The organism is Bacillus sp. V3B, assembly GCF_024494465.1.
Lineage (GTDB): Bacteria > Bacillota > Bacilli > Bacillales > Cytobacillaceae > Bacillus_BD.
In genome coordinates this window covers 634,386-692,056 of the sequence record NZ_JAETXM010000001.1, presented here as the reverse complement: position 1 = coordinate 692,056, position 57,671 = coordinate 634,386, and the positions used below count along the sequence as shown (strand labels likewise).

Annotated in this window: 53 protein-coding genes and 1 other annotated feature (1 of these 54 only partly in view); of the genes, 1 reads left to right on the top strand and 52 read right to left on the bottom strand. The window is 37.6% G+C overall.

Features of this window, described 5'->3' with window-relative positions:
- The 10 genes from rsmB to JMM81_RS03460 form a co-directional block, all read right to left on the bottom strand.
- A protein-coding gene (gene rsmB, locus JMM81_RS03505; RefSeq protein ID WP_256240106.1) for a 16S rRNA (cytosine(967)-C(5))-methyltransferase RsmB crosses the window boundary here: on the bottom strand, nt 1–1,082 show its 5' portion. The gene continues 268 nt to the left of window position 1, outside the view; 1,082 of the gene's 1,350 nt are visible here — the first part of the coding sequence; the start codon lies at nt 1,080–1,082; its stop codon lies beyond the left edge, outside the window.
- Nucleotides 1,075–2,028, bottom strand: coding sequence for a methionyl-tRNA formyltransferase (gene fmt / locus JMM81_RS03500; RefSeq protein ID WP_256240105.1), 954 nt, complete (start codon nt 2,026–2,028; stop codon nt 1,075–1,077). The genes rsmB and fmt overlap by 8 nt, the downstream gene beginning before the upstream one ends.
- A complete protein-coding gene (gene def / locus JMM81_RS03495; protein ID WP_256240104.1) occupies nt 2,025–2,510 on the bottom strand; it encodes a peptide deformylase in 486 nt (161 codons plus the stop codon). The genes fmt and def overlap by 4 nt, the downstream gene beginning before the upstream one ends.
- 259 nt (nt 2,511–2,769) lie before the next feature.
- On the bottom strand, nt 2,770–5,184 hold the full coding sequence (priA, locus tag JMM81_RS03490; protein ID WP_256240103.1) for a primosomal protein N': 2,415 nt from the start codon (nt 5,182–5,184) through the stop codon (nt 2,770–2,772).
- On the bottom strand, nt 5,181–6,389 hold the full coding sequence (coaBC, locus tag JMM81_RS03485) for a bifunctional phosphopantothenoylcysteine decarboxylase/phosphopantothenate--cysteine ligase CoaBC (protein ID WP_256240102.1): 1,209 nt from the start codon (nt 6,387–6,389) through the stop codon (nt 5,181–5,183). Before coaBC ends, priA begins: the two co-directional genes overlap by 4 nt.
- A 116-nt stretch (nt 6,390–6,505) precedes the next feature.
- The gene (gene rpoZ / locus JMM81_RS03480; RefSeq protein WP_256240101.1) at nt 6,506–6,727 is read right to left on the bottom strand and encodes a DNA-directed RNA polymerase subunit omega; all 222 of its coding nucleotides are present in this window, start codon (nt 6,725–6,727) and stop codon (nt 6,506–6,508) included.
- A gap of 1 nt (nt 6,728) precedes the next feature.
- Complete coding sequence (gene gmk / locus JMM81_RS03475) at nt 6,729–7,343, bottom strand: guanylate kinase (RefSeq protein ID WP_256240100.1); 615 nt, start codon at nt 7,341–7,343, stop codon at nt 6,729–6,731.
- Between the two features lie 9 nt (nt 7,344–7,352).
- Entirely contained in the window at nt 7,353–7,613 is a 261-nt protein-coding gene (remA, locus tag JMM81_RS03470) for an extracellular matrix/biofilm regulator RemA (RefSeq protein ID WP_256240099.1), read from the bottom strand.
- Nucleotides 7,614–7,676: 63 nt separating this feature from the next.
- Nucleotides 7,677–8,552, bottom strand: coding sequence for a YicC/YloC family endoribonuclease (locus tag JMM81_RS03465; protein WP_256240098.1), 876 nt, complete (start codon nt 8,550–8,552; stop codon nt 7,677–7,679).
- A 195-nt stretch (nt 8,553–8,747) separates the two neighbouring features.
- A complete protein-coding gene (locus tag JMM81_RS03460) occupies nt 8,748–11,426 on the bottom strand; it encodes a calcium-translocating P-type ATPase, SERCA-type (protein WP_256240097.1) in 2,679 nt (892 codons plus the stop codon).
- A 147-nt stretch (nt 11,427–11,573) separates the two neighbouring features.
- Between JMM81_RS03460 and JMM81_RS03455 the strand changes: the two genes are divergently transcribed.
- Nucleotides 11,574–13,286: an Rqc2 family fibronectin-binding protein gene (locus JMM81_RS03455; protein WP_256240096.1), complete on the top strand. Its 1,713-nt coding sequence runs from the start codon at nt 11,574–11,576 to the stop codon at nt 13,284–13,286.
- A gap of 124 nt (nt 13,287–13,410) precedes the next feature.
- Here JMM81_RS03455 and pyrE read toward each other — a convergent pair whose 3' ends face one another.
- The 42 genes from pyrE to mraZ form a co-directional block, all read right to left on the bottom strand.
- Complete coding sequence (gene pyrE / locus JMM81_RS03450) at nt 13,411–14,034, bottom strand: orotate phosphoribosyltransferase (RefSeq protein WP_256240095.1); 624 nt, start codon at nt 14,032–14,034, stop codon at nt 13,411–13,413.
- Complete coding sequence (gene pyrF / locus JMM81_RS03445) at nt 14,031–14,747, bottom strand: orotidine-5'-phosphate decarboxylase (RefSeq protein WP_256240094.1); 717 nt, start codon at nt 14,745–14,747, stop codon at nt 14,031–14,033. Before pyrF ends, pyrE begins: the two co-directional genes overlap by 4 nt.
- A 1-nt stretch (nt 14,748) precedes the next feature.
- On the bottom strand, nt 14,749–15,654 hold the full coding sequence (locus JMM81_RS03440; RefSeq protein ID WP_256240312.1) for a dihydroorotate dehydrogenase: 906 nt from the start codon (nt 15,652–15,654) through the stop codon (nt 14,749–14,751).
- Nucleotides 15,655–15,656: 2 nt separating this feature from the next.
- Complete coding sequence (locus JMM81_RS03435) at nt 15,657–16,436, bottom strand: dihydroorotate dehydrogenase electron transfer subunit (RefSeq protein WP_256240093.1); 780 nt, start codon at nt 16,434–16,436, stop codon at nt 15,657–15,659.
- A complete protein-coding gene (carB, locus tag JMM81_RS03430; RefSeq protein WP_256240092.1) occupies nt 16,433–19,645 on the bottom strand; it encodes a carbamoyl-phosphate synthase large subunit in 3,213 nt (1,070 codons plus the stop codon). Before carB ends, JMM81_RS03435 begins: the two co-directional genes overlap by 4 nt.
- Nucleotides 19,632–20,729, bottom strand: a complete 1,098-nt coding sequence (locus tag JMM81_RS03425; RefSeq protein WP_256240091.1) for a carbamoyl phosphate synthase small subunit — start codon at nt 20,727–20,729, stop codon at nt 19,632–19,634. Before JMM81_RS03425 ends, carB begins: the two co-directional genes overlap by 14 nt.
- Nucleotides 20,726–22,009 (bottom strand): dihydroorotase, encoded by a 1,284-nt coding sequence (locus tag JMM81_RS03420; RefSeq protein WP_256240090.1) that lies wholly within the window; start codon nt 22,007–22,009, stop codon nt 20,726–20,728. Before JMM81_RS03420 ends, JMM81_RS03425 begins: the two co-directional genes overlap by 4 nt.
- Nucleotides 21,972–22,910 (bottom strand): aspartate carbamoyltransferase catalytic subunit, encoded by a 939-nt coding sequence (locus JMM81_RS03415; RefSeq protein WP_256240089.1) that lies wholly within the window; start codon nt 22,908–22,910, stop codon nt 21,972–21,974. Before JMM81_RS03415 ends, JMM81_RS03420 begins: the two co-directional genes overlap by 38 nt.
- Before the next feature lie 49 nt (nt 22,911–22,959).
- On the bottom strand, nt 22,960–24,252 hold the full coding sequence (locus JMM81_RS03410) for a uracil-xanthine permease family protein (protein WP_256240088.1): 1,293 nt from the start codon (nt 24,250–24,252) through the stop codon (nt 22,960–22,962).
- 147 nt (nt 24,253–24,399) lie between these two features.
- Complete coding sequence (pyrR, locus tag JMM81_RS03405) at nt 24,400–24,942, bottom strand: bifunctional pyr operon transcriptional regulator/uracil phosphoribosyltransferase PyrR (protein WP_256240087.1); 543 nt, start codon at nt 24,940–24,942, stop codon at nt 24,400–24,402.
- A gap of 242 nt (nt 24,943–25,184) precedes the next feature.
- Nucleotides 25,185–26,096, bottom strand: a complete 912-nt coding sequence (locus JMM81_RS03400) for an RluA family pseudouridine synthase (protein ID WP_256240086.1) — start codon at nt 26,094–26,096, stop codon at nt 25,185–25,187.
- Complete coding sequence (lspA, locus tag JMM81_RS03395) at nt 26,068–26,559, bottom strand: signal peptidase II (protein ID WP_256240085.1); 492 nt, start codon at nt 26,557–26,559, stop codon at nt 26,068–26,070. The genes JMM81_RS03400 and lspA overlap by 29 nt, the downstream gene beginning before the upstream one ends.
- 71 nt (nt 26,560–26,630) lie before the next feature.
- A complete protein-coding gene (locus tag JMM81_RS03390; RefSeq protein WP_256240084.1) occupies nt 26,631–26,915 on the bottom strand; it encodes a TraR/DksA family transcriptional regulator in 285 nt (94 codons plus the stop codon).
- Nucleotides 26,916–27,067: 152 nt separating this feature from the next.
- Entirely contained in the window at nt 27,068–29,839 is a 2,772-nt protein-coding gene (ileS, locus tag JMM81_RS03385; protein WP_256240083.1) for an isoleucine--tRNA ligase, read from the bottom strand.
- Between the two features lie 122 nt (nt 29,840–29,961).
- Nucleotides 29,962–30,198, bottom strand: a binding site (T-box leader).
- Between the two features lie 52 nt (nt 30,199–30,250).
- On the bottom strand, nt 30,251–30,766 hold the full coding sequence (locus tag JMM81_RS03380) for a DivIVA domain-containing protein (RefSeq protein ID WP_256240082.1): 516 nt from the start codon (nt 30,764–30,766) through the stop codon (nt 30,251–30,253).
- Nucleotides 30,767–30,853: 87 nt separating this feature from the next.
- Nucleotides 30,854–31,627: a YlmH family RNA-binding protein gene (locus JMM81_RS03375; RefSeq protein WP_256240081.1), complete on the bottom strand. Its 774-nt coding sequence runs from the start codon at nt 31,625–31,627 to the stop codon at nt 30,854–30,856.
- Nucleotides 31,628–31,734: 107 nt separating this feature from the next.
- On the bottom strand, nt 31,735–31,998 hold the full coding sequence (locus tag JMM81_RS03370; RefSeq protein WP_256240080.1) for a YggT family protein: 264 nt from the start codon (nt 31,996–31,998) through the stop codon (nt 31,735–31,737).
- Between the two features lie 6 nt (nt 31,999–32,004).
- A complete protein-coding gene (locus tag JMM81_RS03365) occupies nt 32,005–32,451 on the bottom strand; it encodes a cell division protein SepF (RefSeq protein WP_256240079.1) in 447 nt (148 codons plus the stop codon).
- 15 nt (nt 32,452–32,466) lie between these two features.
- Nucleotides 32,467–33,141 (bottom strand): YggS family pyridoxal phosphate-dependent enzyme, encoded by a 675-nt coding sequence (locus JMM81_RS03360; RefSeq protein WP_256240078.1) that lies wholly within the window; start codon nt 33,139–33,141, stop codon nt 32,467–32,469.
- 4 nt (nt 33,142–33,145) lie between these two features.
- Nucleotides 33,146–33,970 (bottom strand): peptidoglycan editing factor PgeF, encoded by an 825-nt coding sequence (gene pgeF, locus JMM81_RS03355; protein ID WP_256240077.1) that lies wholly within the window; start codon nt 33,968–33,970, stop codon nt 33,146–33,148.
- A 72-nt stretch (nt 33,971–34,042) separates the two neighbouring features.
- Nucleotides 34,043–34,312, bottom strand: coding sequence for a YlmC/YmxH family sporulation protein (locus JMM81_RS03350; protein WP_256240076.1), 270 nt, complete (start codon nt 34,310–34,312; stop codon nt 34,043–34,045).
- A 168-nt stretch (nt 34,313–34,480) separates the two neighbouring features.
- Nucleotides 34,481–35,263 carry an RNA polymerase sporulation sigma factor SigG gene (gene sigG / locus JMM81_RS03345; protein WP_256240075.1) on the bottom strand — a complete coding sequence of 261 codons (783 nt, stop codon included), beginning with the start codon at nt 35,261–35,263 and terminating at the stop codon, nt 34,481–34,483.
- Between the two features lie 153 nt (nt 35,264–35,416).
- Nucleotides 35,417–36,136: an RNA polymerase sporulation sigma factor SigE gene (sigE, locus tag JMM81_RS03340; RefSeq protein WP_256240074.1), complete on the bottom strand. Its 720-nt coding sequence runs from the start codon at nt 36,134–36,136 to the stop codon at nt 35,417–35,419.
- Nucleotides 36,137–36,202: 66 nt separating this feature from the next.
- Nucleotides 36,203–37,123, bottom strand: coding sequence for a sigma-E processing peptidase SpoIIGA (gene spoIIGA / locus JMM81_RS03335; RefSeq protein WP_256240073.1), 921 nt, complete (start codon nt 37,121–37,123; stop codon nt 36,203–36,205).
- A 390-nt stretch (nt 37,124–37,513) separates the two neighbouring features.
- A complete protein-coding gene (gene ftsZ / locus JMM81_RS03330; protein ID WP_256240072.1) occupies nt 37,514–38,665 on the bottom strand; it encodes a cell division protein FtsZ in 1,152 nt (383 codons plus the stop codon).
- Between the two features lie 84 nt (nt 38,666–38,749).
- Nucleotides 38,750–40,033, bottom strand: a complete 1,284-nt coding sequence (gene ftsA / locus JMM81_RS03325; RefSeq protein ID WP_256240071.1) for a cell division protein FtsA — start codon at nt 40,031–40,033, stop codon at nt 38,750–38,752.
- A 214-nt stretch (nt 40,034–40,247) separates the two neighbouring features.
- Entirely contained in the window at nt 40,248–40,601 is a 354-nt protein-coding gene (locus JMM81_RS03320) for a small basic family protein (RefSeq protein ID WP_256240070.1), read from the bottom strand.
- A 2-nt stretch (nt 40,602–40,603) separates the two neighbouring features.
- A complete protein-coding gene (locus JMM81_RS03315) occupies nt 40,604–41,329 on the bottom strand; it encodes a DUF881 domain-containing protein (protein WP_256240069.1) in 726 nt (241 codons plus the stop codon).
- 32 nt (nt 41,330–41,361) lie between these two features.
- Complete coding sequence (locus tag JMM81_RS03310; protein WP_256240068.1) at nt 41,362–42,069, bottom strand: DUF881 domain-containing protein; 708 nt, start codon at nt 42,067–42,069, stop codon at nt 41,362–41,364.
- Entirely contained in the window at nt 42,041–42,838 is a 798-nt protein-coding gene (locus JMM81_RS03305) for a cell division protein FtsQ/DivIB (RefSeq protein WP_256240067.1), read from the bottom strand. The genes JMM81_RS03310 and JMM81_RS03305 overlap by 29 nt, the downstream gene beginning before the upstream one ends.
- 325 nt (nt 42,839–43,163) lie before the next feature.
- Nucleotides 43,164–44,084, bottom strand: a complete 921-nt coding sequence (murB, locus tag JMM81_RS03300) for a UDP-N-acetylmuramate dehydrogenase (RefSeq protein WP_375162343.1) — start codon at nt 44,082–44,084, stop codon at nt 43,164–43,166.
- A gap of 53 nt (nt 44,085–44,137) precedes the next feature.
- On the bottom strand, nt 44,138–45,238 hold the full coding sequence (gene murG, locus JMM81_RS03295; RefSeq protein ID WP_256240066.1) for an undecaprenyldiphospho-muramoylpentapeptide beta-N-acetylglucosaminyltransferase: 1,101 nt from the start codon (nt 45,236–45,238) through the stop codon (nt 44,138–44,140).
- Nucleotides 45,239–45,587: 349 nt separating this feature from the next.
- Entirely contained in the window at nt 45,588–46,688 is a 1,101-nt protein-coding gene (gene spoVE / locus JMM81_RS03290; protein WP_256240065.1) for a stage V sporulation protein E, read from the bottom strand.
- A 108-nt stretch (nt 46,689–46,796) separates the two neighbouring features.
- On the bottom strand, nt 46,797–48,149 hold the full coding sequence (murD, locus tag JMM81_RS03285) for a UDP-N-acetylmuramoyl-L-alanine--D-glutamate ligase (protein WP_256240064.1): 1,353 nt from the start codon (nt 48,147–48,149) through the stop codon (nt 46,797–46,799).
- A complete protein-coding gene (gene mraY, locus JMM81_RS03280; RefSeq protein WP_256240063.1) occupies nt 48,150–49,124 on the bottom strand; it encodes a phospho-N-acetylmuramoyl-pentapeptide-transferase in 975 nt (324 codons plus the stop codon).
- A gap of 1 nt (nt 49,125) precedes the next feature.
- Nucleotides 49,126–49,584 (bottom strand): hypothetical protein, encoded by a 459-nt coding sequence (locus JMM81_RS03275; protein ID WP_256240062.1) that lies wholly within the window; start codon nt 49,582–49,584, stop codon nt 49,126–49,128.
- A complete protein-coding gene (locus tag JMM81_RS03270; RefSeq protein ID WP_256240061.1) occupies nt 49,581–51,047 on the bottom strand; it encodes a UDP-N-acetylmuramoyl-L-alanyl-D-glutamate--2,6-diaminopimelate ligase in 1,467 nt (488 codons plus the stop codon). The genes JMM81_RS03275 and JMM81_RS03270 overlap by 4 nt, the downstream gene beginning before the upstream one ends.
- A gap of 232 nt (nt 51,048–51,279) precedes the next feature.
- Nucleotides 51,280–53,214: a stage V sporulation protein D gene (locus JMM81_RS03265; RefSeq protein WP_256240060.1), complete on the bottom strand. Its 1,935-nt coding sequence runs from the start codon at nt 53,212–53,214 to the stop codon at nt 51,280–51,282.
- A gap of 93 nt (nt 53,215–53,307) precedes the next feature.
- The gene (locus tag JMM81_RS03260; RefSeq protein WP_256240059.1) at nt 53,308–55,545 is read right to left on the bottom strand and encodes a penicillin-binding protein; all 2,238 of its coding nucleotides are present in this window, start codon (nt 55,543–55,545) and stop codon (nt 53,308–53,310) included.
- Entirely contained in the window at nt 55,545–55,910 is a 366-nt protein-coding gene (gene ftsL, locus JMM81_RS03255; protein ID WP_256240058.1) for a cell division protein FtsL, read from the bottom strand. Before ftsL ends, JMM81_RS03260 begins: the two co-directional genes overlap by 1 nt.
- A gap of 59 nt (nt 55,911–55,969) precedes the next feature.
- Entirely contained in the window at nt 55,970–56,902 is a 933-nt protein-coding gene (rsmH, locus tag JMM81_RS03250; RefSeq protein ID WP_256240057.1) for a 16S rRNA (cytosine(1402)-N(4))-methyltransferase RsmH, read from the bottom strand.
- A gap of 47 nt (nt 56,903–56,949) precedes the next feature.
- Nucleotides 56,950–57,381: a division/cell wall cluster transcriptional repressor MraZ gene (gene mraZ, locus JMM81_RS03245; protein ID WP_256240056.1), complete on the bottom strand. Its 432-nt coding sequence runs from the start codon at nt 57,379–57,381 to the stop codon at nt 56,950–56,952.
- Between the last annotated feature and the right edge of the window lie 290 nt (nt 57,382–57,671).

Here is a 57,671-nt window from a genome sequence, read left to right as displayed (position 1 = left end):
ATCTTTTGTAACTGAAATAAATCTTCTTCCTTTTTCGTATATTTAATATCTGGTTTTCTTCTCATGACTCCTAGTCCAGTACAGGGGGCGTCCAATAAAATTCGATCAAAGGACTCTTTTTCAAAATGCTCCTGAACATCTCTACTATCAAGGGTTTTTGCTTGAATATTTGAAAGTTCAAGTCTTCTAGCATTTTCACGAATCAACTTGACTTTATGTTCGTGTAAGTCGAGAGAAATTACTTCTCCAGTTCCATTCATTTTTTCAGCAATATGAGTTGATTTTCCACCAGGAGCAGCACAAGCATCGAGTACCTTTTGTTGATCTGTTACTCCAAGAGCAAGTCCAACAATCATTGAGCTTTCGTCTTGAATTGTTAGTAAACCTTTTTTGAATGTATCAGAATGAGCTAGATTCCCTTTTAAACAAAGGATGGCTTCAGGTACCACTAAGCTTGCCTTTACTTCAAAGCCTTCTGATGCTAGTTGTACAAGACATTCATCACGACTGATTTTTGTCGTATTTACACGGCCTGTCATTGTAGGAGCTGTTAAGTTCAGCTCACACATCGCCTTTGTCTCTTCAAATCCAAATTGGCTAACCCACCGTTTTACAAGCCATAGTGGATGACTTGTACGAATAGACAATCTTTCAATTGGGTCTTCTATGGCATCAAAGGAAGGAATCCCCTCTCTTTGCATACTGCGGAGAATCCCATTTACAAGACTAGCAATTCCTTTATGGCCACGTCGTTTTGCAATCTCTACTGCTTCGTGGATCGCAGCCCGATCAGGAATTTTATCCAAATAAACCATTTGATAAATCGTTAGCCTTAGTAATTGTCGAACCCAGCTTTCAAGCTTTTTATTTTTCGCTAAAAAAGGGGAGAGATAATAATCAAGTGCTATTTTCCTTTGCAATGTTCCATATGTTAATTCCGTTAACAAACCAATATCTTTTTTATCAATTTCATTTTTTTTGATACTGTTATTCAATAGCAAATTACTATATGACTGATTTTTTTCAATCATTTCCAGAATTTCAAGTGCTGCTTCACGGACATTTTTACGCTTATTATTCATGATGTTCTCCTAGTTGAATACCGATAGTCAAATTGGGTCCGGCCCCTCTTAAAAATTGTTCAGCATTCATTCTTTTTTTACCTGATGGTTGCAATTCCAAAACTTTAATAGCTGTTCCATTCCCCGTTGCCACCGTAAAGCCATCGTTTTCGATTTTCGTTATGGTTCCTGGTGTAAGGCTTTCTTGAGAAGGTACTTTCACAGCCTTCCAAATCTTTATTACACTACCTTTAAGCTTTGTATAGGCAACAGGCCAAGGATGCAAGCCGCGAATATGGTTATAGATCATTTCACCTGTTTGTGTCCAATCAATTTTTTCTTGTTCTCTTTTTATGTTAGAGGCGAAAGTAGCTTCATCATCTATTTGCTTCGTTGGCTTCAGCTCACCACGTAATAATTTAGGAAGTGTTTCAGACAAGAGCGTTGCCCCTGCATCGCTTAGCTTCTCATGCATTGTTCCAACATCGTCATTCTCTAATATAGGTACTTCTACTTGGGTTAGGATATCTCCAGCATCCAACTTCTCAGCCATGTACATAATCGTAACCCCAGTTTTTTCTTTCCCTTGCATAATCGCATAGTGGATAGGTGCTCCACCACGCAATTCCGGCAGCAGCGAAGCATGAACATTAATGCAACCAAACCGAGGGGCTTCAAGTAATTCCTTTGGTAATAGTTGTCCAAATGCAGCCGTTACTACTAAATCAGGGTGCAGCTCCAATATAGGTGCTAACTCATCAGGACGACTAATTTTTTCTGGTTGAAATACAGGAATCCCTTGTTTTTCTGCTTCTATCTTTACAGGAGGAGGAGTCAAAACTTTTTTCCTTCCAACCGGTCTATCTGGTTGAGTCACCACACCAATCACTTCATAGCTATCTGCAATTAATTGTCTTAAAACAGGAACGGAAAAGTCAGGTGTTCCCATAAATACGATTTTCGTCATTCACTTTCCACCTCCTGCAATTCACTTTCTTCTATATATTTTACTACCTTTGAAGTAAATAATATCCCTTGTAAATGGTCAATTTCATGCTGAATTGCACGGGCAAGATAGTCCTCAGCTTCAATCGTAAATGTTCTCCCTTTTCGATCTTGTGCCTTTACTTTTACATAAAAAGGGCGAGATACTTCCCCGTATAATCCTGGGAAACTTAAACAGCCTTCCACACCCGTTTGTTCACCCTTAGATTCAAGTATTTCAGGATTAATCATTTCAATTGTTCCTGTTTCATCATCTATATCAACGATCGCAATCTGCTCATCCACACCAACTTGCGGTGCAGCAAGACCTACCCCATCGAATTCAATCATCGTATCATACATATCGTTCAACAATTTTTTTAATTTATTATTAAAAGTTGTCACCGGTTTACACGGTTGTTCCAATATATCTGCTGGATACATAACAATTTTTTTGACTGCCAATTTGGTTCCTCCCCTAATGACTATTCTCTAGACTAAAATACTTAAGCTTGTCGCCCCTGAGCAAGTCGCTTACGCTTTTCATTGTCTAGCTCCAGCGCCTAGGGGCTCGAGGTCTTAAGCTGTCTCGATGAGAAGGTTAAAGAACAACCTTCTCCCCGAGCCCTCTTAAGCTTGTCGCCCCTGAGCAAGTCGCTTACGCTTTTCATCTAGTTTTTCCAATTTTTCTGAATCATAACGTTTAAGAATGAAGTTTTCCTATTTACATGAGTATAAAAGGATTTGTATCAATGGAAACTTGTAAGCCTGTTGTGTGAGCATCTTGCTGATAATGATCAAGAACCGCTTTTAATGCCTCTGTTAGATTCGGTTCTTGCTTATATTTAATTAAACATTGATATCGGTATTTATTATTAATTCTCGGAATCGGTGATGCGACTGGACCGAGCACAAATGCTTCAGCGGATAGTCGAGAAATGATAAATTTCGTAATTTTCTCAGTAACGCCAACTACTTTCATCAGTTCCTCATGGCTAACCGTTATTAAAGCAATATAATAAAAAGGCGGATATCTATGGATTTTTCGAATCTGCATTTCTCTTTGATAAAATTGATCATAATCCTGTTGGCCCGCAAGCTCGATACTATAATGCTCAGGTGTATAGGTTTGAATAACAACTTCCCCTGCAAGCTCATGCCTGCCTGCTCGACCACTCACTTGTGTTAACAATTGAAAGGTTTTTTCCGATGAACGAAAGTCTGGTAAATGCAGCATCGTATCCGCCGACAAAACGCCAACTAACGTGATATTCGGAAAATCTAACCCCTTTGCGATCATTTGTGTACCAAGTAAAATATCCGCACGTTCTTCCTGAAAGGCTGTTAATAGCTTTTCATGCGATCCTTTTCTTGACGTTGTATCCACATCCATACGAATCACTTTTGCTTCAGGAAGTAGTCTACCAATCTCTTCCTCTACCTTTTGTGTTCCCGTACCAAAATAACGAATATGCTCACTTGTGCATTCCGGACAAGTTGTTGGAACCATTGCTTCATAACCGCAATAATGGCACTTCATTTGCTGATTGAAGCGGTGATACGTTAATGAAATATCACAATTCGGACACTGGACCACATACCCACAATCACGGCACATGACAAAGGAAGAATGGCCACGTTTATTGAGAAATAGTACGGTTTGCTCTTTTTTCGCTATTCGATCTTGTAATTTTTCAAACAAGATGCGCGAAAACATGGAGCGATTACCTCCCCGCAACTCCTCACGCATATCCACAATTTCTACATCAGGCAAATCATGAGAATTCATTCGTTTGGATAAGGTTAAAAGCTGATAAACGCCTTTTTGTGCTCGAGCAAACGTTTCTAAAGAGGGGGTCGCACTGCCAAGCACAACCGGACAGCAGTGTTTTTTTGCCCTTTCAATTGCAACTTCCCGGGCATGATATCTCGGATTATCTTCTTGCTTATAGCTTGTTTCATGCTCTTCATCAATGATGATAATCCCTAGATTTTCAAAAGGGGCAAAAATGGCCGAACGTGCTCCAACCACAACCCTAACTTCTTTTCGTTGAATTTTTCTCCATTCATCATATTTTTCACCAATAGAAAGTCCGCTGTGGAGAACAGCTACTTGATCACCAAATCGTCCTTTAAAGCGGTTTACCATTTGTGGCGTGAGTGAAATTTCTGGAACCAGAACAATTCCTTCTCGACCATCTTCTAGAACTCTTTGGATCGATTGTAAGTAAACTTCCGTTTTTCCACTTCCTGTCACTCCATATAAAAGAAAGACGTCATGCTTTTTTTCAGATAGCGACTTTAAAATGGGTTGTATGGCTTTTGATTGTTCGCTCGTTAACAAATGAGGTTCCGTTTTTTCAATTATACGATTCTCATACGGATCGCGGTAGACTTCCCTCGTCGTTTCAAAAAGAATGTCTTTTTCAATAAGCCCTTTGATAACAGAACTTGAAACACCAAGTAGTGACAATATTTTTGGCCGTTCGATAGGTGCTGGGTTGTTAATAAAATAATCGATCACTTGTTTTTGTTTTAAACCACGACTTGGAAGATCCTTCTTCTTTGCAAGTAGATCTTCCTTTGTAACCACAGGAGCAATCACCTTTATTTGTTTCTTTTTTACACGTTCTTTCACTTCATATAATACTTCAAGCAACCCACTTGCCACTTCTTTTTGAAATTGAGAGAGCTGGCCTGTTTCTAGCGCTTCATCCCATTTAAGCACATACTTGTCACGGAATAAAAACTGAATCATTTCAGGTAAATGATTCAGCTTTCCTCGATCTACAAGTTTAACCTTTTTCTCATATTTAGCTTTTAATGCGGGTGGTAACATTACCTGAAAGGCAGAAATCTTATAACATAATGTTTGTTCAGTTAACCAATCAGAGAGATCGAGTAACTCCTCGTTTAATACCGGTTCAATATCCATCGGCTCGATGATTTTTCGGAGCTTTGCAAACGAGGATTCCGACACAATGGAAATGACAAAACCTTGCACTTTTCGAGGACCAAAAGGAACAATGACACGCATTCCTGGCTTAATAACATCTTGTAATGGAACGGGAATGGCATAATCAAAGGGCTTGTCCGTCTGCTTCGCTGGCACATCGACAATCACTCTTGCTATGGTCATTGATTATTTTCCTTTAATAGTAAGAAAGCTTCATCTAAAATTTGGCAGGCTACTTCTTTTTTCGAAAGTAGAGGTAATTTCTTCGCTGTATCATCCTTTTTATAGAAGGTAACAATATTTGTATCTGTCCCGAAACCGGCCCCAGCTTCCTGTACATTGTTTGCAACGATCATATCTGCATTTTTACTTATAAGCTTTTTCTTTGCGTATTCTTCCACATGATCTGTTTCAGCGGCAAAGCCAATCAAGATTTGTTTTTCTTTTCTTTGTCCAAGCTCCATTAAAATATCCTTTGTTCTTTCAAGCTCAATTACTTGTTCACCGGGTTGTTTTTTTATCTTGCGGTCATAATACGTTTTTGGTCGATAGTCAGCAACAGCTGCTGATTTAATTACGATATCTGCATCGGCAAAATGATTGAATACAGCTTCATACATTTCCTTTGCACTTTCAACCATGACCATATGTACTCCTTGTGGCGGTGTAAGTGAAACAGGACCTGAAATTAAAATAACTTTTGCTCCAGCCCTCTCGGCTTCCGCAGCTATTGCATAGCCCATTTTTCCTGTCGAGTGATTTGTCATATAACGAACAGGATCAATATTTTCTCTTGTTGGTCCAGCAGTAATGATGATCGTTTTACCAGCCCATTTGCCAACAGATCTACTAAAATACTCAGTTATTTTTGCTACAATGATTTCCGGCTCCTCTAATCGCCCTTTTCCAACATAACCGCAGGCTAAATAACCTTCACCAGGTTCAATGAACGTATAACCGTATTGATTCAACGTTTCTAAGTTTCTTTTCACCGCTGGGTGTTCGTACATGTGAACATTCATCGCTGGCGCTATCCAAACAGGAGCAGTAGCTGCTAGAAGAGTAGTGGTAATCATATTATCAGCAATCCCACCTGCAATCTTCCCAATAACATTGGCGGTGGCCGGTGCCACTAAAACAAGATCAGCCCAATCAGCTAAATCGATATGGGCAATCTTTTTTGAATCTTTTTCATCAAATGTATTCATATACACATCATTACGTGATAATGCTTGAAAGGTAAGTGGCGTAACAAACTCAGCAGCTGAATCGCTTAAAATAACACGTACCTCTGCTCCAGCTTGGGTAAGTTTACTTGTAAGAGCGGCCGCCTTGTATACAGCTATCCCACCCGTTACACATAATAAAATGTTTTTACCATCTAGCATAAACCTAACCTCCCATTTACAATTTAAAATCACTTGTTTTCATTATGCAAGAAGCAAATGATATTTCTTATCTAATAAATAGAAAAGGGACTGACATGGTCAGCCCTTCCCACTTTTCAATCATATCTAGCACTTAGTATTCGATCTGATAAGCGATAAAATAATTTATCTGCGTTGATTTCTTCAAGTGCTTTACCGACATTTTTATGAGAAATATATCGGTTTAACAGAGGACCTGCACCTAATTGCGTTTGTCGTGCCCGCTTTGCAGCAACCGAAACTAACGAATACTTACTATCAATTTTTGTCATTAATGAGTCAATCGAAGGATCTAACATATTAATTTACCTCCAGCATTTTTAAATATTTTGGTTCCAATCGTTCTCTACGGCAATGTTCTGCCACCACAATCGCTTTAATGCGTTCACAAGCACGCTCAATTTGATCATTTTCTACCACATAATCGTATAAATGCATCATTTCAATCTCTTCTTTTGCCACATTTAAGCGATTATTAATGATATCCTCTGTTTCAGTTCCTCTTGTCACAATTCGATTTTTCAATTCTGATAAACTCGGTGGCATAAGGAAAATAAATAAACCATCTGGAAATTTCTCCCGAACTTGACGAGCACCTTGAACTTCTATTTCAAGGAAAACATCCCTTCCTTTTTCTAAGGTCTCACGCACGTAGTCCACAGGTGTTCCATAATAATTTCCCACAAACTCGGCATATTCCAACAACTTTCCCTGTTCAATCAACCGTTCGAATTCTTCCTTTGATTTGAAGAAATAATCTACCCCATCTACTTCCCCTTCACGTGGGGATCTCGTTGTCATTGAAATAGAATATTCAAACGATGTATTAGGTTGAGAAAAAATCTCTTTTCTAACCGTTCCTTTACCAACTCCTGAAGGTCCGGATAATACAATCAATAAACCCTTTTCCTGCATGAAAACGTCCTACCCTTCATCCAATATTTCATCCCGATCATTTAAACGATGTGCAACCGTTTCAGGCTGAACCGCACTTAAAATCACATGATCACTATCCATCACAATAACAGCACGCGTTCTTCTCCCATATGTTGCATCAATTAGAGAACCACGATCTCGAGCATCCTGGATAATCCTTTTAATAGGTGCTGATTCAGGACTTACGATCGAAATAATCCGGTTAGCGGAAACAATATTTCCAAAACCGATATTAATCAGTTTGATCACCCTTTTGTTCCCCCTATCATCAGTAAATTAGTTTCACCCTGACGATTGTTTTCTAAACAAGGTCTATTCAATGTTTTGTACCTGCTCTTTCATTTTCTCCAGGATACTTTTCATTTCAACAACTTCTTTTGCAATCTCAGAATCATTTGCTTTTGAACCAATCGTATTAACCTCTCTATTCATTTCTTGTAGTAGAAAATCAAGTTTTCGGCCGATAGGATCTGCTAAAGTAAGTATCTTCTCAAACTGTTTAATATGACTATTCAACCGTGTTAATTCTTCATTTATATCTGCTTTATCGGCAAAAATAGCCACTTCTGTTAGGATACGGGCTTCGTCCACTTGGCCACCAACAAATTCATCTATCCTTTTTGATAACCTCTCTTTATACATGTTAACCACAATTGGTGCCCTCTTTTGTAAATCAATCACTACATCTTGAAATCTTTGTAGACGAGAGCTCACATCCTTTCCGAGAGCATACCCTTCCATTTCACGCATTTGTTTGACTGAAAGTGTGGCTTCCTCAACAGCTTCAAGAATAATTCGCTCAAGACCTTCATTACTTGTCTCATCTTCTTCTATGTGAATGATATCTTCGCTACTTAATAAATCTTGCAGTGATAACCCATGTTCAAGAACGTACTTTTGTTGTATCTTTTCAATTGACTTAACATAATGATCAAGTAAATCCCAATCAACTGACACTTTGCGCTGAACCATTCCTTCGCCTTCAACAGTTACATAAACTTCAATTCTTCCTCTATGTATAGATGAACTCAGTTTCTTTTTAATCTTATCTTCTATTGGATTAAATTGGCGGGGCATTCGAATATAAAATTCTGAAAAGCGGTGGTTAACCGTTTTCACTTCCACAGAAACTAAAAAAGAGTCAGTCCCCTTTTTACTCCTTCCAAACCCTGTCATACTTGTAACCATTTATACCACATCCATTCTACTCCTGCCTATTACTACCGTACAGGAGACATGATGATCTATACTCGCTCAGTAGTATGATGTTTTATTATTTGTATTCTTATTTCTAGAAAAGTGAGATCGCTAACTCAAACAAAGAAAAGGTAAAAGAAAAGGTAATAGAGTATATCCCTACTACCTTAGAAATTATAACATATTTCATTTTGTTTTTCTTAGTAAAAATGAGCCTGCAAGTAAAAAAGTTGGAATGGCTGCAAGACCTGTAATGATCCACCAATCAGAAGGTAAGATTGGGACAGTATGGAAAATTGGTTGTAACGGTGGATAATAGATCACTACAAGAACCATAAGTAAAGATGAGATTACAGCCCAAACTAAATATTTATTTCCAAACGGATTACGAGAAAGAATAGATTTTTCACTCCTACAATCAAATACATGGATTAACTGTGCCAAAACCAATGTAGCAAAAGCCACCGTTTGAGCATATTCGAGCTGATCAGGATTATCTTTATAGGCCAAAATAAAGGCAAACAATGTAACAAGTCCAATTAAAAAGCCTCTAGAAATTACTTTCCAACCTAATCCTCTAGCAAATACTCCTTCTTTCGGACTCCGGGGCTTCCGTTTCATAACATCTCCTTCTGGCTGATCTAATCCAAGTGCCATCGCTGGAAGTCCATCCGTTACTAAATTCACCCAAAGGATTTGGATAGGAACGAGTGGTAAAGGCAAGGCTAAAATCATAGCAAATAACATAACTAAAATTTCGCCAACATTAGAAGCTAATAAATAACGAATAAACTTTCGAATATTTTCATATATATTTCGACCTTCCTTAATGGCCGATTTAATGGTTGCAAAATTATCATCTAGCAAAACAAGTGCAGAAGCCTCTTTTGCCACATCTGTTCCCGTAATTCCCATGGCAATTCCAATGTCCGCTGCTTTAATAGCAGGCGCGTCATTAACGCCGTCACCCGTCATTGCCACAATATGACCTCTATTTTGCAGAGCTTTTACAATTTTTAATTTGTGTTCTGGAGACACCCGGGCAAAGACGGATACCTCTTCAACTACATCTTCAAGTTCTTCTACTGACATTTTAGAAAGTGCCGGTCCATCCAATACTTTTGATCGATTAGATAAAATACCCAGCTGTTTAGCAATGGCTTTTGCAGTAATCACATGGTCGCCGGTTATCATAACGGTTTTAATTCCAGCATCCTTACATTCCTTCACAGCCAGTTTCACTTCTGGACGTGGTGGATCAATTATTCCTAGCAAACCGATAAATGTTAAATCCTTTTCTGCCTCTTTTTCATCAAGGACCAGTGTTTGAGGAGACACTTCTTTAAATCCGATGGCAATTGTTCTTAGTGCTTGGGAGGCTAAGTCATTGATAGCTGTTTGAACTGTATTCTTTGATTCTGAAGATAATAATTGCTTCTTGCCATCCCAAAGAATCGCTTCGCTCTTACCAATAAGAACATCTGGTGCCCCTTTCGTGACAACAAACTGTCTTCCATTCGGATCTTTTATAATAATACTCATCATTTTTCTTGTTGAATCAAATGGAAATTCTTGAATAATATTAAATTCCTTTAACAACTGTTCACGATTATAACCCGCTTTCATAGCTGCCACAAGAAGTGCCCCTTCTGTCGGATCTCCGTCAACAGCATATTCCTTTTTCTTTTGAATCAATTCAGCATGATTGCATAGCATGCCAAACATAAGCATTTGCTGGAGTACCTTTTCATGAGCTAAATCAATTCTTTGTTCTCCTTTGAAAAAAGACCCCTTTGGCTCATAGCCTACGCCATCCACTGTCCATGTTTGTCCAGCACTCCATAGATGGGTAACGGTCATTTCATTCTGTGTCATCGTTCCTGTTTTATCGGAACAAATAACTGAAGCACAACCAAGGGTTTCAACGGCAGGCAACTTCCTTACAATAGCCTTTTGCTTAATCATCCGCTGGACACCAAGGGAAAGAGCTACTGTTACGATTGCTGGTAATCCTTCTGGAATGGCAGCAACTGCAAGCGAAACACCCGCTAAAAACATCGTATACAAATCATGTCCTTGTAACACGCCAACCGCGACAACAAGGGCCGTTAACAAGAGGGCTACCACTATCAGAATTTTACCAAGTTGTTCTAACCTTCTTTGTAACGGGGTTGTCATCGTTTCAGCACTTTGCAGCAAATCAGCAATTTGCCCCATCGCTGTTTTCATGCCTGTACCAACAACAACACCCATTCCCGTACCTCTTGTGACCATTGTACCCATGAAAGCCATATTTTCCATGTCACCGATCCCAAGGTTTTCTCTAGCGAGTGAATCAGTCGATTTTAATACTGGAAGAGACTCACCCGTTAACGCTGATTCTTCTATTTCAAGGCTTTTAACATCTATTAGTCTTATATCAGCACCAATCCGGTCACCGCTTGAGAACTTTAACACATCACCAGGTACAATTTCCTTCGAAGCAATTTTAATCCACTGACCATTCCGTAACACATAAACTTGTGGGGCGGATAACTCTTTCAACGCTTGAAGGGATTTTTCTGCTCTTCTCTCTTGATAAAAACCAAGACAGGCATTAACAACGACAATAGCAATAATCGCAATAGCATCGATGTATTCACCTAAAAAACCTGAAACAAGTGTAGCCGCTAATAACACGAGCACCATAAAATCTTTAAATTGGCTGAAAAATAAAAGTAAGGCAGACTGCTTTTCTCCTTCATCTAATTCATTATTTCCGTATTGCTTCATTCGTTTTTTAACATCTGCACTCGTTAATCCTGACGAGAGGTCTGTATTTAAGGCTTCCTCTACCTCTTTCTTATTCATCTCGTGGTACTTCATCCCGCCATTCCACTTCCCTCCTATAATAAATAACAGAATACTCTATGGACAGCTTATTCAATCTTGTCCGAAAAAATGCTAATATAGTTGCACTCTAATAAAACAACTTGTACATTTAAGGTAGATTAAAAGTAAAGGATGTTTTTTATGTCATATGATGGTTTATTTACGAGGGCAATGATAAAAGAACTTGTAGATTCAATAAAGGGTGGACGAATCAGTAAAGTACACCAACCTTATAAAAATGAAATGATTCTCGTAGTGAGAGCAAACGGGAAAAATCATAAATTATTACTCTCAGCACATCCGAGCCACGCTAGAGTTCAATTAACAAAGGAAGAATATGAGAATCCCTCCAAGCCACCAATGTTCTGTATGTTATTACGAAAACATTTAGAAGGCTATATTTTGGAAGATATTTATCAGTCAGAACTTGATCGTATACTCATTTTTAATATAAAAGGAAGAAATGAAATAGGAGACATATCCTACAAAAAACTTATCGTAGAAATTATGGGTCGCCATAGTAACATTATTCTAGTGGATCAAACAAAAAACATGATCCTTGATAGTATTAAGCATGTTCCTTCAGCTGTTAATACACATCGCATCGTTCTTCCGGGTCATGAATATATCTCCCCTCCTGAACAACATAAAGCAAATCCGTTTGAAGCGGATGAGAAAGATGTGCTACGACGCCTTGATTTTAACGCGGGAAAACTAGATAAACAGATCGTAAGTCAATATGCTGGAATTTCACCACTATTTGCAAAAGAGGTAACTTTTCAAGCTGGTTTGGTTAATCGTACTACTGTACCACAAGCATTCCTTGCACTTATAGATCGTATTAAGCGTCATGAATATTCTCCTTCCATCATGGAAATGGAGAAAAAAGAAAGTTTCTACTTATTTCCACTTACAGGTACAGTAAGTAACGTAAAGTCTTTCTCAACATTAGGTGAGATGTTAGATCGTTATTATTTTGGTAAAGCAGAACGGGATCGTGTGAAACAACGAGCGAATGATATTGAGCGACTCATTATTAACGAGAAAGAAAAAAACGAGAAAAAAATCTCTAAGTTGGAAGAAACACTGCATAAAGCGAATAAAGCACAGCAATATCAATTATTTGGCGAATTGTTAACAGCCAATTTATATGCTGTTAATAGAGGTATGGAGGAAATCGAAGTAGTCAATTATTATGATAAAAATGGTTCCACCGTTCTCATCCCACTTGACCCATTCAAATCGCCTTCGGAAAATGCACAAAAATATTTCACTAAATATCAAAAAGCAAAAAATGCTCTAACCATTGTACAAGAACAAATTGAAAAGGCACAGAATGAATTGGCCTATTTTGAGGCACTTATTCAGCAAGTGGAAACAGCTTCTCCAAAGGACATAGCCGAAATTCGTGAAGAATTAATGGAAGAAGGCTATATAAGAAATAGACAAAAAAAACAACAGAAAAAAGCACACGCTACAAAACCTGTGTTGGATCATTATTATGCCTCTGACGGAACAGAAATGATTATTGGTAAAAACAATAAACAAAATGATTATTTAACAAATCGTTTTGCTGCACGAGATGAAATTTGGCTTCATACAAAAGATATCCCTGGATCTCACGTCGTGATCCGTAGCAAAGAACCTACAGAGAAGACGATTCATGAAGCAGCCCTCCTTGCTGCATTTTTTAGTAAAGCGCGGAATTCAAGTTCCGTTCCGGTCGATTTCACACGTGTCCGTCACGTTAAAAAGCCTGCAGGAGCAAAGCCTGGATTTGTTATTTACGATAACCAACAAACCGTATATGTCACACCAGATGAAGAAACTGTACTACAATTGAAAAAACAATAGTTCTTGGTTCAGGCAAGAGAAAAGGGAACTTTTCCTTTGCCCATATATTGTACACTTTTAATAATACTGGTAATCAAAAGAGCCTGACATCCTATTGTGATGTCAGGCAACAATCATTGAATGTTTATTTTCCCCACTGAGCTGGGTCTTTTCGCCATTCCATTAGCTTATCCCAGTCAGTTGCTTCGACATATCCTTTCTCACTAGCCACTTCAACTAAAGTTGAAAAATCAGTTAATGAGTAAGTCGTTATATTCGCCTCACTTAATCGTTCACGACCATTTTCAAGTTCGTATGTAAAGATAGAGACGACACCCAGAACATCACAGCCGGCTTCACGTAATGCTTCAACTGCTGTGATAACACTACCACCAGTTGAAATTAGATCTTCGACCACAACAACCTTTTGTCCTTTTTCTGCTTTTCCTTCAATTTGATTTCCTTTTCCATGTCCTTTTGCTTTTGAGCGAACATAGCACATCGGTAAGTTTAATCCTTCACTTACCCATGCTGCGTGTGGAATTCCTGCTGTTGCTGTTCCAGCCACAAGCTCTGTTTCAGGGAATTTTTCAGTGATCATTTTAGCAAGACCACTGGCAATTTCCCTTCTGATCTCAGGATAAGAAAGCGTTAAGCGATTATCACAATAAATCGGTGATTGAATACCTGAAGTCCATGTAAATGGATCATTTGGACGTAAAGAGACTGCTTTGATTTCTAATAAGCTTTCGGCAATGTTTTTTTTCAATGTGTAACACCTTCCCATGCTTGTATAAACTGCTTGAAACTTTTAACTGGATCAGTGGATCTCGTAATAGAGCGTCCCACTACCATATATGAGACACCTGCTTTTCTTGCAAACTCAGGTGTTGCCACTCGCTTTTGATCTCCTACTGCATCATCTTTTAAGCGAATGCCAGGAGTAACCGTTAAAAATTCTTTTCCTAACGAATTACGTATCATCTCTGCCTCGTGTGAGGAACAAACGACACCATCAAGACCTGATTTCTTTGTAAGGGTTGCATAATGAAGAACTGATTCCTGGAGTGATGCTGAAATTAATTGTTCATTTTTCATCTGTTCCTCAGATGTACTTGTAAGCTGAGTTACGGCAATACAAAGAGGTCTTTTTATCCCTGCAGATGTACCAGCATCTAATCCTTCTAATGCAGCCTCCATCATTTCCCTGCCACCTGCGGCATGAACATTCACAAGATCACACCCAAGTTTCGCCAACCCTGTCATCGCACTTTTTACTGTATTCGGGATATCATGAAGCTTTAAGTCAAGAAAAATATGATGACCCTTTTCCTTAATTTCTTGAATAATGGAAGGACCTTCTTGATAATATAACTCCATTCCGACTTTAACGAACAATTTCTCGTGATTAAATTGATTTAAAAATTGTGAAACCTCTTTCTTAGAAGGAAAGTCAAGTGCAATAATAACAGGACTATTCATATTACCTCCAGCTCCTTCCCATACACTCAGAAATATGATCATAGCCAAGTTCTTTCAAAAGTTCTGGCAGCTCTTCAATAATGGTTGGACAAACAAAAGGATCAACGAAATTAGCAGTTCCAACAGCAACAGCACTTGCACCCGCATAGAAATATTCAATAACATCTTCTGCTGATTGAACACCGCCCATTCCAATAATTGGAATATTGACTTTCTGGCTTACTTCATGAATCATACGAATCGCAACTGGTTTAATAGCAGGACCCGATAACCCACCTGTTTTATTTGCTATAACAGGACGGGCTGTTTTTAAATCGATTCTCATTCCAACAAGTGTATTAATCATTGTCAATCCATCTGCACCACCTGCTTCAACTGCTTTTGCCATTTCAACAATATCCGTTACATTCGGCGAAAGCTTTACATAAACAGGAACCTCTGATACTTCTTTTACTTTCTTAGTCAACGCTTTTGCCACTTCTGGAATCGTTCCAAAGGTAATACCGCCTTCTTTTACATTTGGGCAGGATATATTTAACTCAAGGGCATGAACATTAGGAGCCTTAGAAATTTCTGCAGCAACTGCTACATAGTCTTCTTCAGTTGAACCTGCAACATTCGCAATAATAGGGACATCAAATTGATCTAGCCAAGGGAGTTCTTCTGAAAAAACCTTTTTTAACCCTGGATTTTGCAAGCCAATCGCATTTAACATTCCAGCAGATGTTTCCGCAACTCTCGGCGTTGGATTCCCAAAACGCGGTTCAACTGTTGTTGCTTTAATCATGATCGCTCCAAGTCCGCTTAAATCAAAAAACTGACTATATTCACGACCAAATCCAAAACATCCTGAAGCCGGCATAATTGGATTTTTTAAGTTTAAACCAGGTAAATTCACATTAAGCATGCTCATAAAATAACCTCCCCTGCGCGAAATACAGGACCGTCACTGCATACTTTTTTATACGAATGTCCATCTTTGTCATCTGCTGTATGACATACACAAGCAAAACAAGCACCAATCCCACAGCCCATTCTTTCCTCTAAGGACAGAAAGACTTTTTTATCAGCAAAATTCGTTTCTAATGCTTTTAGCATCGGTGTTGGTCCACATGAATAAAGAGTATCAAACGAAAGTCCTTTTTCAGTTATCACATCGGTCACAAACCCTTTTGTACCATATGATCCGTCAGCCGTTGCTACATAAGTCTCACCAAGTGTAGCAAATTCACTTTCATAAAAAATAGCATTTTTTGTTTGAAAACCTAGGACATGAATCACACGAACACCCTTATCTGAGAGTTGATGTGAAAGTTCAAATAACGGAGGTACACCAATACCTCCACCAACTAAAAGAGCTGTTTCACCTGGGTGAGTTTCTTCAATTGGAAATCCATGACCAAGTGGACCTAATACATCCACTACATCACCTGATTGCTTTTTTGCTAAAAGAGTTGTTCCGCTTCCTTCTTGCCGATAAATCATCGTAAATTCACTACTCTTTTGATCAATTCTTGCAATTGAAATCGGACGTCGTAATAGCGGATCCATGCTATCTGTTACTTTTACATGTACAAATTGACCTGGTTCTTTCATTTGGTGAACAAGCTCACCTTTTAAGGTGAGCTCATAAATGGAGTCAGCAATTTCTCCTTGTGATACGACGGTACAGATTTCTTTTTTTATCATGAAAGAACGGCCTCCCTCGCTTGCATCGGTTGGTCCATTGCTTCTGCTGAAAAGTTCATAGACTCAATCACACGTAAGATTGCTTCAGCTGTATCAAGTGATGTTAAGCATGGGACACCATTTTCTACAGATTCACGGCGAATTCTAAATCCGTCACGCTCTGGTTGTTTTCCTTTTGAAAATGTATTGATCACAAACTGTGCTTCTCCATTACGGATCACATCTAATAAATCTGGACCTTCTGTGCCAATCTTACTAACAACACTAACTGGAATACCTGCTTTTTGTAAGAAATCAGCAGTTCCGCTTGTTGCCATTAAACGATATCCAATAGCGGAAAAACGTTTTGCGAGTTGGAGGGCTTCCTCTTTCTCTTTATCTGCCACCGTTAACAACACAGTTCCGAATTTTTGAATCGTCATTCCCGATGCGACAAGACCCTTGTATAAGGCTTTTTCTAATGTATAATCTTTTCCCATTACTTCGCCCGTTGATTTCATTTCAGGTCCTAAAGAAATATCTACACGGCGTAATTTTGCAAATGAGAATACAGGAACTTTTACATAGACACCTGCTTTTTCTGGAACAAGGCCCGATTTGTATCCTTGTTCAACTAATGACTGACCCAGAATGACTTTCGTCGCAATTTTAGCCATTGGTACGTTTGTAATCTTACTTAAAAACGGAACTGTACGGCTTGAACGTGGATTTACTTCAAGTACAAACACTTCATCATTACTTACAACATATTGAATGTTTAATAAACCAATGATATTCAAGCCTTTAGCCATTTTTTCTGTGTATGAAATTAATTTTTCTTTAATCGCTTCAGAAATGCTTTGCGGTGGATAAACAGCAATGGAGTCACCTGAATGGACACCTGCGCGCTCAATATGCTCCATAATTCCAGGAATGACTACATCCTTCCCATCAGAAATCGCATCCACTTCGATTTCTTTTCCAGTTAAATAGCGGTCAATTAATACCGGATGTTCGGGATTGATTTTCACGGCATTTTCCATATAATGAAGTAGTTCTTCCTCTTTATAAACAATTTCCATTGCTCTTCCACCAAGGACATACGAAGGACGAACGAGTACAGGATATCCAATATCTTTTGCAATGACTAGTGCATCTTTGACAGATAGAGCTGTCTTTCCCTTTGGCATTGGAATACCTAGTTCAACTAAGGCCTGTTCAAACTTATCTCGATCCTCAGCACGATCTAAATCTTCTAAAGTTGTTCCTAAAATTTTCACACCATGCTCAACCAATTGAGCTGCAAGATTGATCGCTGTTTGTCCACCAAACTGAACAACGACACCAATCGGTTTTTCAAGTTCAATAATGTGCATGACATCTTCAATCGTTAGTGGCTCAAAGTATAACTTATCTGAAATACTGAAATCGGTTGAAACCGTTTCTGGATTATTATTAATAATAATGGCTTCATAACCTGCTTCTTTAATCGCCCACACAGAATGTACCGTTGCATAATCAAATTCTACCCCTTGACCAATACGGATTGGACCGGAACCTAATACAACAACACTTTCTCTTTCTGTTACAACTGATTCGTTTTCATCTTCGTATGTTCCGTAAAAATAAGGTGTTTCAGACTCAAATTCTGCTGCACAAGTATCGACCATTTTATATACAGGGACAATGCCTTCTTTATAACGCCAATCATAAACAGATCGCTCAGTCGTTTCCCAAACTTTTGCAATTGCAACATCCGAAAATCCTTTTTTCTTTGCTTTTTCAGCCCAGTCACGGTCAAATGGATGTTCAGAAAGTTCAGTTTCAAATTTAATAATATCTGCCATTTTATAGAGGAAGAATAAGTCAATTTGGCTCCACTCATGAATGGTCTCAATTGTAACGCCACGCTTTAAAGCTTCAGCAATATAGAATAATCGTTCATCTCCAGCTTTACGAATTCTTTTTTCAATCTTTTCATCACTAAATTCATGACCATTTGGCAAAGCAAAATCGTAAACATCACTTTCAAGCGACCGAATCGCCTTTAACAACGATTCCTCAAACGTACGACCAATCGCCATAACCTCTCCAGTAGCTTTCATTTGTGTACCGAGTAAACGATTTGCCGATTCAAACTTATCAAAAGGCCAACGCGGGATTTTTGTGACAATATAGTCAAGTGCTGGTTCGAAACAAGCATATGTTTTCTCTGTGACCGGGTTCATCATTTCATCAAGTGTCAACCCAACTGCAATTTTTGCTGCAAGCTTCGCAATTGGATAGCCAGTTGCCTTTGAAGCTAGAGCAGATGAACGACTAACACGCGGATTCACTTCAATAATATAGTAGTCATAGCTGTCTGGATCAAGAGCAAGCTGGACATTACATCCACCTTCAATAGCTAGAGCACGGATAATTTTTAAAGAAGAATTCCGCAGTAGTTGGTACTCACGATCACTTAATGTTTGACTTGGTGCCACAACAATGGAATCACCGGTATGAACTCCAACTGGATCAATATTCTCCATATTACATACAACGATTGCATTGTCAGCGGAATCCCTCATAACCTCATATTCAATTTCTTTAAAACCAGCAATACTTTTTTCTAATAAACATTGTGTTACGGGACTATACTTTAATCCACTCGTGACGGTTTCAATCAATTCTTCTTCATTATGACAAATACCGCCACCCGTTCCTCCAAGTGTAAAAGCTGGGCGAACAATAACTGGATACCCTATTCTAGCAACAAATTGGTAAGCTTCTTCAAGATTATGGATAATATCACTTTCTGGAACAGGTTCGTTTAGTTCGTTCATAAGAGTACGAAATAAATCACGGTCTTCCGCCTGTTCAATTGCAGAAAGCTTCGTTCCTAATATTTCTACAGCACATTCTTCAAGTATTCCAGATTTTGCTAATTCAACCGCCAAATTTAATCCAGTTTGCCCACCTAGCGTTGGCAACAATGCATCCGGTCTTTCTTTTCGAATAATTCTTTCCACGAATTCAAGGGTTAATGGTTCAATATATACCGCATCAGCAATCTCTGTATCTGTCATAATGGTAGCAGGATTGGAATTGACGAGAATAACTTTATATCCTTCTTCTTTCAATGCCATACAAGCTTGTGTTCCTGCGTAATCAAACTCTGCTGCTTGCCCGATAACAATTGGTCCTGAACCGATCACTAATATACTGTTTATATCATTACGCTTTGGCATTTGTTGTACCCTCCTGTTTAGCAGTTTCGATCATGTCGAGAAATTGTTGAAATAAATTATTTGTGTCTTCAGGTCCTGGTGAAGCTTCTGGATGATATTGAACAGTAAAAGCCGGAAAATCTTTATGCTTCAATCCTTCATTTGTTCCATCATTCAAGGCAATTTGTGTAACTTCTAGCCGAGTATTCTCTATAGACTTTTCTTCAACCGCGAAGCCATGGTTTTGGGATGTCATCGCTACTTTACCTGTTGCAAGATCCTTAACAGGATGATTGGAACCACGATGACCAAATTTCATTTTTTCTGTATTGGCTCCACATGCAAGTGCAAACAATTGGTGGCCAAGACAAATACCGAACAATGGTACTTTCCCTAGAATTTCTTTAATCATCTCAATCGCTTCTGGTACGTCCTTTGGATCCCCTGGTCCATTTGTAAGCATTACACCGTCTGGGCTTAGTTGTAGTATATCTGCAGCTTTTGTATAGTACGGCACCACAATGACATCACAATCCCGCTGGTTCAATTCTCTTAATATTCCATGCTTCATTCCAAAATCCACCACAACCACTCGGCTGCCTCTACCAGGACTTGGATATGACGTTTTCGTTGAGACTTGCTTTACTTGATCACGACGAGTTTCAGTTGCTCGCAGTCTTTCAAGAACTTCTTCGACATTCTCATTAATATGACAAAGAGCGCCTTTTAACGTTCCATGTTGACGAATGATTCTTGTCAGTTTTCTTGTATCAATACCAGTAATTCCAGGAATATTCTTTAACTTAAAATAGTCATCCAATGATCTCTCACTACGCCAGTTTGATGGGAAATCAGCTATCTCTTTGACAATAAATCCATTGATAGCCGGTGTAATGGATTCAAAGTCATCTCTATTGATCCCATAATTTCCAACTAATGGATAAGTTAATGTAACAATTTGACCACAATAGGATGGATCTGAAATAATTTCCTGATATCCTGTCATTCCTGTATTAAAGACTACTTCTCCAACACAGCTCGTTTCACTTCCAAATGCTTCACCTATAAATATCGTTCCATCTTCAAGAATAAGCTTTTTTTTCATACTTTTTCACGTCCTTTTTCCCAAGCTATCTTTCCTTCTACAATCGTTACTTCTGGCCAGCCCTTACATTTCCAGCCACTAAATGGAGTATTTCTCCCTTTAGATAAAAAGCTTTCTGGATTAATCTCTTCTTCATAATCTAAATTAAGCAAAACAATATCTGCTGCTGCACCAACCTTTAAACTTCCCGTCTTCAAATCAAATGCTTCTGCTGGCTTTACAGTTAAATAGTCTACTAATTGCTGTAATGTCAGCAAGCCTTTTTCAACAAAGTGAGTATATAAAAGTGGAAAAGCTGTTTCTAAACCGACAATTCCAAATGGAGCGAGCACCATTCCCTCTGCTTTCTCTTCACTTGTATGCGGAGCATGGTCTGTTGCAATAAAATCAATCGTTCCATCTAATAAACCTTCTATTAAGGCATCCTGATCATCAGAACCACGTAACGGAGGATTCATTTTATAATTTGAATCTAATCCAGGAATATCCTCTTCACTTAATAATAAATGATGTGGTGTCACTTCTGCAGTGACATGTATTCCTGCTCGCTTTGCATCTCTCACAGTACGAACAGATTCTTTCGTACTAATATGACAAACATGGTAATGGCAATTCGCAGCTTCTGCGAGCAGTACATCTCTTGCAATATGTACAGATTCACAAACAGAAGGAATTCCATTTATATTATGCTCTCTTGAAAAAGCACCTTCATGAACAGATCCTTTATTAATTAATGTATTTTCTTCACAGTGTGCTACGATTGCGAGCCCTGCTTTGGCTGCTTCTTTCATAGCTGTGAGCATCATATCTGCAGACTGAATGCCTACTCCGTCATCCGTTAAAGCAAATGCTCCTGCTTCCTTTAAAGTAGCAAAATCAGTAAGTTCCTTACCTGCTTCTCTAACTGTAATGGAGGCATACGGGAGAACTTTAACAGCAGCTGTTTCTTCAATCCGCTCGTTCAACCATTGTAGCTGCTCTTTTGAATCAGGAACCGGTCGCGTATTGGGCATAGCTGCTATTGTTGTAAAACCACCTTTTGCAGCTGCAAGTGATCCTGTTTCAATCGTTTCTTTCTTTTCACCACCTGGTTCACGTAAATGAACATGAAGATCGATAAATCCCGGAGTAATGACTAAACCTGCTGCATCAATGATTTCCTCTGCTTGAAAAGACTTTAGTTCACCAATTTCTTTTATTTTTCCATCTTCAATAAAAAGATCTACTTTACTTAATTCTCCATTAGTTAGCAATTGTCCATTTTTGATCAGCATTGACATTATTTATTCCCCCTTTATGGTTTTCAAGAGCTCTTTTTATTACCGCCATTCGCACAAATACTCCATTAGTCATTTGAGTAAAAATTCTTGAGCGGCTACATTCAACTAATTCATCAGCAATCTCTACATTTCGATTAACGGGAGCAGGATGCATAATAATACTTCCCTGCTTCATTCGTTTTTCTCTTTCGATTGTTAAGCCAAACGCTTGATGGTAATTTTCAGTCGTTTCCGTATTTTCTCCTTCATGACGCTCATGTTGAATACGCAGTAACATAACAACATCAGATGTTTCCATTGCTGTATTAACTTCTTCATAACTCCCATTCTCTAGAAGCGTTTCATCAAACCAATCCTTTGGACCCGAAAATACAACTTTTGCTCCTAATCTTGTTAAAGCATCAGCATTTGAACGAGCTACACGACTATGACGAATATCCCCAATAATGGCTACTTTAAGTCCTTCAAAGCTCTCAAATTCTTGTTGGATAGTCAATAAATCAAGTAATGATTGGGTTGGGTGATGTCCGCATCCATCACCTGCATTTATAATAGAAATGCCTATACGACCAATTAATTCATCAAAGTAATGATCGGTTTTATGTCTGATCACAACAGCGTTCACACCGATTGATTCAAGTGTACGAACTGTGTCATATAATGTTTCCCCTTTTAAAACACTTGAAGTACTAACCTCAAAAGGGATAACGTCTAAGCCAAGCTTTCTTTCTGCAACTTCAAAGCTTGATTTTGTTCTTGTACTTGGTTCAAAAAATAAATTTGCTACAAACATTTGCTGAGATGGACTCCACTGTTCCCCTTCTAAAAAGCGACGTGCATCCGTTAATATTCCCCTAATTTCTTCTATTGATAAAGAATTGGTCGATAATAAATGGTTCATGCTCGCAACCTCCATTGTTTAAGACTTTGGTAAAACTAAATTTGTCATCTCACTCTGCTTCAAACATATCTTCTGCTGCTTCTTCTTTACCAGGTAAGATGAGGTTTAGAACTACGCCACTAATAGCGGCAAGTGCCATTCCTTGTAACTGAAATTGATTAGAAACTTGAATGAAAGCTCCCCCAATTCCAAGAACCAAAATAACAGAAGCAATCACTAAGTTTCGATTAAGTCCAAAGTCAACATGATTATCAATTAACATTCGTAATCCAGATGATGCGATAATTCCGAATAATAGAATCGACACACCACCCATAACTGGTTGTGGAATCGTGTGGATTAAAGCCGTAATTTTACCGATAAAACCAAAGATAATTGCGACAACTGCAGCTCCAGCGATCACATAAACACTATAAACTTTTGTTATTGCTAAAACACCAATATTTTCACCGTATGTTGTTTTTGGGGGACCACCAATTAACGCTGAAATCATTGTTCCCAAACCATCTGCGAGGATTGAACGGTGTAATCCTGGCTCTTTGATATAGTCACGACCAACTACTTTACTAAGTACAAGTTGGTGTCCAATATGCTCAGAAATGGTTACAACGGCGATTGGAATCATGAGTAAGAGAATATCGAATGAAATGTTCACTTCATAATCAACAAATGGCACGATAAATGGTGGCCATTCAAACCATTTTGCTTCTATAACCGGTGTAAAGTCAATAATACCAACAAGAAGTGCGTAGACATAACCAATAATAATACCAGCAAGGATTGAGATCATTCCCAAAAATCCTTTAAAGTATATTGAGAAAATAATTGTTGCGGCCAGTGTCACAAGTCCAGCCGAGAAATAAAGTAAATCATATTCTCCACCATCAGCTGTTGGCTTATTCATGGCCATATCGACGGCCGTTCCTGCAAGAGCTAAACCAATCACCATAATAACAGGACCCACAACAATCGGTGGGAGTAATTTCATGATCCAGCGGTAACCTGCCTTTTTAATTATGAGAGCGACAACTCCATAAACAATCCCTACTATAAAACAGCCGATCATGGCTCCTCCAGGTCCATCACTTGCCTGTGCTGCAATGATTGGAGCAATAAAGGCAAAAGAAGAGCCAAGATACGCCGGAACCTGCCATTTTGTTATGATAAGAAAAAGGATTGTTGCAATTCCGCTTGAAATGAGTGCGACAGCTGGGCTTAGGTCTACTAAAACGGGGACTAGTACGGTTGCACCAAACATAGCAAATAAATGCTGTAAACTTAAAGTCACCCAATGGAGGGGTGCTGGTACATCTTTCACATCTAAAATTGGTTGTTTACTCACAGTTGTTTTCCCCCCATTATTAACATATCATATAAAAACCCTCTTGCTTCTGATACAAAGAGGGGCGGATAAAAAAGGATACATAAGTGATATCTTTTCTCTCATCCCTTTGTCAGCCTCTCTGTGCTGCCATTTAAAAGGAGGACTTTATTTTTCATAAATGCTAACTTGATCAATTGTATCAACTTCGCTAAGTTCAACGACAATTTTTTCCGAACTTGATGTAGGTATATTTTTACCTACATAATCTGCCCTGATGGGTAGTTCGCGATGACCTCGGTCAACCAAAACAGCAAGTTGAATCGAACTAGGACGTCCAATATCAATCAACGCATCTAATGCCGCTCTAACCGTTCGACCTGTGTAAAGAACATCATCAACAAGAATAACCGTTTGATCTTGAATATTTTTTTCAATATGCAAGCCTTTAACAAGTGGTTGATGATCAACTGTTTTTGTTGTCAAATCATCTCGATATAGCGTAATGTCTAGTTCTCCTACAGGGACATTTCTTCCCTCAATCTGATTAATTCGTTCTGCAAGACGATTAGCGATAAAGATCCCTCTTGTACGGATACCAACCAGAAATAAATTATCAATCCCTTTATTTTTCTCAATAATTTCATGTGCTATTCTTGTTAAAGCTCTTCGAATGGCTTGCTCATCTAACACGATCGCCTTTTGTGACATTTCGTTCACCCTTTCATGCTATTATCCATTTATGTGCCAAGAAACTTATCATTAGTATAGCCAGCCTATTGGAGAAGATAAAAAAACCCTCTTACCAAAAGGCAAGAGGGTAAACGAAAGCATTATTACACTATTGGAGCATAGAAATCCCCAATTTGTTATCCGTTTCCTTCTCAGCCTCACGGGACTGACTTAAAGGACTTATTCAACTAAATTTATCTTAAAGCACATGTCGATTCTTGTCAACGATTATTTCGTAACTTCTCAATAAGCTGTTCATACTCTTGTGGAAGCGGCGCTTCAAACTCCAAGTATTCTTCAGTACTGGGATGTATAAAGCCTAACACTGCTGCATGCAATGCTTGCCCATTTAATTCAATTGTTTTACGAGGCCCATATTTAGGATCTCCCGCAAGCGGAAATCCGATATATTTCATATGAACACGAATCTGATGCGTTCTACCGGTTTCTAAACGACATTCAACAAAGGTAAATTCTTTAAATCGATCAATCACATGAAAATGGGTAACCGCATGTTTCCCATTTTCAATTACTGTCATACTTTGTCGATCTTTTGGATCCCTGCCAATCGGAGCATCAATTGTACCATGATCATGGCCTATATTGCCGTGTACAAGTGCCTTATATTTTCTAGTTACCGTTTTTGCAACTAACTGATTCACTAAGTGTTCATGTGCTTTATCATTTTTAGCAACCATTAATAAACCAGAAGTATCTTTATCAATACGATGTACGATTCCTGGACGAAGCACACCGTTGATTCCAGATAAATCTTTACAATGAGACATTAAACCATTAACTAGCGTCCCTGTTACATGACCACCAGCAGGGTGAACAACCATCCCTTTCGGTTTATTAACAACAATCACATCCGAATCCTCAAAATAAATATCTAGATTCATTTCTTCTGGTACAACATCAAGTACTTCTGGATCTGGGATAATGATCTCAATTTGATCATCAATATTACATTTATAATTCGTTTTGATCGGCTGATCATTCACCAATACTTGTCCCTCTTTAATCCAATTTTGAACTTGAGTTCGTGACCAATCTGAATTGAGACTAGAGATAACTTTATCAATACGTTCTGATTTTTCATTTTCAAGAACCGTGTGTTCCACTTTCTGCATTTGCTTTCTCCTTTGCTTTTTTCTCTTCTAGTAGCATATATACGATTAATACCGAAACTCCAATTACGAGGGCGGAATCTGCAATATTAAAAATCGGAAAGTTATAGCCAAAAGGATACGTATTAATAAAGTCTACAACTTCTTGATGAAAAACACGATCAATAAAGTTTCCAATTGCTCCTCCGAGTATCAATGCTAGTGAAAGTCTAAAAAGAGAGCCTTCCTTTTCTGCTTTTTTCATATAGTAAATAATCGCAATAATGACAACTACCGTAATCACGTAAAAGAACCACATTTGCCCTTCCAAAATTCCCCAAGCAGCACCACGATTTCGGTGTGAAGTGATGTACAAGAAATTCTCGATAACAGTTATACTCTCTCCTAAATCCATGTTTTTAACGATGAGCCATTTAGTCAATTGATCTATGGCAACTACAAAAAAGGCAATTATGTAATAAAACACAAAGGTAACCCCCAAAAATAGATTCTCCTTTGCATTTTAGCATACTAAAGATGAAAACGATAGCGGAACTATTAAGAGGATGCTTTTCGAATAAAATAACTAACTGTTTTACAATCATCGATTGATTTAAGCGTAGGTATGATCGTTAACAACTCTTTTGGGATCAGTTCCCCAGATATTTCACATGTTCCAAAGGTGCCTGTTTCTAATTTCTGAAGTGCGGTTTCAATATCTTTCAGTTCTCCTTCTATATATGGTTTAACTAGAGGTGAACATTGTTTATTTTTCAATCGTTGTACTAATTCTTCTTTTGTTTTACGGAGTTCTGAATAGATTTCATATATATTTTGATCCATGTCTTCCCCTCCGTTTCATATGGTACTCTTTATCATTCCCGGAGGTTATTTTCAAACACGGAAAAAGATTTGACAAGCTGCACAAGAATTAACGAAGAAGGAAGATTTTACGAAAAAAAGGCAAACAAAATGTTTGCCTTTTTTTCATCAAATTAAACTAGGTGGTTATAATGTTCTGTTACGACTTCAGCACAACGAGGGCAAAGTGTTGGATGACTCTCTTTTTCACCGACATGTGGCGTTACTGTCCAGCACCTCTCACATGTTTCACCTTCTGCTTTAGAAATCATAATTGCTGCATATTCAAGTTTAATCGCTTTTTCTGGTGCTTTATCATAGTCACCAGCTACTTCAAATTCAGAGACGATGAAAAGTTGTTGTAAATTTTCATGAATAGAATCAAGCAGATTCTTTGTATCAGCATTTACATAAACTTCTACTTTTGCTGCCAATGATTTACCAATGACCTTTTCATTCCGCGCTTCTTCAAGTGCTTTTAATACGTCATCACGAAGATCCATAAACTTTGACCATTTAGCAAGTAATTCCTGTGAATTTGGAAAGTCCTGTGCCACTGGAAAATCAGTTAGTTGAACACTTTTCTCTTGCGCAGATGGTATAAATTCCCATACCTCATCTGCTGTATGAGACAAGATTGGTGAGACTAGTTTTGTCAATGAAAGTAAACTCTCATATAACACGGTTTGAATGGCTCGACGGTCAGATTGATCTTTTGCTTCAATGTAAAGAACATCCTTTGCAAAATCAAGATAGAAAGCACTCAAGTCAAGCGTACAAAAATTATTTACAGCATGATAAATAGTGGCATATTCATAATTTTCGTAGTGATCACGGACTTGTTGCACAAGATTATTTAATTTTACGAGCATGAACTGATCCACTTCACGTAAATTTTCATAAGCAACTGCATGTGTATCTGGATTGAAGTCAGCCAAGTTACCAAGTAAAAAGCGGAATGTATTACGAATTTTTCGATATACTTCAGCCACTTGCTTTAAAATAGCATCAGATACACGAACATCTGCCTGGTAATCAACGGAAGCTACCCAAAGTCTTAGAATATCAGCACCTAATTGCTTCATTACTTTAGATGGTACAACAACATTTCCGATTGACTTACTCATTTTTCTACCTTCGCCGTCCAATGCAAAGCCATGGCTTAATACACCTTTATATGGTGCTTTTCCTGTTACAGCTACACCTGTTGACAACGATGAGTTAAACCAACCACGATATTGGTCAGACCCTTCTAAATATAAATCAGCTGGACGCTGCAAGTCATCACGTTCTTCCAAAACAGCTTGGTGTGATGAACCAGAGTCAAACCACACATCCATAATATCTGTTTCTTTCGTAAATTCACCGTTTGGGCTACCCTCATGTGTGAATCCTTCTGGAAGTAGCTCCTTCGCCTCCCGTTCAAACCAAATATTTGAACCATGCTCACGGAATAAACCTGAAACGTGTTCAATTGTTTCATCTGTAATAATCGGTTCTCCATTTTCAGCATAAAAGACTGGAATTGGAACACCCCATGCACGTTGACGAGAAATACACCAGTCACCACGATCACGAACCATGTTAAACAATCTTGTTTCTCCCCAAGCAGGGACCCACTTTGTTTCTTTCACAGCTTGTAACAAATCATCACGGAAGTCTTTAATAGATGCAAACCATTGCGCAGTTGCACGGTAAATGACTGGTTTTTTCGTTCTCCAATCATGTGGATAAGAGTGCGTAATAAAAGTAAGTGATAATAACGCTCCTACTTCCTCTAGCTTTTCTGTAATGGCTTTATTTGCTTTATCATAAAATAAACCAGTAAATCCTTCTGCTTCATCCGTCATAACACCTTTTCCATCAACTGGACACAATACGTCTAAACCGTATTTCTGCCCAACATAAAAGTCATCTTCCCCGTGTCCTGGTGCAGTATGAACACAGCCTGTTCCCGCTTCAATGGTTACGTGATCACCAAGCATAACAAGAGAATCACGATTATAAATAGGATGTGTTGTCACAACCTGATCTAGTTCTATCCCTTTTATCGTTTTTAGAACAGAAGTCTCTTCCCAACCAATTTCATTTTTGACAGATTCCAGTAGTTCCTCGGCAACAAGGTATTTTTGTCCTTTTGCTTCAACAACAACATAGGTTAGCTCTGGGTGAACACAAATACCAAGGTTTGCTGGTATTGTCCACGGAGTTGTTGTCCAGATGATGATTTGCACATCTGTATCCAAAATACCTTTTCCATCTTTCACATTAAAACCAACATAAATAGATGGAGATTTTTTATCTTTATATTCAATTTCAGCCTCAGCCAATGCTGACTCACTTGATGGGGACCAATAAACTGGTTTTAAACCTTTATAAATATAGCCTTTTTTCGCCATTTCACCAAACACTTTAATTTGCTGTGCTTCATAAGCTGGTTTCAACGTAATGTAAGGATTATCCCAATCACCACGGACACCCAAACTTTTAAATTGTGTGCGCTGACTATCAATTTGCTCATATGCATACTTTTCACAAAGTGTTCTGAATTCAGCTACTGACATCTCTTTTCGCTTAACACCCTTGTTTGTCAAAGCCTGTTCAATTGGTAAACCATGAGTATCCCAACCCGGAACATAAGGGGCATTATAACCACTCATCGATTTATAACGAACAATAAAGTCCTTCAAAATTTTATTCAGTGCATGCCCCATATGGATATCACCATTTGCATAAGGAGGCCCATCATGTAAAACAAACATTGGGCGATCTTTCGTTCTTTCTTGAACCAGTCGATAAATATCCATTTCTCCCCATTTTTGTTGCATTTCAGGCTCTCTTTTAGGTAAATTTCCACGCATTGGAAATTCTGTTTTTGGCATCAATAAGGTATCTTTATAATCCATTTGATTTCCTCCATTTACTGTAATTAGCTTTTCATAACTAAGCAATCATACACACTTTGTTTTATCACTCTATCGGGATGTAAGTATCTTTCTTTAACAATACAAAAAACCTTCTCATCCCAAAAAGGGACGAGAAGGTTTTATTTCCCGCGGTACCACCCTTGTAGATAGACAATATCTATCCGCTCAAAAGCATCCTTAACGCGAATGAAACGCCTTAGCTTAATTCTTGTTGTAAACAGTTTCAGCTAGGAACTCAAGGGCGATTTTCCAAACTTATACTTATATCGAGCTTTCACCATCCCCGATTCGCTAATAATAAGTCTTATAAGCTGTACTACCCCTATCAACGTCTAATCATCATATATTAAAAACTTTTTATAAGATTATATGCCTTTTTACTAGTAATCGTCAAGCTAAGGAATCTTCTTCTTGTGTCGATTTTAGATCAGTTGCATCTAGTTCATACTCAAGCAAATGATCCCAGTCATCATGATCTAGTAAATCAAGTTGTGCTTCAATTAACATTTTAAAACGGGTACGAAATACTTTCGATTGTTTTTTCAACTCTTCAATTTCAAGAGCAATTTTTCTTGCCTTTGAAAGGGACTCATTCACAATTCGGTCAGAATTTTTCTCTGCCTCTTTAATAATGAGCTTCGCTTCTTTTTGTGCATTTCGCTTTACTTCTTCCGCTGCTTCCTGAGCAATTAAAATTGATTTATTGAGCGTTTCTTCAATCGAATTAAAATGTCCCATTCTTTCAGTCATATCGTTTAATCGTTCTTCTAATTCCTTTTTTTCACGAATGACCATTTCATAATCTTTAATGACTTGATCAAGGAATTCATTTACTTCATCCTCATCATATCCCCGGAATCCTTTGCTAAATTCCTTATTATGTATATCCAATGGTGTTAATGGCATTTTGCCACCTCCCGAGTATTTTCTGTCCTGTATGCAGTGTACTCTTTCTTTTTCGACAAATTAATGGATATTCCTGCTGAAAAAAGATTATTTTTGTCGTCCGATAAAAATTCGCCATTTATCTTTTTTTGTTTTTCCTTCAATTGAAAAAATTTTACCACGACCATAGCCACGAACAGAAATTGTATCTCCCTCTCCACATTCAAAAGCTGCATTTTCAATACATGTCCAATTCACTTTAACAAGTCCAGAACCTATTAAAGCTTGTGATTTCTGTCTTGATAATTTAAATAACGAAGCGATCACCGTGTCAAGCCGTAATGATGAAACTGTATCAATCTGCTCGTTCCAATGATCTTCTTGAATGAGTCCTTCAGCTAACGGTTTCTGTATTAATTCAACTTTTGCTCTACCAACTGACTGTAATTCCAAATTCACGTAGTTCGCTACTTCTTCAGCACAAAAAAATTGAATTCGCTCTCCAACTGTGACAATATCTCCAAACTTTTCCCGTTTCAATCCAAGAGACATTAAACTCCCTAAAACTTGCGGGTGTGTGAGGTTTATAAATTTTTGGGGATAATGTATTTCAAATAGTGTAATCTTAAAATCATCTTCTTCAAGTTGATGATATTCTGGAAATAAGAAGGCTCGCTTCCTCTCCGATTGATCTGATCCACCCAAAAATGCCCATTTCAAGTCTGCTTGCCCGCCAATAATTATTTTAACAATTTGTTGTTCTCGGGGGTCAAGAAAATCCGTTAACTTTGGAGAATATGTTTGCTCAACATATTCCTTCCAATTCAACACTTGATCAATAAAATTTCGTTCTTCTGGTCGAAAATGTTGATAAATTGACATATACCTTCACCTTTAAACAGAAAAGCTCAATCGCCCTTCTCAAGTTTCTTATCAATAAAAAAAGGGGCTATTTTATGAGCCCCTTTTTTTATGCTCCTTACTTTCCCTTATGCGATCCACCTTGCTAACTGTCCTAAACCTGCTGTTGCAAAATTCAAAGCCAAAAATGCAACAATTGGTGAAAGATCAATCATCCCTAGCGGTGGAATAAAACGACGAAATGGTTCAAGGTAAGGCTCACAAATACGGCCCAAAAATTGTCCAATACTTGAACTACGAGCATTCGGGAACCAAGACATCAAAATATAAATAATTAATGCCCATGAATAATAATAAATCAATGTTGATAATAAACTAATGATAAAACCCATATACAATTACCACCTCGAATGTTCAAATTCTTTTTCTTGAAGAAATTCTGAAATACTACCGGAAACTTCAACATTGTCTGGTGTACAGAGAAAAATATCTGTTCCGACTTTTTGAATATCGCCACCAATTGCATACACAGACCCACTCAAAAAATCCACAATCCTTCTTGCTTGATCACGTTCAATCCGCTGTAAATTCACAACAACTGCTTTTCTGTTTTTTAATTGATCTGCAATATCCTGTGCTTCTGCATACACACGCGGCTCGACTAGCACAACTTTTGAAGACTTTTGTATACTTTGTAAACTTACAACATTTTGTTTTTGTACCGACTGGGATGGCTTATGTTTTTGATCCGGTTCATCATACTCTTCCTCAAATGGACCTTCTTCACTATCAGCATATTCATCATCTAAAAAGAAAAATGTTTTAAATTTAGATTTTATGCTCATATTTTGAACCTCCTACTATTCTTTCCCGACTAGAGCTGTTCCAATGCGCACCATTGTTGCACCTTCTTCAATAGCTATTGAAAAATCATTTGACATCCCCATCGATAATTCTGTACATGGTGCATAATTTCGTTTCATTTGTTGAACTTCTATTTGTAAAATTTTTAACTTTCGGAAACATTCACGTAGCAACTGTTGATCATCTGTTAATGGCGCCATCGTCATCAAGCCGACAACCTCAATATGTGGTAAGTCTTTTAATTGTTCAATAAAATCCTTAACTTGATCTGGTGCCATTCCGTGCTTTGAATCTTCTTCTGATACATTCACTTGGACTAAACACTTAATTGTACTTTCTGCTCGCTTATTAATTTCTTTTGCTAAAGACAAACGATCAAGTGAATGAATATAGTCTACTTTATCAATAATATTTTTTACCTTTCGTGTTTGCAATGATCCAATAAAGTGCCAGTTTGGCTTGTCCTGCAAGACTTCCCATTTTGGAGTTAAGCCTTCTTCACGATTTTCACCAAGATCCACTATACCTGCTTCTAGCGCTTCTGTTGCACGGTCAATCGATACATATTTGGTAACAGCAATGATTTTAATTTCTTCTGGTTTACGATGCGATTTCTCACATGCAGCTGTAATCATTTCTTTAATCGTTTGTAAATTATCTGCTACTTTCATATTTTTACTGGATGTCCTCCTTCCAGCCGATAAAGCTCATCATACGTCCAGTTTTCCCTTGATCTCTTCGATGTGAAAAAAAATGGTCCGCCTGACAGCTGGTACATAGATTCGTCATAGAGATATGCTCTTCTAGTATGCCTGTATTCAAAAGAATTTCTTTATTACATTCCTTTAAATTTAGTTTGTATTGATGGTCACTAATTAAATTATAGGGTTTTCTTTCGACACCTTCTAGTCTGTTTTCTACTAATTTTATTACATGATCATCAACGATATAACAATTTTCGCATATTGACGGGCCAATTGCCACTAAAATGTCATTTACTTTTAATCCCTCTTCTTGAAATGTACGAATCATTTCCTCGGCAATTCCATGTACTGTTCCTTTCCACCCAGCGTGAGCAACCCCAACTGCTCCTGATTCAGGATGCAAGAAATAAAGCGGAACACAATCAGCATAACATAAAGTAAGTAATATTCCGGAATCAAAGGTAAAAAAACCGTCTGTATGTCCAAAGGCACTCTCATAGTCATTTGCGCCTTTACCCTTATCATACTTTGTTGCTTTTTTAATTTTCACTTCATGTGTTTGTTGTGCACCTATCCAACCAGCTAGCGGAAAAGCTAGCTTTTCCGCTAGCTGGTTACGGTTTTCACAAACAGTCGATTTCCTATCCTCTACATGAAAGCCAACATTCAAGTTTGTAAAATCCCCTTTACTATTCCCACCATTTTTAGTTGTAAAACCTACTGTTAAGTTTGGAAATTGCCTATCCCAATCCTCTAAAATAAAATATTCTTTTTCTCTTAAAACAAAAGGCTCCATTCTTATACCTCTTCTTTTTATATTGTATTATTTTATCACATAACAAGGATCCTTTACAGTAATAATAGCAGATTATGCCTCTTCTTCACTTATTTTGTATTCTCCAACTTCTTTATATCGAACGAGTATAACATCTTCACCGATTTTTAATATATTCGTCCACGGAATAATAATATCTTCATCTTTTCCAAAAAAACCAAGTATTTTACCTGACCCTGAAATAATAATAGCATCAATTTTCCCAGTTAGTACGTTGATCTCAATATCTCCAATATTCCCTAATTTTTTTCCATCTGAAACATTTACCACATCTTTTAGTTGAAACTCAGAGATTCTCACCATACTTCTCACTCCTAGAGTTAGCCTTATTCATATATATGAATAGACTTACAGTAAAAATGTATATTCTGAGAAAGAAAAATAAAAAAGCGCAAGGGCCTGCCTATCGATAATAAGCATAAGCGTTATACTGTTTAGCTCATTAAAAAAGCTGCCATCATGATTGGCAGCTTAACTTTGGATATTTTTATTCATTTGTTTAATGGCAGCTTTTTCTAGCCTAGAAACCTGGGCTTGAGAAATACCGATTTCTTCTGCCACTTCCATTTGTGTTTTTCCTTGAAAAAATCTCTTTCGTAGTATCAGCTTTTCCCGTTCATTCAATCTCCGCATGCCTTCCTTAAGAGCAATTTCTTCAATCCAATTAATATCTTTGTTTTTTTCATCACTCAATTGATCCATGACAAAAATCGGATCTCCACCATCATTATAGATAGGTTCAAAAAGAGAAACTGGATCTTGTATGGCATCTAGTGCAAATACAATTTCTTCATGTGGAACATCAAGTTCTTTTGCAATTTCTTCAGCTGTAGGTTCACGTGATGTTTTACTCATTAATCGTTCCCGTACTTGTAACGCCTTGTAAGCAATATCACGCAATGAGCGAGAGACACGTATCGGGTTGTTATCACGCAAGTAACGTCTTATTTCTCCGATAATCATCGGAACAGCATAGGTGGAAAACTTCACGTTTTGACCTAAATCAAAATTATCAATTGATTTCATAAGACCTATACAGCCCACTTGGAAAAGATCATCAACAAACTCGCCTCTATTATTGAATCGTTGAATAACACTTAAAACGAGGCGAAGATTTCCGTTAACGAGCTTTTCACGTGCGGATATATCCCCATCTTGTTGCATTTGCTTGAAGAGTAGTCTCATTTCTTCGTTTTTCAATACTGGAAGCTTTGATGTATCAACACCGCAAATTTCTACTTTGTTTCGAGTCAATCCATTTCCCTCCTTACAGGAGCTGCTGTACAAAAACAGTATCTCCCCCATAAGGAAAAATATGCATGGGCGAAAAGGGAGGAATTAATCGAAATAAGAAAAAAACGTCAATCATCTTGAGATTTACCGTACTTCTCGGATTAAAAAATTATTTTAAACCATTTTATTGAATTCCTTTTTCAACCTTTTGATAATTCTTTTTTCAAGTCGAGAAATATAGGACTGTGAGATCCCTAGCATATCTGCAACATCTTTTTGTGTTTTTTCATCTCCTGTTCCAAGACCAAAACGGAGCTCCATGATTTGCTTTTCTCGATCAGAAAGTTGATGAAGAGCTTTTAACAAAAGCTTTTTATCAACACTTGCTTCTAGATCTTTTGTGATAATATCTTCATCTGTCCCAAGTACATCAGAAAGAAGTAATTCATTTCCATCCCAATCAATGTTTAACGGTTCATCAAACGATACTTCGGAGCGTATTTTATTATTCCGCCGCAAATACATCAGAATTTCATTTTCAATACACCTGGATGCATATGTAGCAAGTTTGATTTTCTTTTCTGGATTGAATGTGTTGACAGCTTTGATTAAACCAATAGTTCCTATGCTAATTAAATCCTCAATATTGATTCCTGTATTTTCAAATTTTCTTGCAATGTAAACAACTAATCTTAAATTACGCTCAATTAAAATAGATCGTGCTGCTTTATCCCCTGTTGGTAACTTTTCAATCAGCATGGCCTCTTCTTCTTTGTTTAAAGGAGGTGGTAAGGCTTCGCTTCCGCCAATGTAAAATACTTCATCAGCTTTCAAGCCTAATTTAATTAACAATTTGTACCAATAATAAGATAAGCGAAGTCTAAATTTTTTCATTGTTTTTCCTCCTTCAAATATTGTACTTTAAAAAATAGTCCTTCATATTTTAATTTATATTCCTCATCAAGCTGTCTCCACTTTTCGTGTTAACATTTTAGGGTGGACAATGCATTGGAAAGTATCGTCAGATGACAACTGCTGCATAGTAAAGGAAACAAGACCTTTTTCAACCATAAAGGCCTCTCCATCTTGGTTGATGATAATTTCTTCAGGTTTAAGAGCAATGATTAATTGGTGCTCTTTCCCCATCACCTTATAAGGGATAATTCGCATTCGACTTTCCCATTCAAGTGCGATTGATTGATTTCCCATAATTACTTGTTCTGCATCTATAGCGATTTTTCTTATTTCCTCTGGCAACTCCTCTACTATTTTACTTATCGATACAAACATGACAGGCATTTTGGAAATAGGATCATATAACTGATTACCACTATCAACTAACCCATTAAAGAGATACGATTTTCCACCCAGTTTAATTTCGAGACGAATAAGTTGATTATATTGGATTTTCGCTACATCAATCTGGTCAAAATTCCTTTTTGAAAAGTGCCAGGCTATCGGAAATCCAAGAACAACAAATAACCAACTGATTGGATCACCAAAACCTTTCACATTTGCTAAAAAAACAGATGATGAGAGATTCATATCAAACTGAATAAAGTAATGAATGCCCATCAGTGAGCCTCCGACAAGAAATGTAGTCAAATAAAAAGTCATTAATCCACTAATAAAATATTTAAACCTCTTATAACCAAAAACAGTCAGTATCATGATGACTGAAAACATTAATTTTACAAATGGATGCCCCGAATAGGCATTCAAAGGTGTGATAGATAATAAGATAATAAAAGAACCAATAAGTCCCCCTGTGAAAAGTCTCCAGTAACGAAAATCTCTTTTTAAGACCAAGGCTGTTAAATAAAGAAGGAGGCTATCAAATAAAAAATTAAGTAACCAAATAATATCTAAATAAACAGCCAAATGGCTTCCTCCTTTATCTATTAATCTGTTACGAAAAAGTATACCGTACATTCGTTGCTGAAGTGTGTCACTTTCTGGATATAAAAAAACAGAAATTTCCACTATTCCCACCGTTTTTTGTCATTATTCTTTTCTTGCTAAACCCATAAACTTGTTCACATACTATTTTTCGGCATATTCGGTATACTTGTAATAAATAGTAGATTCATTATATGATTTTTTATAAAGAAGACTTCCATCAGTAGGGATTTTACTGCCTGTTAAGACGGGATAAATGACCTTTTTAAACAATGGTATTACTACTTTAAAAACACAACCTTATAAATAATAAAAGGCATAGCCAGTGTAATGGCTATGCCTTTTATTATTTAGTCTATCTATAACACCGATTTACCTTCTTCTATTTCTATTTCGTAAGAAGGTCGGAATATCAAGAATATCTTCTCCTTGTTGCGGTGTATTGTTTCTAGGTTGTTCTGTTGCTGGTGGTTCTTCTCTTTTTGGTTCTCTTTTAACTGTTCCCGTTCCACTAGACATAGGCTTTTGCGGTTGTCCATAGGATGGTCTTGTTGGCTTTGGTTGAGCAATGTCTTCACTAAATCCAGTTGCAATAACGGTAACAACGATTTCATCTTTCAAATTATCATTGATAACGGAACCAAAGATCATATTTACTTCTTGATCAGATGCACTTGCAACAATATCTGCTGCTTCTTGTACTTCGTATAAACTTAAATTTGAACCACCGGTAATATTCAATAGTACACCTTGTGCCCCATCAATTGAAGTTTCTAATAGCGGGGACGAAATGGCTTTCTTCGCAGCTTCTGCTGCACGACTTTCACCTGTAGCCACACCGATTCCCATAAGCGCTGAACCTTTATTCGACATGATGGTTTTTACATCGGCAAAATCAAGGTTAATTAATCCTGGAACAGCGATTAAATCAGAAATCCCTTGCACCCCTTGACGAAGAACATTATCCGCTTCCCTAAATGCCTCAAGCATCGGTGTGCTTTTATCAACAATTTCAAGAAGACGATCATTCGGAATCACAATTAGGGTATCAACAGATTCCTTCATGTAAGAAATCCCACCGGTTGCTTGAGTAGCCCTTTTTCTACCTTCAAAAGTAAATGGTCTTGTCACAACACCTACCGTTAAGGCACCAAGATCCCTTGCAATTTGTGCGATAACAGGTGCAGCACCTGTCCCTGTTCCACCACCCATTCCAGCCGTAACGAATACCATGTCGGCGCCTTTTAATGCCTCTTCAATTGCCTCTTTACTCTCTTCTGCTGCTTTTTTTCCCACTTCTGGATTGGCACCAGCACCGAGTCCCCTTGTTAATTTCCCGCCAATTTGCATTTTTACTTCTGCTTTGGAAAGATTTAATGCCTGTGCATCAGTATTGACAGCAATAAATTCAACACCTTGTACACCGTGCTCTATCATGCGGTTGACAGCGTTATTTCCTCCGCCACCAACACCAATAACTTTTATTGTCGCTAATGCTTCTAAACTTGTTTCAAATTCCAGCATGACAAATCCTCCTAATTCGTCGATATTCCTGTTAGCCCGCATACTCGGATCGCTACATTATATCAGTCTGTTATTTCACATTCATTATTCAAAAAAGTAACCAAAAAACTTTTTGACCTTTGATGTCACTTTTTCTTCAGATTGTTTTTCCGGCTTGGGTTTTACTTGTGTTTGTTTAACCGTTCGCTTTTCTTTTACTTCATGGTTAACAGCAGGCGTATGCATCTGTCTTCCTTGAATCTTTGCATTCTTATAAGCAAACTTGATCAAGCCAACAGCTGTTGTATACTGTGGTTCTCTTACCCCGATATAATCTGGAATAGCAATTCGAACGCGATTTTGGAATACAACCTGAGCAAGTTCTAGAATTCCTGGTGTATTAGCCACTCCTCCAGTTAATACAAAACCACCAGGTACATCATTTACTCCTAAACGATGAATTTCAGCTAGAATTAACTCAAAGATTTCTTCCATTCTAGCCTCAATAATATCACTAATTTCTACTTGATTAAATTGTTGTTGTTGATCACTGCCAATGATTGGCATGTTAAATACTACATCTTCAGAAGCATGATCATAAAATGCATATCCATATTTTACTTTTATTTTTTCTGCCTCTCCGGACGATGTCCGAAGCCCAATTGAAATATCTTTTGTAATATGCTCTCCACCGACAGGAAGAACTGATGTTGCTCGTAATCCATCTTCATCAAATAAAGCGATCGTAGTCGAACCTCCACCAATATCGATAAGAGCAACACCGAGATTTTTTTCATCCTTAGAAAGAGCAAATGATCCTGCAGCAAGCGGTTGTAATGTTATATCTAATATGTCCAAACCTGCTTTTTCCACACAGCGCAATATATTATGTAGAATTGTCTTTGAGCCTGTAATAATCGTACCTTCCATTTCAAGCCGAACACCAATCATTCCGCGTGGGTCATGAATCTCATCAAGTCCATCAACAATAAATTGTTTTGGTATGACATCAATAATTTCTCTTTCTGGAGGAACAGAAACAACTTGTCCTGCCTCTATTACCCTGGCTATATCCTCATCAGTAATTTCTCTATTTTCACTTGAAACGGCAACCACTCCGTGTGAAGGCTGTAGCATAATATGATTTCCTGTTATTCCGACAATTACTTGTCGGATGTCCATCCCTATCATTCTTTCAGCCTGTTCTATTGCTCTCCTAATAGAATGAACGGTTTCATCTATATCAACAATTGAACCTTTTCGTAATCCTTCAGAGGGTACATTACCCACTCCGATAATATTTAATGCGTCATTGACCATTTCTCCTATGATTACTTTCACACTGGATGTACCGATGTCAAGGCTAACATATATTTCATTGCTGTTCATTCTATGGCACCTCCCTTAACAATAACTGTTTGAACACCAAGTCTCTAATAGCAATAATTATCTTTGACTTTTATGCGACATAAATTTCATTACTCAGTATTCACTATTTGTGATTTTTTTAACTTTAATCAACAAATGATTTGTCACATTTTTTCGTTTATCTTAAAATTATTCGTCAAAACTAAATTATTCCCTTTTTTTTAAAATTATTTTTTTACATTTTTTCCTTATTGGTAGACCATTTCTCAAGGAAAATCCTTCGAATAACAGCAATATTTTGAAAAAGTCTCACACCAAAGGCAAAAACGGCTGCTAAATATAAGTCTACACCAAGATGGACACCTAGAAAAGCTAAACTTGCAGCTAAAATAATATTAAAGAAGAAACCCGATACAAATACTTTTTCATCGTATATATTTTGTAAGTGAGCCCTAATGCCCCCAAATAATGTATCTAGTGCTGCAAGTACTGCAATTGATAAATAATTGGAATATTCAACTGGGATTTTAATCTCAGTTGAATAACCGAGAAATAACCCGATCATTAGCCCGAGTATAGGGAGCCACATGTTTATCCTCCTTTTTCATCCCCTACTAGCTCCATATAGCGGATTCTTATCGTGTCCTTGTATGCTGGGATCATTACATTTAATTGAGGCTCTGATATGGATAATCGATAATTATCAATAAAAAAATCATCCGCTAATTTTGAAACCTGCATACGATTATATAGATTCTGTGCCTCATCCATATGGTCAACAGCCACCTTTACTACGATCGGTAAATGATTAAGAGGATAACCATCTACTTTCGTTTCCCCATTTATATCACGAATCACCGTTGTATTAATTAAACGGTGATCATCAATTGAAATATGCGCGGCACCGTATTGGTTTAATTCATTGATGAGTGTTTGAATTAAATAGGGAGAAATAGGAGTAGCTATTTCTCCAAGCAATAACTCTTCATACGAAGGTTCGATACTTATTATGATCCCAGGTCCTTCGACTTCTGTTAAGCCAGCTGCTACTTTAAGTTCGTTCAAAGTATCTTTTAGAATCTGTTCTTTACTTGGGACTCTTTCTGTTTTGTATTTATCTAGTTTTTCTTCATTCGAACGAATTTCACGAATTAAATTTAGCTGAAGTTCTTTTTCCTTTACTAGATCTTCCCTTAGCTGCCAAGTATCACGGGTGTCCCGAACAACTGGTTCTTTAACGGTTTGAAACTGAATAGCCACCATAAAGCCTATGATTAAAGTAATAAAAGCCATACTTATATATTTTTTATTCCCCATGTTCGATCCACCTAACTTTTTCAGTGAAACCATCAACCGTTCAATATTGAATTCATGACAATTTCTTCTTTTCTTTCTAATGTGAATTGTACATTTTCATTGACTAGTATATCTTTAACGCCACCCTTTAAATTTAATGATGCGGCCATCGTATCTGCATCTCCAATGGCCGTGATTACAAATGGTGCAGGATGCTGATGACCATCCACTTCGATAACTGGACCACTACATAAAATATACGAATCATGCGATAGTCTTTGCCCATTTATCGCTATTGCACTCGCACCTGATATGTATAGTTCATTTATGACATTAAAAATATGATGTTCATGGACAATATATTGATTTACATTTTGCTCACCTGGATTATAATCACTATCTGCAAGTGTCACTTGCACGCCCTTTCCTTTTACCTTCACCTTACCAAGATACATCCGGTACTTTTCCGCATCTTCGGCAAGGTTAAAGTAAACTTGAGCTTCATTTGATAGTTCTTTTTCAATTTCTAACACTTGTTGTTGCTTTTGATCGAGATCCTTCTGTAAAATACGATTTTTTTCTTCCTGTGCAATTAATTCATCTCGCAACTCCATATCACGCTCAAATTGACTACTGGTCATTTTCGTTCGGCTTGTCTGACTTTCAGTTACATGGTAAGAAAAAGCAATCATATAACCAAAAACGAGACAAACGACCGTTATGATCACATATTTACCTTTCAAGTTCTTCTTCCGTTTCATCCAGTTTAACTCCCTCCAATTCATAAGCTCTAAAGAATGAACCAACCTCTAAATTAATCACACCTTTTTGGTTTGGATCAAGCTGACTTATGATAGAAGGATAATGGGACATCTTTTCCGCAAAAGTTCTAATCGTCGCACTCACTTCGTTTCCATCATTCATAAAAGCCAAAATATGATACGCATCTGTCTCTTTTGGATCATAATGAATTTCAGAAATAGAGTTAAGTACTCCTACAGGCAATTGTTCTAAGCTTTTAATCATTTCCTCTAATACATTGTTTTCAGTAAAAGAAAATAATATGGGAGCATTTAATGGAAGATCGGTTGTTGTTTTTTCTTTAAGAATTTTTCCATTATCCAAGACAGGTAAGAAGCTTTTTCCATCAGCAATATATGAAATTCGTTTGAATTCCTGAATCTTAATAGCAATGGTATTCGGCATTCGAATCTTGACTTCTGCCTTCTTCATTTCAGGTAGCTCTTTTAACTTAGCTTCAATTTCTTGTTTCTTAACTTTCCATATATTCGTATCACTCGTTATACCGGTAATAGAAATAATTTCTTCTTCTGAATGCACTTGATTTCCTGAAATCGCGATCTTTTTGACATGACTTAATGGCGACTGAAAATATAAAATAAAAGCAATTAGAATAAAAAATAGTAGCAGTAAAAAGATAAGTCTACGATTGGCCTTTTTTCTTCGCTGTTGTTTTAATTTAGGTATTCGGTCTTCAATAGAGACAACATTAACCTTCCCACTTCCCATTCTAATCACCTCACTTTGAATGTCCCTTTATCAGAGAAAACACTCTCCACTACTGCTTGTCCAACTCCAGTGCCTAGCCGCTCGAGGTCTTAAGCTGTGCCGATGAGGCGGCTGGATAAGGCACTTCCGCTTTTACTTATCCAGCTCCAATGGCTAGGGACTCGAGGTCTTAAGCCTGTCGTCCCTGGGCGAACCGTTTCCGTTTTTCTTATTAAAAACAACGGCACGAGGGTTCATGCCGTTATGGTTATTTTTTGTATTTGATATATACTTATCAATGAGTAATTATAACACAATAACTGGGAATTGCGTTGGTTGTTTTACGTTACTTTCGACCTATTATTTCTACTTCAGTTTCCATTTCTACTTTATTCAGCTTAAAAATAGTTCTTTTTACATGATCGATTAATTGGAGAACCTCATACGCCTGGGCATTTCCTGCATTAATGATGAAATTCCCATGCATATCAGAAATTTTTGCCCCACCTATTTGATAACCTTTTAATCCTGCTTCTTCAACTAATTTCCCCGCGTAATTTGGCAGTGGGTTCCTAAAAATACTCCCCGCACAAGGTAAATCCCAAGGTTGTGTCTCTTTTCGGTAATCTTTATTTTTTTGCATTACACTTACGATTTTTTCTTTTTCTCCTTCTTCTAATTGAAACTTCGCTTCTACAACAATTCCAGGACTTTTTTGTTGCAACACAGAAGTACGATAGGAAAATTCCATTTCCTCGTTTGTTAACCACTGCAAAGAACCATCTTCAAAAAGAATATGAGCTTCTGTAAGAATCTTTGAAATATCTGATCCATGTGCTCCTGCATTCATATATACAGCACCACCTACTGAACCCGGTATCCCGCTGGCAAACTCAAGTCCAGATAGCCCTTTTCGACTTATTTGAACAGCCAGGGCAACAAGAGAAAAACCTGCCCCCACTGTTAATAAGGCTCCCTCCAGTTCCATATGATTTAAACCGTTGCCGAGTTTAATCACAACTCCTTCAATCCCATTATCCGATACAAGTAAATTAGAGCCCCTACCGATTGCTCTCCAACTAACTTTATATTTGCTAATTAATTCTAATGTTTTTTCTAAATTAGCAATGGAGTTGGGTTCTACAAATAAATCAGCAGGCCCCCCTATTTTAATAGTCGTATGATTGGCTAGCAATTCATGCTTTTTAACGACTCCAACATTCCATTCTGTCAACTCATTCATTAACTCATTCAGTTGATTATTCATAAAACCCTCCTGAAAAATAGGTTACCGTAGTATATGCAAAAGTAATCTTGGGGCTACTTCTTCCCATCAACAAGCTCTTTCATTAATTGATAGAGCCTTTTTACAGCATCTGGTACCCCTAGTTGTTTAGATGCTTTTTTCATTTCATTTAGCTTCTGTTCATCCAATAGGATACGATCAATTTCTTCCACTAATTTCTGGCTATTTAAATCCTTTTCAAGTAATAATTTTGCAGCATGATGATCGCTAAGTGCACGTGCATTTTTCTCTTGGTGGTTATTGGTAACATATGGACTTGGAATAAGGATACTTGGAATACCAAGTGACGTTAGTTCAGCTAATGTGGTTGCACCAGCTCGCGCAACCGTCAAGTCCGTACCAGCAAGGACTTCAGGCATATTATGAATAAAGGGTTTAATTACAACATTTTTCGGATTTCCAATTAGTTCTACTTCCTTTTTCACCTCATCATAATGAACATCACCTGTTATATACAGCACTTGATACGGTTTTCCTCCAAGTTGCACTAGAGATTTTAAAACAGCCTCGTTGATTGGCCTTGCACCTCGGCTTCCACCAACAATTAACACAACTGGCTCCCCTACACTTAAACCGGTCGATATTCTCCCTTTTATCCTATCTTGATGTAATACTTCAGAAGCACGCGGATTTCCTGTCAACACAACCTTATGATCCGGAAAAAAAGCCTTTGCCTCCTCAAAACAAATAGCAATTCGATCTACATAACGACTTAAAAACTTATTCGTCAAACCAGGTACACTGTTTTGCTCATGTATGATAGTCGGAATTCCAAGCTTTGCAGCAGCATAAACAACAGGACCACATACATAGCCTCCTGTTCCTATGACAACATCTGCTTTAAACTCTTTTAACATTCTTTTACTCTCTCTTACTCCTTTAAAAAAACGCATAATCGTTTTTACATTTTCAAGGGAGATACTTCTTTTAAAACCTGTAATATGTATCGATTTGAATGGAATATTTTCTCTTGTGACAAGCTTGCTTTCAAGTCCTTTTTCTGTACCGATGTATAAAAAATTCACATCTTTTGTTTCTTTTTTTATTTCACGAATAAGAGCAAGAGCTGGATAAATATGACCACCAGTCCCGCCTCCACTTACTACAATATTCATTGTTTCACCTCAAACACACTTAGTTAATTTAACTCAAACTCCATCATTATAGGAATGAATACCAGTCAAACATCAGAGCTAATATTTTCCGTCAGCACAACAGGACAAATAGAAAAGTGAATAAAATCATTCATTTACTTTTTCTATTCTACTATATTCCAAACAGGAGAAAGATACCATTAAAAGAATGTCATAAAAACGTAATCATTTAGTATTTTTTTAATGTATGCTGTAATCAAGAATACTAACTTGATATTAACTTGAATTTTCACGTAATTCACAAAACCATTCTAATATTTTATCAAAAAAAAGCTGACCTATCAGTGGTCAGCTCTTTAGAAAGTTTAAGTCAGTACCGCGAATATCGGCTAACATTTAGCAGTACACCCACTGCCAATAGCATGAGTGTTAATGATGATCCCCCATAACTTAAAAAGGGTAGTGTAATACCTGTGACTGGCATTAGTCCTGTAACAACACCCACATTGATCATGACTTGAATGGCGACCATTGCAATGATTCCGACAGCTAGAAGGCTTCCATATAGATCGGGAGCTCCTAACGCAATACGAATACCTCTCCAAAGTAATAGAGAAAATAATAATAAAATAAAGGAACCTCCAATAAAACCAAGCTCTTCAGCTAAAATGGCAAAAATAAAATCTGTTTGGGGCTCTGGTAGATAAAAGAACTTTTGCCTACTCTGTCCAAGACCTAATCCAAACAAGCCACCCGGCCCAATTGCAAACAATGATTGAATAATTTGGAAACCACTTCCAAGCGGATCTTGCCAAGGGTCCAGAAATGACGTAATTCGCTTAATTCGATAAGGAGCTGACAAGACTAACACAACAAAGCCAGCTAACCCGATTAAACCAAGCACCATAAAATGACGAATTCTTGCTCCCGCAATAAAAATCATCACCGTGCATGTTCCAACCATCACCGTACCGGTCCCTAAGTCAGGTTGAAGCATAATCATGCCAAATGCTAAAAAAACTAAACCTAAAGAAGGAATCAATCCTTTCTTAAACGAGGTTATGTACTTTTGCCTTTCTGATAAAAACTTTGCTAAGAAAGCAATCATTGCCAACTTCATGAATTCTGAGGGCTGTACAGAAAAAGCGCCAATTCCGATCCAACTTCTTGATCCGTTTCGAACATTCCCAATTCCAGGGATTAGTACGAGAACAAGCAATACAAAGCAAATGATGATCAGCACTTTTGCCCAGGTTCTCCAAGTCCAATAGTCAATATTCATAATAAAAAACATACCAATTATCCCTACACCGGCAAATAACATTTGGCGTTTAGCAAAGAAAAAGGAATCATCAAATTTATAGTCTGCCCAGATTGCACTGGCACTGTATACCATAACTAGTCCTATTGCTAAAAGTGTAAACGTCAGTAACATTAAAATAATATCAGGAGTCGTTTTTTTTGTCGGCAAAAGACCACACCTCGAAATGCAAGTTATTTGGCCTGTTTAAGAGACAGTTGAACAAAACCCCTCTAATGTTGAAAAGCAAATAGTATCTTCTCCTCTAGAGACAAGCCCTTATTTAAGCTTATGCACTGCTTCGATAAAAATGTCTCCCCTTACTTCAAAAGTTTTATATTGATCCCAACTAGCGCAAGCAGGGGATAAAAGAATAACATCTCCTGCATCTGATAGCTGATAAGCCAAAGGTACAGCTTTTCCAACATTATCGACACGATGAATTGATTTTATTCCTGACTCAGTTGCTACTCTCTCCATTTTTTCCGCTGTTTGTCCAAAAGTGACCATTGCTTTAACGTTTTTAAATGACGGAATAAGTTCATCAAATTCATTCCCTCGATCAAGGCCGCCACAAAGAAGCACAATCGGCTTTTCAAAAGCAGCTAAGGCATTTTTTGTCGCTAATATATTGGTTGCTTTTGAATCGTTATAAAACTGTCGACCTTCAATTTCACCAATAAATTGAAGGCGATGTTTCACACCTGCAAATGCGTTTAACACATTAAAAATAGAGTCATTACTCACACCAGATAATTTGGCAGCTGCTACTGCAGATAAAATATTTTCTAAATTATGAGCACCAGGTAGCCTGATATTCTCTTGTTTCATAATTTGTTCCCCATTGAAAGTGACCCAGCCTTCTTTTACATAAGCTCCCGATGAAAGCTCCCGTTTCGTTGAAAAAGGAACAATCTTGGCCTTTGATTGGAGAGCGATATTCATAACCTCTTCTTGCTCAGCGTTCACAATAAAAAAATCATCATTTTTTTGGTTTTTAGTAATATTCGCCTTTGCTTTCACGTATTCTAATCTTGTCCCATGGTAATCAAGATGAGCTTCATATAGATTGGTTAAAATGGCAATTCTTGGCCGGAAACTTGGCGTTCCCATCAACTGAAATGAAGAAAGTTCAATCACAATATGATGATGTTCCTGTGCAACTTGTGCCACCTCTGAAGCGACCGTCCCAATATTTCCTGCAATAAGCGGATCCTTCTCTCCCACTTTCAGCATTTCATAGATAAGCGTGGTTGTTGTTGTTTTCCCATTTGTTCCTGTAATGGCAATGAATGGAGCATCAGAAATCTGATAAGCAAGTTCAACCTCCGTTATGACAGGTATACCACGTTCAATTGCCCCTTTAATCATTGGATTATGATAGGGAATGCCAGGGTTTTTAACAATCAGCTCAAATCCTTCTTCGAGTAATTCAATCGGGTGCTCCCCACAAATCACTTTAACCCCTTGTTCTAGTAACCCTTGGGCCTCAGGATTTTCCGATAATGGCTTATAATCATTAACAGTAACAAATGCACCAAGTTGATGTAAAAGAGACGCAGCTCCTACCCCACTTTTAGCTAATCCTAAGACCAATATTTTCTTATGAAGATACGTATTAATTGTTTTCATTTATAACCACACCTCAATGTAAATTCCGATAATGGCAAATAATAGTCCAACACTCCAAAACGTCACGACAACTCGCCATTCACTCCATCCAATTAATTCATAATGATGATGCAGTGGACTCATGCGAAAAATTCGCTTTCCTGTTGTTTTAAAAGAAATCACTTGCAAAATAACAGATAATGTCTCAATGACAAATACGCCACCGATTAGAAGTAGAATGATCTCTAGCTTCGTTAAAATAGCAATAGACGCGATTGCTCCTCCCAACGCCAATGAACCTGTATCACCCATAAAAACCTTTGCCGGATGAGCATTAAAGACAAGAAATCCAAGTACAGCTCCAACAACTGCAACAGAGAAAATGGATACTTCAAATTGGGATTGATTCCAAGCTAACACAGCAAATGTTCCAAAGGCAATTGCTGTTGTACCTGATACAAGACCATCAAGTCCATCTGTCAAATTAACCGCATTTGAAAAACCTACAAGCCAGAATACAATGAACAGCGCATAAAAATAACCTAATTCAAAAGAATAATTGGTAAATGGAATTTCAAGTGCTGTTGAAAAATTAGTTTGCTTCAAAATAAAATAGAAAACAATTGAAATAAGAATCTGCCCGATAAGTTTTTGTTTTGACGTTAAACCTAAATTCCTTTTCAAGACTACTTTAATAAAATCATCTAAGAAGCCCAAAAGTCCAAATCCAAACGTTACAAATAAAAGTAAAAAAGTTTGGACGGTCGGTTCACTAAATTTCTCCGTCATCACAAGTGTTGTTACGATAATAGATAGCAATATCATAACCCCACCCATTGTAGGTGTACCCGTTTTTTTCTGGTGTGACTTTGGTCCTTCTTCTCGTATACTTTGTCCAAATTTTAATCTTCTCAAGAAGGGAATAAAAATGGGAGATAGTAATACTGTAATTAAAAATCCTAATAAAATGGTAAAAAACATGACTTGCACCAGCACTTTATTCCCCCCTCCCATCATTTATTTCTTTCATTAATTGATCGCATTCATTTGTCATTACAGCTATATCATATGTGTTCTTTCTTTCATTCAGACTGTTTTTAGATGAAAAATAAAACTTTGTACGCTCATTCTGATCTAATTCTTCGATAATAGCTAATTTCTTACCGTATTGTTCTAACATATTTTTTAAACCTTTCCATAAATCATTTGTATAAAAAATGTGAAAATAAGTAGGAGTGTAGGAAGGAAGCGGGATCTCCTCATCCCATACCGCAGCAATAGCCCCGTGTTCAATTGCTTCCTTTAACTCCCCAGAATCTTTGTATAAAGGAATAAAAATTCCTTTTGGTTGAGAGATATGTGCAAAAGCCGTAACGGTATAAAACGCGAGTGCGGAATCACCTTTTCCATTTCTTCTTGGAAAGAGATGGGCAAAATCATAATACAATAACGTCATTTTAACCGCTCCTCTATTGCTTCTTTTGCAACTATTCGATCATCAAAATCCAATATTTCTTGACCAATTTGCTGATAGGTCTCGTGTCCTTTTCCTGCAATCAGAATGACATCCCCTTTTTGAGCTTCATTTACTACATACTGAATCGCACTTTTACGATCTACAATACTTTTATACTTTTCCCCTTTTACACCTGCTTCCATTTCACGCAAAATGGCATTTGGATCTTCGCTACGTGGATTATCAGAAGTGAAAACAGAATCCGTTGCTAAATGACAAGCAATTTTTGCCATTTGCGGACGTTTCGTTCGATCACGATCTCCACCGCAACCGACAACAACAAAAATACGTTTTTTTGCAAACTCACGAACCGTCATTAAAGCATTTTCAAGGCTATCCGGCGTGTGTGAATAATCGACAATAACCGCATAATCTTGCCCAGCATCTACTGCTTCAAAACGACCTGAAACCCCTTCTACTTCTTCAAGTGAGACAATAATGTTTTTCATCTGAACCCCTGAAAGAGCGGCAGTAGCTATACTCGCAAGTGCATTATAAACACTAAATTTCCCAATCAGTTTCATTTGCACTTGGTGTTCTCCAAAAGGGCTAACTAAATCGAACGATGTGCCGTTGGCTGTCATCTTGATATGGAGCGCTCGAAAATCTGCTTCATTATCGATTCCATATGACAATACTCTAGCTGCTGTTGAGTAGCTATATTCTTTACTTGCAGGATCATCAGCATTTAAGACCGCATATTTGGTTTTATTATCGTAAAATGCATTACCCAGTTGTGCAAATAATAACCCCTTTGCACGACGATATTCATCCATTGTTTTATGATAATCAAGATGGTCTTGGGTTAAGTTAGTGAAAACAGCGATATCGTAATCACACCCATGTACTCTTCCTTCAACAAGTGCATGAGATGAAACCTCCATCACAGCTCTAGAGACCCCATAATCAACCATTTGCTTAAACATTTTTTGTAACGTTAAACTTTCAGGTGTTGTATTTTTGGTTTCATATGTTTTCCCTGCCATTTTTACATACATCGTTCCGATTAATCCTGTTTTATTGTTTTCATCAGCAAAGATCTTTTCTATCAGATGGCTTGTCGTTGTTTTTCCATTTGTGCCAGTAACACCCACTAAATGTAGTTTTTGTGTAGGCTGACCGTAAAATATATTTGCAAGTAAAGCCATTGCTCGTTTCGTATCCTTAACAAGAATAACAGGTATATCGAGTGACAATTCTCTTTCAGCTAATACCGCTACAGCACCCTTTGTTTCAGCAGACTTCGCAAAGTCATGACCATCTACCGTATAGCCCTTTATACAAATAAATAAACTGCCTTGTTTTACATTTCGATTGTCGTTTTCAATCGAGTAGATCTCTGGATTTACACCTTCAACAGGCAAAAAAGGGAATAAATATTGAAGTAAAGTATGTAGTTTCAAATATCTCAAATCCTCTCATAAAAAAGTACAAGAGTGCCAACAAACCATTACGTCAAAATTTATTAGAACGAAGAACTAAGCGATTTAATTTTACATGATAAACACTAATTAATCTATTTTCATTTTTATAAATATAGTACATTTTCCTACTAGTACCCTATCTAATAAAGAAGACGGCGTAAAATTAAGCCGCCCTACCTAAATATATGAAATAGTTTCCATTAAATACTACTTATTCCTCATTAATTTCTGTACTCTTCCCAAAGTAAAGTCTAATAGTTGAACCTTCTTTTAATTTCACACCCGCTTGTGGCGTTTGTTTGACGACGGTATCTCCATCACCACTCTCATCAATTTTTAAATTTAGCATCAATTCACGGATTTCTTTTTTTGTAATTCCCACAAGATCAGGAACTTCTAGCATCGGTGTATCTGTCCAAGTTAACTTCTTTTCAATTTGTTCTGTTCTCGGTTCAACTCCCATCGCCCTTAAGCTATCTCCGATAATATTTCCAACGATCGGTGCCGCTACCGTACCCCCAAACTGAACCGTCCCTTTTGGGTTATCCACGGCAACATAGACAACAATCTGTGGATCATCTGCAGGAGCAAAACCGATAAAAGAAACAATATGGTTATTTTGTAAATAACGGCCATTCACCGCTTTTTGTGCCGTCCCTGTTTTTCCACCGACCCTGTAGCCATCAACAAATGCTTTTCCTCCGGTCCCTTGGGCAACTACGCTTTCCAGCGCATATCTAATCTCAGCAGACGTTTCCTTCGAAATCACTTTTCTTTTTGCAACAGGCGTTTTCTTCATGACCACTTCACCTGTTGTTGGATCAATGAGCTCTTTGGCAATATACGGTGTATATAATGTTCCACCATTAATGGCGGCTGAAACAGCTGTTACTTGTTGAATCGGTGTTACTGAAACCCCTTGACCAAATGCAGTGGTTGCTTGTTCAACTGGTCCAACACGATCCAAATTAAATAAAATCCCCTTAGCTTCTCCTTGAAGATCGATGCCTGTTTTTTCACCAAAGCCAAAGCCTTTTACATATTTAAACAATGTATCTTTTCCAAGCCTTTCACCAAGTTCAACAAATCCTGGGTTACATGAATTTTGAACAACCTCAAGAAATGATTGACTGCCGTGACCCCCTTTTTTCCAGCAACGAAGCCTAGCTCCACCTACTTTCACAAATCCTGGGTCATGAAACTCATCCTTCTCTAAATCTACTTTTCCTTCTTCAAGTGCAGCAGCCAAGGTAATAATTTTAAAGGTGGAACCAGGTTCATAAGAACTCCAGACAGGTAAGTTACGATTATATATTTCAGGTTCTACATTTCGAAAGTCGGCAGGATCAAAGCTCGGTCTACTGGACATAGCCAATATTTCCCCAGTATTTGGATTCATTGCAATTCCAATAAGTCCATCAGGTTGATAAGTAGCCTCTGCATTATCGAATTCGCGTTCCAAAATGGTCTGTACCTTTGAATCTATCGTTAGTTGTAAATCTAATCCATCAACAGGTGGCTCATAGTCATCTGCCATATCATTCATTCTTTCACCTTTGGCATTAGCGTAAAACTTAACTGATCCTTCCGTGCCACTTAGTTCTTTATCATAAAAGAGTTCTAAGCCCATTAACCCTTGATTGTCAATACCAGCAAAGCCCAATACATGCGAAAGATAATTCCCAAAAGGATAATGACGTTTAGAATCTTCACCAATATAGACTCCTTCAATTCCGAGTGCTCGAATTTCTTTTGCCTTTACATGAGAAATCTTTCTTCCCTCAGGTATTTTAACGCTGCTCGTTCTTTTCGTAATCAACCCATAAGCCTTTTCTGTTGACATATTTAAAACAGATGCCAACTTTTCTGCCGCTTCCGCCGGATCTTTTATTTGACGTGGAACAACAAAAACAGTGGGGGCGCTAATATTCGTTGCGAGCGCAACACCATTCCGATCGACAATTTCGCCTCGATTTGGTTCAAATGGAATATTCCGGCTCCATAGTCCTTTTGCCTTGTCTGTTAAACCCTCTCCTAATAGCATTTGTACATAACCAAGTCTCATATCAATAATAAAAAAAACGAATATTCCTACTAATAATACAATGGTTAACCTCTTTCGAACGGTGACATTGGAAACACGCATAAAAGAACGAACCTCCTTTAAATATGGCTCGTTCAAATATATGCTTGTACTTTTTTTAATAGAACGTAGTTCGTCGGGATGAAACTTTGATTATTAATCTTGAACGATGTCTTCATCCACGTTAGTCTCAATATCAGTTTCAGTTTTGACATCTGACTCAGATTCTGTTTGTACTAAAGTCCTATTTAACTCAACAATTAAATAGTCTCCTTCTTTCATCATCGAACCTGCTGTGACATTTTGCTTGACTACAAATCCATTTCCGACTGAGTTTAATTTCATATTAGCTACTTCTGCTACTTTCATTACATCTCTTATGGACCACCCCATCATATTAGGGGCTGTTAATTCGCCATCTGTTTTAATCATCACTCTCTCGCCTGCAAGAAGTGATTCATTTTCCCGAGGAATCTGGCTAACTATTTTCGAACCATTTCCAATTACAATTGCTTCTAAACCTTTATTCGTTAACTTTTCTATAGCTTGATCCGTAGAAAGATTCATTACATCTGGGTTTATTACGGTTTCAACCGGCTTATTATTACTAGGTTCTACTTGCAAATATTGAAGACTGTTTTTCATAACAGGATTAAAAATCATGGACACAGGAGTAGAACCTTGTGCATAGTTCGTTATTTCTGGTTGCTGCACAGCTACATACATAATCAACTCCGGATCATCCTTCGGTGCCATGCCAAGAAACGAAAAGATATAGTTACTTGATCCCGATAAATATCCACCATTACCCGAAATTTGAGCAGTTCCTGTCTTGCCTGCAACTTCGTAACCTTCAATCTCATATTTTCCGCCTGTCCCCTCTTCACCGGTTATAACGGTTTCTAAATAATCTCGTACATCTGCAGCTGTTTTTTCTGAAATAGGCTCTCCTACTACTTCTGATTTCGTTTCCTGAATCGTTTTCCCTGAACCTGGATCAACTACCTTGTCTATAACATGGGACCCCATCATTTTTCCACCATTTGTAATCGCTGTAGCTGCCTGAACCTGTTGAATGGCTGTCACCGCTGTTCCCTGACCAAATGCTGTTGTAGCCTTTTCAATAGGATAAGTAAAGGCCATTTTTCCATTTGCTTCATTCGGTAGGTCAATACCTGTTAGTTCATCAAATCCAAATTCCGTTAAGTATTCCCTAAATTTATCAAACCCTATCTTCTCATTTGCTAGTTTTGCAAAAGCTACATTGGAAGATCGCTGTACTCCTTCTAAATACGTAATAGTCCCCCAACCTCTTCCCCCATTATGGTCGGAAATGGATCTCGATTTGGGATCAACCACATATTTTCCTGACTGAAACTTTTCATTTGGATTAAATGCCCCTTCTTCAACGGCAGCCGCAAGGGTAAATATCTTCATCGTTGACCCTGGTTCAAACGGTGTTTCGATGGCTTCATTGTACCATCCTCCTTCAATGCCTATCCTTGTCTCAGGATGAAAGGATGGACGCTGTCCCATCGCAAGAATTTCCCCTGTTTTAGCATCGGCAACAATAGCAATCATTTTTGCCGGATCGTACTCTTCATTCACTTTATTCATTGCATCTTCAAGCATAATTTGAATTTTTCTATCAATCGTTAAATAAACGTCTTTCCCATCACTTGCTGGAGTAATCTGTTCATTGCCATCTGGGAGCAAGTACCCCCATAAATCACTTTCAAATTTAAAAGAGCCGTTCGTACCTGTTAATAGCTCATTTAAACTTTTCTCTAATCCTAGTTTACCAACTGTTTTGGTTTGATTGTTCTCATCTGTGACTGTTTCTGTATAACCAATAACATGTGAGGCAAAAATACCATTTGGATAAAATCGTTTCATTTTTCTCGTGAAAGTAACGCCAGGTAGCTTAAGTTCTTCAATATTCTCCTTCACCTCATACGTAATATCTCGTCCTGCTACACCGAATTCTACTTGAAACCGTTCTTTCTGTTGACCATCCTGTAGGATTTTATAAATGTCTGATTCCTTCATATCAATAACTTTAGCAAGTTCACTTGCCGTTTTATCGATATCCTTCACATGCTTTGGCTTCTTCGGATCAGTTGTCATTTTTTCGTCAAGGATAGCAATTAAACTATATGAGGTTCTATCCTCAGCAATAACCTCTCCGTTCCGATCATAAATCGTTCCCCGTTTTGCTTCAATTTTCGTAGAATTTGAATAAAGCTGTTCCGCCTTTGCAGCTAAGGCATGACCTTTTACTTCCCCAGTAGTCTGAATGTAGACAAATCGAAACAATAAGACAAAAAAGAGCAAGCTGAATATTAGAAATAATATCGCTGCTCCAAAGTTAATATTTTTTTGTTTTTTTATCATTAATCTTGCACAACCTTAACATTTTGCTCATTTAGTTCTAGCCCGAGTTCCCTTGCCTTTTCCTTAATTCGATCATACTGACTTAATTCACTTATTTGTACGGTTAAGTCACTATTTAACTTTTGTTGTTCTTGAATCGTAACTTGGGTATCTTGAATCTCTTTATTGAGTTCATAAATGGAGGACTGATTGGAGATAATCTGCACCGATCCAAAACAAATAACTACGCCAAAAGCAATTCCTAATATTTTTTCACCTGGTGAAAGCCATCTCTTCTGTTTTTGTACTTTCTTTGAAACCTTTGGAGCTTGTTGCGTTTGTTGCGTTTGTTGCTCTTGACGAAGCTTTCTTGCTAAATTAGCCATTCATTTGCCCCTCCAATAAATAAAGTTTGCTTATTATATATTTTAAGAATGATCAAAGGTTATCGCTTTTCGGCAATTCGAAGTTTGGCAGACCTTGCCCGGTTATTGTGTTCTAATTCAGATTCCGTTGGTATAATCGGCTTTCTTGTTATTAACTTTAAAACCGGTTTGAATTCTTCTGGAATAACCGGTAATCCATGTGGCAAATCAGGTATCTCACTCGCCTTTTTGAATGCTACCTTACAAATTCGGTCTTCTAGCGAATGAAACGTAATCACGCTAATTCTACCACCAGTAGTTAATAAAGAAATGGCCTGTTGAAGTGATTTCTCAAATACACCCAACTCATCATTCACAGCAATACGGATTGCCTGGAAAATTCTTTTTGCTGGATGGCCACCTTTTCTTCTTGCTGGAGCAGGAATGGCTTCTTTAATAAGCTCGACTAATTGCCCTGTGGTTTCAATTGGTTTTACTGCTCGGGCTACTTCAATTTTACGGGCAACTTGTTTTGAAAATTTTTCTTCACCATACTGAAAAAAAATGCGCACAAGTGCCTCATATGACCAATGATTAATAACATCAAAGGCAGACAAACTGGCATCCTTGTCCATTCTCATATCAAGAGGGGCGTCTTCATGGTAGCTAAATCCTCTTTCAGGGTTGTCAAGTTGCGGGGATGAAACACCTAAATCATATAACACACCATCAACTTCATGGACATGTAGTTTTTCTAATTCTTCTTTCAAATAGAGAAAATTACTTTTTACAATCGTTAACCGATCACCATAGGATGCCAAACGTTCTTTCGCATGAGCTATCGCAATGTCATCCTGGTCAAAAGCATATAGTTTCCCTGCTTCTGAAAGCTTCGAAAGGATGAGTTCACTATGACCAGCCCCTCCTAGAGTACAGTCTACATATATGCCATTCGGCTTAATATTCAAGCCCTCAACAGCTTCATTCAATAATACAGTTGTGTGATTAAACATTTGTGTCCACCTTTCCAATCGAATGATCTGGAAAAAATCATTCCCAATTATATATCAAACCCGATCATATTTTCTGCAATATCAGCAAAAGAATCCGCTGATTCGCTAAAATACTCATTCCAAATATCTTTACTCCAAATTTCAATTCGATTGGAAACGCCTAATACGACACATTCTTTTTCCAACTTTGCATAATTTACCAACGGAGTTGCAATATTAATACGTCCTTGTTTATCCAGTTCACATTCTGTTGCACCAGAGAAAAAAAAACGAGTAAATGCACGGGCATCTTTTTTTGTCAGCGGAAGACCTTTAAGTTTTTCTTCAATCATCTTCCATTCACTAAGGGGGTAACCAAATAGGCATTGATCAAGGCCTCTTGTTAAAATAAACATCTCACCTAAACCATCTCGGAATTTAGCAGGTACAATCAAACGACCTTTTGTATCAACATGATGATGATATTCGCCCATGAACATACCCACTACCCCCACTTTCTAAAATTACTTTACCACATCCCTCCACTTTCCTCCACATGTTTTTAATAATTCTCTCCATACTAGGAAAATCCTTCTGTTAATTGACAGAATATTATAACTTTTTATAAAAATAAAGGATGTTTAAAATAAGATTGTTAATGTTCTAAGTGAGGTTTAATGTATGCATACATTACGTTATTCATACTGAATAAGACGCATGATCACATACATCATAGACTATTTATCAACAATCATCATGAACATAGCCAAAATTAAAAAAAGACTCTATC

What these genes read in the sequence shown, in the direction of transcription:
- priA (WP_256240103.1), bottom strand. Translation starts at nt 5,184, where the DNA reads ATGACCATAGCAAGAGTGATTGTCGATGTGCCAGCGAAGCAGACGGAC.
- ftsA (WP_256240071.1), bottom strand. Translation starts at nt 40,033, where the DNA reads ATGAACAGCAATGAAATATATGTTAGCCTTGACATCGGTACATCCAGT.
- carB (WP_256240092.1), bottom strand. Translation starts at nt 19,645, where the DNA reads ATGCCAAAGCGTAATGATATAAACAGTATATTAGTGATCGGTTCAGGA.
- ftsL (WP_256240058.1), bottom strand. Translation starts at nt 55,910, where the DNA reads ATGGCTAATTTAGCAAGAAAGCTTCGTCAAGAGCAACAAACGCAACAA.
- JMM81_RS03460 (WP_256240097.1), bottom strand. Translation starts at nt 11,426, where the DNA reads ATGAAGTACCACGAGATGAATAAGAAAGAGGTAGAGGAAGCCTTAAAT.
- pgeF (WP_256240077.1), bottom strand. Translation starts at nt 33,970, where the DNA reads ATGGAGCCTTTTGTTTTAAGAGAAAAAGAATATTTTATTTTAGAGGAT.
- JMM81_RS03360 (WP_256240078.1), bottom strand. Translation starts at nt 33,141, where the DNA reads ATGAAAGTAGCAGATAATTTACAAACGATTAAAGAAATGATTACAGCT.
- murG (WP_256240066.1), bottom strand. Translation starts at nt 45,238, where the DNA reads ATGAATATTGTAGTAAGTGGAGGCGGGACTGGTGGTCATATTTATCCA.
- JMM81_RS03415 (WP_256240089.1), bottom strand. Translation starts at nt 22,910, where the DNA reads ATGAACCATTTATTATCGACCAATTCTTTATCAATAGAAGAAATTAGG.
- JMM81_RS03440 (WP_256240312.1), bottom strand. Translation starts at nt 15,654, where the DNA reads ATGCTTAATGTGAATTTACCTGGTTTAAACTTAAAAAATCCAATTATG.
- JMM81_RS03435 (WP_256240093.1), bottom strand. Translation starts at nt 16,436, where the DNA reads ATGATAAAAAAAGAAATCTGTACCGTCGTATCACAAGGAGAAATTGCT.
- sigE (WP_256240074.1), bottom strand. Translation starts at nt 36,136, where the DNA reads ATGAAAAAATTTAGACTTCGCTTATCTTATTATTGGTACAAATTGTTA.
- rsmH (WP_256240057.1), bottom strand. Translation starts at nt 56,902, where the DNA reads ATGTTTAATCACACAACTGTATTATTGAATGAAGCTGTTGAGGGCTTG.
- JMM81_RS03400 (WP_256240086.1), bottom strand. Translation starts at nt 26,096, where the DNA reads ATGCAGAAAGTGGAACACACGGTTCTTGAAAATGAAAAATCAGAACGT.
- JMM81_RS03420 (WP_256240090.1), bottom strand. Translation starts at nt 22,009, where the DNA reads ATGTCAATGCTGATCAAAAATGGACAATTGCTAACTAATGGAGAATTA.
- JMM81_RS03350 (WP_256240076.1), bottom strand. Translation starts at nt 34,312, where the DNA reads ATGGTGAGAATCTCTGAGTTTCAACTAAAAGATGTGGTAAATGTTTCA.
- mraZ (WP_256240056.1), bottom strand. Translation starts at nt 57,381, where the DNA reads ATGTTCATGGGCGAATATCATCATCATGTTGATACAAAAGGTCGTTTG.
- JMM81_RS03260 (WP_256240059.1), bottom strand. Translation starts at nt 55,545, where the DNA reads ATGATAAAAAAACAAAAAAATATTAACTTTGGAGCAGCGATATTATTT.
- JMM81_RS03315 (WP_256240069.1), bottom strand. Translation starts at nt 41,329, where the DNA reads ATGGGGAATAAAAAATATATAAGTATGGCTTTTATTACTTTAATCATA.
- JMM81_RS03390 (WP_256240084.1), bottom strand. Translation starts at nt 26,915, where the DNA reads ATGGATCAAAATATATATGAAATCTATTCAGAACTCCGTAAAACAAAA.
- JMM81_RS03305 (WP_256240067.1), bottom strand. Translation starts at nt 42,838, where the DNA reads ATGGGAAGTGGGAAGGTTAATGTTGTCTCTATTGAAGACCGAATACCT.
- fmt (WP_256240105.1), bottom strand. Translation starts at nt 2,028, where the DNA reads ATGACGAAAATCGTATTTATGGGAACACCTGACTTTTCCGTTCCTGTT.
- JMM81_RS03380 (WP_256240082.1), bottom strand. Translation starts at nt 30,766, where the DNA reads ATGCCATTAACACCATTGGATATACATAATAAGGAATTTAGCAAAGGA.
- JMM81_RS03320 (WP_256240070.1), bottom strand. Translation starts at nt 40,601, where the DNA reads ATGTGGCTCCCTATACTCGGGCTAATGATCGGGTTATTTCTCGGTTAT.
- JMM81_RS03465 (WP_256240098.1), bottom strand. Translation starts at nt 8,552, where the DNA reads ATGGTTACAAGTATGACAGGGTTTGGAAGGAGTAAAAAGGGGACTGAC.
- pyrR (WP_256240087.1), bottom strand. Translation starts at nt 24,942, where the DNA reads ATGTCACAAAAGGCGATCGTGTTAGATGAGCAAGCCATTCGAAGAGCT.
- gmk (WP_256240100.1), bottom strand. Translation starts at nt 7,343, where the DNA reads ATGCAGGAAAAGGGTTTATTGATTGTATTATCCGGACCTTCAGGAGTT.
- JMM81_RS03310 (WP_256240068.1), bottom strand. Translation starts at nt 42,069, where the DNA reads ATGAAACGGAAGAAGAACTTGAAAGGTAAATATGTGATCATAACGGTC.
- murD (WP_256240064.1), bottom strand. Translation starts at nt 48,149, where the DNA reads ATGAAAACAATTAATACGTATCTTCATAAGAAAATATTGGTCTTAGGA.
- JMM81_RS03275 (WP_256240062.1), bottom strand. Translation starts at nt 49,584, where the DNA reads ATGACGTTATTGTATTATGATTTTGCCCATCTCTTTCCAAGAAGAAAT.
- JMM81_RS03265 (WP_256240060.1), bottom strand. Translation starts at nt 53,214, where the DNA reads ATGCGTGTTTCCAATGTCACCGTTCGAAAGAGGTTAACCATTGTATTA.
- ileS (WP_256240083.1), bottom strand. Translation starts at nt 29,839, where the DNA reads ATGGATTATAAAGATACCTTATTGATGCCAAAAACAGAATTTCCAATG.
- rpoZ (WP_256240101.1), bottom strand. Translation starts at nt 6,727, where the DNA reads ATGTTAGATCCTTCGATTGACTCATTAATGACAAAAATTGATAGTAAG.
- JMM81_RS03375 (WP_256240081.1), bottom strand. Translation starts at nt 31,627, where the DNA reads ATGTCAATTTATCAACATTTTCGACCAGAAGAACGAAATTTTATTGAT.
- murB (WP_375162343.1), bottom strand. Translation starts at nt 44,084, where the DNA reads ATGAATAATCAACTGAATGAGTTAATGAATGAGTTGACAGAATGGAAT.
- ftsZ (WP_256240072.1), bottom strand. Translation starts at nt 38,665, where the DNA reads ATGCTGGAATTTGAAACAAGTTTAGAAGCATTAGCGACAATAAAAGTT.
- pyrF (WP_256240094.1), bottom strand. Translation starts at nt 14,747, where the DNA reads ATGAATAGTCCTGTTATTATTGCACTTGACTTTCCTTCTAAGAAAGAG.
- JMM81_RS03370 (WP_256240080.1), bottom strand. Translation starts at nt 31,998, where the DNA reads ATGGGTTTTATCATTAGTTTATTATCAACATTGATTTATTATTATTCA.
- JMM81_RS03455 (WP_256240096.1), top strand. Translation starts at nt 11,574, where the DNA reads ATGTCATATGATGGTTTATTTACGAGGGCAATGATAAAAGAACTTGTA.
- JMM81_RS03425 (WP_256240091.1), bottom strand. Translation starts at nt 20,729, where the DNA reads ATGAAAAAAAAGCTTATTCTTGAAGATGGAACGATATTTATAGGTGAA.
- coaBC (WP_256240102.1), bottom strand. Translation starts at nt 6,389, where the DNA reads ATGCTAGATGGTAAAAACATTTTATTATGTGTAACGGGTGGGATAGCT.
- JMM81_RS03365 (WP_256240079.1), bottom strand. Translation starts at nt 32,451, where the DNA reads ATGAGCATAAAATCTAAATTTAAAACATTTTTCTTTTTAGATGATGAA.